The organism is Streptomyces sp. NPDC002867, from assembly GCF_053591895.1.
Map to the genome: position 1 here is coordinate 1 of NZ_JBSFUR010000018.1, position 54,850 is coordinate 54,850.

At 70.9% G+C, this 54,850-nt stretch carries 58 protein-coding genes and 1 pseudogene (1 of these 59 cut by a window edge); 18 read left to right on the forward strand and 41 right to left on the reverse strand.

Features of this window, described 5'->3' with window-relative positions:
• Positions 1 to 100 (reverse strand): annotated as a pseudogene (locus tag ACWD0A_RS18750) (iron chelate uptake ABC transporter family permease subunit); the annotation flags it as partial.
• On the reverse strand, positions 91 to 2,319 hold the full coding sequence (locus ACWD0A_RS18755) for a transglycosylase domain-containing protein (RefSeq protein ID WP_451299422.1): 2,229 nt from the start codon (positions 2,317 to 2,319) through the stop codon (positions 91 to 93). The pseudogene ACWD0A_RS18750 and the gene ACWD0A_RS18755, both read right to left, overlap by 10 nt.
• 250 nt (positions 2,320 to 2,569) lie before the next feature.
• On the opposite strand from ACWD0A_RS18755, the gene ACWD0A_RS18760 reads away from it, so the two are divergent.
• The 4 genes from ACWD0A_RS18760 (at position 2,570) to ACWD0A_RS18775 (ending at position 4,949) form a co-directional block, all read left to right on the forward strand.
• Positions 2,570 to 3,559: an SPFH domain-containing protein gene (locus tag ACWD0A_RS18760; RefSeq protein WP_451299424.1), complete on the forward strand. Its 990-nt coding sequence runs from the start codon at positions 2,570 to 2,572 to the stop codon at positions 3,557 to 3,559.
• Entirely contained in the window at positions 3,556 to 3,786 is a 231-nt protein-coding gene (locus ACWD0A_RS18765) for a hypothetical protein (protein ID WP_177150783.1), read from the forward strand. Before ACWD0A_RS18760 ends, ACWD0A_RS18765 begins: the two co-directional genes overlap by 4 nt.
• 126 nt (positions 3,787 to 3,912) lie before the next feature.
• A complete protein-coding gene (locus tag ACWD0A_RS18770; protein ID WP_451299426.1) occupies positions 3,913 to 4,455 on the forward strand; it encodes a PadR family transcriptional regulator in 543 nt (180 codons plus the stop codon).
• A gap of 77 nt (positions 4,456 to 4,532) precedes the next feature.
• Positions 4,533 to 4,949 (forward strand): hypothetical protein, encoded by a 417-nt coding sequence (locus ACWD0A_RS18775; protein ID WP_451299428.1) that lies wholly within the window; start codon positions 4,533 to 4,535, stop codon positions 4,947 to 4,949.
• 82 nt (positions 4,950 to 5,031) lie between these two features.
• Here ACWD0A_RS18775 and ACWD0A_RS18780 read toward each other — a convergent pair whose 3' ends face one another.
• Entirely contained in the window at positions 5,032 to 5,973 is a 942-nt protein-coding gene (locus ACWD0A_RS18780; RefSeq protein WP_451299430.1) for a LysR substrate-binding domain-containing protein, read from the reverse strand.
• Positions 5,974 to 6,105: 132 nt separating this feature from the next.
• Between ACWD0A_RS18780 and ACWD0A_RS18785 the strand changes: the two genes are divergently transcribed.
• Both ACWD0A_RS18785 and ACWD0A_RS18790 read left to right on the forward strand, forming a co-directional pair.
• Positions 6,106 to 6,660, forward strand: coding sequence for a peroxiredoxin (locus ACWD0A_RS18785; RefSeq protein ID WP_177150786.1), 555 nt, complete (start codon positions 6,106 to 6,108; stop codon positions 6,658 to 6,660).
• A 2-nt stretch (positions 6,661 to 6,662) separates the two neighbouring features.
• A complete protein-coding gene (locus tag ACWD0A_RS18790) occupies positions 6,663 to 7,196 on the forward strand; it encodes an alkyl hydroperoxide reductase (RefSeq protein ID WP_451299432.1) in 534 nt (177 codons plus the stop codon).
• A gap of 98 nt (positions 7,197 to 7,294) precedes the next feature.
• Here ACWD0A_RS18790 and ACWD0A_RS18795 read toward each other — a convergent pair whose 3' ends face one another.
• The 5 genes from ACWD0A_RS18795 to ACWD0A_RS18815 all read right to left on the reverse strand — a co-directional run bounded on the left by ACWD0A_RS18795 (position 7,295) and on the right by ACWD0A_RS18815 (position 13,789).
• The gene (locus ACWD0A_RS18795) at positions 7,295 to 8,032 is read right to left on the reverse strand and encodes a hypothetical protein (protein ID WP_451299434.1); all 738 of its coding nucleotides are present in this window, start codon (positions 8,030 to 8,032) and stop codon (positions 7,295 to 7,297) included.
• The gene (locus tag ACWD0A_RS18800; protein WP_451299436.1) at positions 8,029 to 9,408 is read right to left on the reverse strand and encodes an AI-2E family transporter; all 1,380 of its coding nucleotides are present in this window, start codon (positions 9,406 to 9,408) and stop codon (positions 8,029 to 8,031) included. The genes ACWD0A_RS18795 and ACWD0A_RS18800 overlap by 4 nt, the downstream gene beginning before the upstream one ends.
• A gap of 183 nt (positions 9,409 to 9,591) precedes the next feature.
• Positions 9,592 to 10,290, reverse strand: a complete 699-nt coding sequence (locus tag ACWD0A_RS18805) for an aggregation-promoting factor C-terminal-like domain-containing protein (RefSeq protein WP_451299438.1) — start codon at positions 10,288 to 10,290, stop codon at positions 9,592 to 9,594.
• A 420-nt stretch (positions 10,291 to 10,710) separates the two neighbouring features.
• Positions 10,711 to 12,033, reverse strand: a complete 1,323-nt coding sequence (locus ACWD0A_RS18810; RefSeq protein WP_177150791.1) for a PhoH family protein — start codon at positions 12,031 to 12,033, stop codon at positions 10,711 to 10,713.
• 994 nt (positions 12,034 to 13,027) lie between these two features.
• A complete protein-coding gene (locus ACWD0A_RS18815; protein WP_451299440.1) occupies positions 13,028 to 13,789 on the reverse strand; it encodes an isoprenyl transferase in 762 nt (253 codons plus the stop codon).
• A 77-nt stretch (positions 13,790 to 13,866) separates the two neighbouring features.
• On the opposite strand from ACWD0A_RS18815, the gene mgrA reads away from it, so the two are divergent.
• Positions 13,867 to 14,934 carry an L-glyceraldehyde 3-phosphate reductase gene (mgrA, locus tag ACWD0A_RS18820; protein ID WP_451299442.1) on the forward strand — a complete coding sequence of 356 codons (1,068 nt, stop codon included), beginning with the start codon at positions 13,867 to 13,869 and terminating at the stop codon, positions 14,932 to 14,934.
• A gap of 306 nt (positions 14,935 to 15,240) precedes the next feature.
• Here the strand turns inward: mgrA and ACWD0A_RS18825 are convergent, their stop codons facing one another.
• The 3 genes from ACWD0A_RS18825 to ACWD0A_RS18835 all read right to left on the reverse strand — a co-directional run bounded on the left by ACWD0A_RS18825 (position 15,241) and on the right by ACWD0A_RS18835 (position 17,066).
• Positions 15,241 to 15,594, reverse strand: a complete 354-nt coding sequence (locus ACWD0A_RS18825) for a winged helix-turn-helix transcriptional regulator (protein WP_451299444.1) — start codon at positions 15,592 to 15,594, stop codon at positions 15,241 to 15,243.
• Between the two features lie 211 nt (positions 15,595 to 15,805).
• Positions 15,806 to 16,210, reverse strand: coding sequence for a cupin domain-containing protein (locus tag ACWD0A_RS18830; RefSeq protein ID WP_451299446.1), 405 nt, complete (start codon positions 16,208 to 16,210; stop codon positions 15,806 to 15,808).
• A gap of 40 nt (positions 16,211 to 16,250) precedes the next feature.
• On the reverse strand, positions 16,251 to 17,066 hold the full coding sequence (locus ACWD0A_RS18835; RefSeq protein ID WP_451299654.1) for a prepilin peptidase: 816 nt from the start codon (positions 17,064 to 17,066) through the stop codon (positions 16,251 to 16,253).
• Between the two features lie 124 nt (positions 17,067 to 17,190).
• Here ACWD0A_RS18835 and ACWD0A_RS18840 point away from each other — a divergent pair, with 124 nt between their 5' ends.
• On the forward strand, positions 17,191 to 17,553 hold the full coding sequence (locus tag ACWD0A_RS18840; RefSeq protein WP_451299448.1) for a DUF192 domain-containing protein: 363 nt from the start codon (positions 17,191 to 17,193) through the stop codon (positions 17,551 to 17,553).
• On the opposite strand, the gene ACWD0A_RS18845 is transcribed toward ACWD0A_RS18840, so the two are convergent.
• From ACWD0A_RS18845 to ACWD0A_RS18875, 7 genes are all read right to left on the reverse strand, one after another.
• Entirely contained in the window at positions 17,550 to 18,353 is an 804-nt protein-coding gene (locus ACWD0A_RS18845) for a hypothetical protein (protein WP_451299450.1), read from the reverse strand. The two genes, ACWD0A_RS18840 and ACWD0A_RS18845, sit on opposite strands and share 4 nt — an antisense overlap.
• A gap of 95 nt (positions 18,354 to 18,448) precedes the next feature.
• The gene (locus ACWD0A_RS18850; RefSeq protein ID WP_451299452.1) at positions 18,449 to 18,991 is read right to left on the reverse strand and encodes a hypothetical protein; all 543 of its coding nucleotides are present in this window, start codon (positions 18,989 to 18,991) and stop codon (positions 18,449 to 18,451) included.
• A 4-nt stretch (positions 18,992 to 18,995) separates the two neighbouring features.
• On the reverse strand, positions 18,996 to 20,618 hold the full coding sequence (locus tag ACWD0A_RS18855; RefSeq protein ID WP_451299454.1) for a Hint domain-containing protein: 1,623 nt from the start codon (positions 20,616 to 20,618) through the stop codon (positions 18,996 to 18,998).
• A gap of 283 nt (positions 20,619 to 20,901) precedes the next feature.
• Complete coding sequence (locus ACWD0A_RS18860; RefSeq protein ID WP_451299456.1) at positions 20,902 to 21,768, reverse strand: hypothetical protein; 867 nt, start codon at positions 21,766 to 21,768, stop codon at positions 20,902 to 20,904.
• Between the two features lie 10 nt (positions 21,769 to 21,778).
• Complete coding sequence (locus ACWD0A_RS18865; protein WP_451299458.1) at positions 21,779 to 22,429, reverse strand: hypothetical protein; 651 nt, start codon at positions 22,427 to 22,429, stop codon at positions 21,779 to 21,781.
• A 312-nt stretch (positions 22,430 to 22,741) separates the two neighbouring features.
• Positions 22,742 to 23,092 (reverse strand): AAA family ATPase, encoded by a 351-nt coding sequence (locus ACWD0A_RS18870; protein ID WP_451299460.1) that lies wholly within the window; start codon positions 23,090 to 23,092, stop codon positions 22,742 to 22,744.
• Between the two features lie 261 nt (positions 23,093 to 23,353).
• A complete protein-coding gene (locus ACWD0A_RS18875; protein WP_451299656.1) occupies positions 23,354 to 23,746 on the reverse strand; it encodes a winged helix-turn-helix transcriptional regulator in 393 nt (130 codons plus the stop codon).
• Positions 23,747 to 23,861: 115 nt separating this feature from the next.
• Between ACWD0A_RS18875 and ACWD0A_RS18880 the strand changes: the two genes are divergently transcribed.
• Entirely contained in the window at positions 23,862 to 24,692 is an 831-nt protein-coding gene (locus tag ACWD0A_RS18880) for an NAD(P)H-binding protein (RefSeq protein WP_451299462.1), read from the forward strand.
• A 105-nt stretch (positions 24,693 to 24,797) separates the two neighbouring features.
• Here the strand turns inward: ACWD0A_RS18880 and ACWD0A_RS18885 are convergent, their stop codons facing one another.
• The 14 genes from ACWD0A_RS18885 to ACWD0A_RS18950 all read right to left on the reverse strand — a co-directional run bounded on the left by ACWD0A_RS18885 (position 24,798) and on the right by ACWD0A_RS18950 (position 36,502).
• Positions 24,798 to 25,457 (reverse strand): OmpA family protein, encoded by a 660-nt coding sequence (locus tag ACWD0A_RS18885; RefSeq protein WP_451299464.1) that lies wholly within the window; start codon positions 25,455 to 25,457, stop codon positions 24,798 to 24,800.
• Between the two features lie 8 nt (positions 25,458 to 25,465).
• Positions 25,466 to 26,059, reverse strand: a complete 594-nt coding sequence (locus ACWD0A_RS18890; protein WP_451299466.1) for a hypothetical protein — start codon at positions 26,057 to 26,059, stop codon at positions 25,466 to 25,468.
• A gap of 31 nt (positions 26,060 to 26,090) precedes the next feature.
• On the reverse strand, positions 26,091 to 26,678 hold the full coding sequence (locus tag ACWD0A_RS18895) for a pilus assembly protein TadG-related protein (protein WP_451299468.1): 588 nt from the start codon (positions 26,676 to 26,678) through the stop codon (positions 26,091 to 26,093).
• A 5-nt stretch (positions 26,679 to 26,683) separates the two neighbouring features.
• Complete coding sequence (locus ACWD0A_RS18900; RefSeq protein ID WP_451299470.1) at positions 26,684 to 26,923, reverse strand: hypothetical protein; 240 nt, start codon at positions 26,921 to 26,923, stop codon at positions 26,684 to 26,686.
• A 149-nt stretch (positions 26,924 to 27,072) separates the two neighbouring features.
• Entirely contained in the window at positions 27,073 to 28,080 is a 1,008-nt protein-coding gene (locus ACWD0A_RS18905) for a response regulator (protein ID WP_451299472.1), read from the reverse strand.
• A 14-nt stretch (positions 28,081 to 28,094) separates the two neighbouring features.
• A complete protein-coding gene (locus ACWD0A_RS18910) occupies positions 28,095 to 29,432 on the reverse strand; it encodes a sensor histidine kinase (protein WP_451299474.1) in 1,338 nt (445 codons plus the stop codon).
• A 36-nt stretch (positions 29,433 to 29,468) separates the two neighbouring features.
• Positions 29,469 to 30,356 carry a DUF5936 domain-containing protein gene (locus ACWD0A_RS18915; RefSeq protein WP_373429285.1) on the reverse strand — a complete coding sequence of 296 codons (888 nt, stop codon included), beginning with the start codon at positions 30,354 to 30,356 and terminating at the stop codon, positions 29,469 to 29,471.
• Between the two features lie 16 nt (positions 30,357 to 30,372).
• Positions 30,373 to 31,314 (reverse strand): type II secretion system F family protein, encoded by a 942-nt coding sequence (locus tag ACWD0A_RS18920; protein ID WP_451299477.1) that lies wholly within the window; start codon positions 31,312 to 31,314, stop codon positions 30,373 to 30,375.
• 9 nt (positions 31,315 to 31,323) lie between these two features.
• Complete coding sequence (locus ACWD0A_RS18925; protein WP_451299478.1) at positions 31,324 to 32,661, reverse strand: CpaF family protein; 1,338 nt, start codon at positions 32,659 to 32,661, stop codon at positions 31,324 to 31,326.
• Between the two features lie 26 nt (positions 32,662 to 32,687).
• Complete coding sequence (locus tag ACWD0A_RS18930; protein ID WP_451299480.1) at positions 32,688 to 33,059, reverse strand: TadE/TadG family type IV pilus assembly protein; 372 nt, start codon at positions 33,057 to 33,059, stop codon at positions 32,688 to 32,690.
• Complete coding sequence (locus tag ACWD0A_RS18935; protein WP_451299482.1) at positions 33,056 to 33,406, reverse strand: TadE/TadG family type IV pilus assembly protein; 351 nt, start codon at positions 33,404 to 33,406, stop codon at positions 33,056 to 33,058. The genes ACWD0A_RS18930 and ACWD0A_RS18935 overlap by 4 nt, the downstream gene beginning before the upstream one ends.
• Before the next feature lie 108 nt (positions 33,407 to 33,514).
• Positions 33,515 to 34,780, reverse strand: coding sequence for an AAA family ATPase (locus ACWD0A_RS18940; RefSeq protein WP_307713718.1), 1,266 nt, complete (start codon positions 34,778 to 34,780; stop codon positions 33,515 to 33,517).
• 7 nt (positions 34,781 to 34,787) lie between these two features.
• Positions 34,788 to 35,507 carry a Flp pilus assembly protein CpaB gene (gene cpaB, locus ACWD0A_RS18945; RefSeq protein WP_451299485.1) on the reverse strand — a complete coding sequence of 240 codons (720 nt, stop codon included), beginning with the start codon at positions 35,505 to 35,507 and terminating at the stop codon, positions 34,788 to 34,790.
• Positions 35,508 to 35,617: 110 nt separating this feature from the next.
• The gene (locus ACWD0A_RS18950; RefSeq protein ID WP_451299487.1) at positions 35,618 to 36,502 is read right to left on the reverse strand and encodes a hypothetical protein; all 885 of its coding nucleotides are present in this window, start codon (positions 36,500 to 36,502) and stop codon (positions 35,618 to 35,620) included.
• Positions 36,503 to 36,828: 326 nt separating this feature from the next.
• Between ACWD0A_RS18950 and ACWD0A_RS18955 the strand changes: the two genes are divergently transcribed.
• The 4 genes from ACWD0A_RS18955 to ACWD0A_RS18970 all read left to right on the forward strand — a co-directional run bounded on the left by ACWD0A_RS18955 (position 36,829) and on the right by ACWD0A_RS18970 (position 41,285).
• Positions 36,829 to 38,325 carry a hypothetical protein gene (locus ACWD0A_RS18955; RefSeq protein WP_451299489.1) on the forward strand — a complete coding sequence of 499 codons (1,497 nt, stop codon included), beginning with the start codon at positions 36,829 to 36,831 and terminating at the stop codon, positions 38,323 to 38,325.
• A 25-nt stretch (positions 38,326 to 38,350) separates the two neighbouring features.
• A complete protein-coding gene (locus ACWD0A_RS18960) occupies positions 38,351 to 38,971 on the forward strand; it encodes a hypothetical protein (RefSeq protein WP_451299491.1) in 621 nt (206 codons plus the stop codon).
• A 26-nt stretch (positions 38,972 to 38,997) separates the two neighbouring features.
• Positions 38,998 to 39,444, forward strand: a complete 447-nt coding sequence (locus ACWD0A_RS18965) for a hypothetical protein (protein WP_451299493.1) — start codon at positions 38,998 to 39,000, stop codon at positions 39,442 to 39,444.
• Between the two features lie 143 nt (positions 39,445 to 39,587).
• Positions 39,588 to 41,285: a chitinase gene (locus ACWD0A_RS18970; protein ID WP_451299495.1), complete on the forward strand. Its 1,698-nt coding sequence runs from the start codon at positions 39,588 to 39,590 to the stop codon at positions 41,283 to 41,285.
• A 72-nt stretch (positions 41,286 to 41,357) separates the two neighbouring features.
• Here the strand turns inward: ACWD0A_RS18970 and ACWD0A_RS18975 are convergent, their stop codons facing one another.
• Entirely contained in the window at positions 41,358 to 42,650 is a 1,293-nt protein-coding gene (locus ACWD0A_RS18975; protein ID WP_451299497.1) for an Nramp family divalent metal transporter, read from the reverse strand.
• A 290-nt stretch (positions 42,651 to 42,940) separates the two neighbouring features.
• On the opposite strand from ACWD0A_RS18975, the gene ACWD0A_RS18980 reads away from it, so the two are divergent.
• Positions 42,941 to 44,278, forward strand: coding sequence for a M14 family metallopeptidase (locus tag ACWD0A_RS18980; protein ID WP_451299499.1), 1,338 nt, complete (start codon positions 42,941 to 42,943; stop codon positions 44,276 to 44,278).
• Between the two features lie 43 nt (positions 44,279 to 44,321).
• Here the strand turns inward: ACWD0A_RS18980 and ACWD0A_RS18985 are convergent, their stop codons facing one another.
• From ACWD0A_RS18985 to ACWD0A_RS19005, 5 genes are all read right to left on the reverse strand, one after another.
• On the reverse strand, positions 44,322 to 44,999 hold the full coding sequence (locus ACWD0A_RS18985; protein ID WP_451299501.1) for a hypothetical protein: 678 nt from the start codon (positions 44,997 to 44,999) through the stop codon (positions 44,322 to 44,324).
• Positions 45,000 to 45,067: 68 nt separating this feature from the next.
• Complete coding sequence (locus ACWD0A_RS18990; protein ID WP_451299503.1) at positions 45,068 to 46,540, reverse strand: GntP family permease; 1,473 nt, start codon at positions 46,538 to 46,540, stop codon at positions 45,068 to 45,070.
• Between the two features lie 98 nt (positions 46,541 to 46,638).
• Entirely contained in the window at positions 46,639 to 47,043 is a 405-nt protein-coding gene (locus ACWD0A_RS18995; protein ID WP_451299505.1) for a RidA family protein, read from the reverse strand.
• Positions 47,040 to 47,804: an IclR family transcriptional regulator gene (locus tag ACWD0A_RS19000; RefSeq protein WP_177152153.1), complete on the reverse strand. Its 765-nt coding sequence runs from the start codon at positions 47,802 to 47,804 to the stop codon at positions 47,040 to 47,042. Before ACWD0A_RS19000 ends, ACWD0A_RS18995 begins: the two co-directional genes overlap by 4 nt.
• On the reverse strand, positions 47,801 to 49,150 hold the full coding sequence (locus tag ACWD0A_RS19005) for a PfkB family carbohydrate kinase (protein WP_451299507.1): 1,350 nt from the start codon (positions 49,148 to 49,150) through the stop codon (positions 47,801 to 47,803). Before ACWD0A_RS19005 ends, ACWD0A_RS19000 begins: the two co-directional genes overlap by 4 nt.
• A 129-nt stretch (positions 49,151 to 49,279) precedes the next feature.
• Between ACWD0A_RS19005 and ACWD0A_RS19010 the strand changes: the two genes are divergently transcribed.
• Together ACWD0A_RS19010 and ACWD0A_RS19015 are read left to right on the forward strand one after the other, a co-directional pair.
• On the forward strand, positions 49,280 to 50,554 hold the full coding sequence (locus tag ACWD0A_RS19010) for an amino acid deaminase (protein WP_451299509.1): 1,275 nt from the start codon (positions 49,280 to 49,282) through the stop codon (positions 50,552 to 50,554).
• Positions 50,555 to 50,588: 34 nt separating this feature from the next.
• Entirely contained in the window at positions 50,589 to 52,193 is a 1,605-nt protein-coding gene (locus ACWD0A_RS19015; RefSeq protein WP_451299511.1) for an N-acyl-D-amino-acid deacylase family protein, read from the forward strand.
• A 58-nt stretch (positions 52,194 to 52,251) separates the two neighbouring features.
• On the opposite strand, the gene ACWD0A_RS19020 is transcribed toward ACWD0A_RS19015, so the two are convergent.
• On the reverse strand, positions 52,252 to 52,881 hold the full coding sequence (locus ACWD0A_RS19020) for an alpha-ketoglutarate-dependent dioxygenase AlkB (RefSeq protein ID WP_307713732.1): 630 nt from the start codon (positions 52,879 to 52,881) through the stop codon (positions 52,252 to 52,254).
• Positions 52,882 to 53,102: 221 nt separating this feature from the next.
• Between ACWD0A_RS19020 and ACWD0A_RS19025 the strand changes: the two genes are divergently transcribed.
• Complete coding sequence (locus ACWD0A_RS19025) at positions 53,103 to 53,351, forward strand: chaplin (RefSeq protein ID WP_451299513.1); 249 nt, start codon at positions 53,103 to 53,105, stop codon at positions 53,349 to 53,351.
• A gap of 194 nt (positions 53,352 to 53,545) precedes the next feature.
• Here ACWD0A_RS19025 and ACWD0A_RS19030 read toward each other — a convergent pair whose 3' ends face one another.
• Positions 53,546 to 53,893, reverse strand: coding sequence for a DUF5949 family protein (locus tag ACWD0A_RS19030; protein WP_451299515.1), 348 nt, complete (start codon positions 53,891 to 53,893; stop codon positions 53,546 to 53,548).
• 160 nt (positions 53,894 to 54,053) lie between these two features.
• Here ACWD0A_RS19030 and ACWD0A_RS19035 point away from each other — a divergent pair, with 160 nt between their 5' ends.
• Positions 54,054 to 54,284, forward strand: a complete 231-nt coding sequence (locus tag ACWD0A_RS19035) for a hypothetical protein (RefSeq protein ID WP_307717987.1) — start codon at positions 54,054 to 54,056, stop codon at positions 54,282 to 54,284.
• Between the two features lie 88 nt (positions 54,285 to 54,372).
• Here ACWD0A_RS19035 and ACWD0A_RS19040 read toward each other — a convergent pair whose 3' ends face one another.
• Positions 54,373 to 54,850, reverse strand: partial view of a vitamin K epoxide reductase family protein gene (locus ACWD0A_RS19040; RefSeq protein ID WP_451299517.1) — the 3' portion only. 188 nt of this gene lie beyond the right edge of the window; only the last 478 of its 666 coding nucleotides appear in the window; its start codon lies off the right edge, out of view; its stop codon occupies positions 54,373 to 54,375.

Sequence of the window (54,850 nt, forward strand, 5' to 3'; positions counted from 1 at the left end):
CCAACAGGCCCGGGTCCGCCAGCGGGTTGCGGGTCAGGGCCTGCATGACCGCGCCGGACAGGCCGGCGCAGCCGTATACGACCGTGGCCGTCAGTCTTTCGGCCTCAGTTGGTCGTTGCTTCCTTCGTCGGTGCCGTCACCGGGCTCGACCGGCGGCGTGAACGTCGTGCTGTCCGTCGGGTCCGGGTCCAACGTCTCGGACTGGGTCGGCGTCGGGTCCGGGTCCTCGGTCTCGCTCCGGGTCGGCGTCGGGTCCGGGTCCTCGGTCTCGCTCCGGGTCGGCGTCGGGTCCGGATCCTCGGTCTCGCTCGGCGTCGGCGTCGGGTCCGGATCCGGGACCGCGATCTCCGCCAGGTCCAGGTCGAACCGCGCGTCCGAGCCCCCGCCGAGTGCGCCCAGTGTGTAGTCGGCCCAGATCCTGGCCGGGAAGCCGCCGCCGCTTGCGCGGCCGGAGTTCGCGGTGCCGGTCAGTGACACCTGACCGCCGCCGTCCTTGGGCGACTCCCCGAACAGGGCCACCACGGTGACGAGTTCGGGCGTGTAGCCGGCGAACCACGCCGAGCGGTTGTTCTCCGAGGTACCGGTCTTGCCGGCCGCCTGGTAGGCGCTGCTGGCGGCCGCCTGGCCGGAGCCGTTCCTGACCACACCGGTCAGGCCGGCGGTCACGGTGTCGGCCGTCTCGCGACTGACCACCCGGTCGCCGATCGGGTCGGGCAGGTCGACCTGGCGGTCCTTGTGCTCGGCCTTGGCGACGATCGTGGGCGTGACTTTCCGGCCGTGGTTGTCCAGGGTGGCGTACACCCCGGCCATGTCCCACGTGGACGCGCCCATGGTGCCGAGCGAGATCGCCGGCCGCAGCGGGAAGTTCTTGTCCGGCACGCCCAGGTCGAGCGCCGTCTCCTTGACCTTGTCGAGACCGACGTCCACGGCCATCTGCGCGAAGGCGGAGTTGATCGACCTGTTCAGCGAGGTCTGGACGGTGACCGGGCCGTGGCTGCGGCCGAGGTCGTTCTGCGGGGCGAACGGGGTGTCGCTGCCGACGACCGGTCGCCTGCTGGTGCCGTCGTAGACGGTGTTGAGGCCGATCGGGACGCCGTCCTGGGTCTTCGAGCCGTTCTCCAGCGCGGAGGCGAAGACGACCGGCTTGAAGGTGGAGGCGGGCTGGTAGTCGGAGCGGGTGGCGTTCGACAGCCAGTGCTGCGTGGCGTCCACACCGCCGTAGAGCGCGAGGACCTTGCCCGTCTCGGGGTCGACCGAGGTCGCGCCGGCCTGCACGGTGGCGTCGACCTTGTTGCCCTTGCGGTCCAGCTCGTCCTCGAGCTGATCCTTGACGGCCTTCTCCAACTGCTTCTGCTTCTTGGAGTCGACGTTCAGGGTGATCGTCCAGCCGCCGGCGTCGAGGTCCTCCTCGTCGAGCCCCTGGCGGGCCAGTTCCTTCTTGGCGGCGTCGACGAGGTAACCGGCCTGGCCCGCCATGCCGGGTGCGGCCTTGGGCGCCTTGGGGACAGGGAACTTCAGACCCGCGCGCTCGCCCGCGTCCAGCCAGCCCTCCTCGACCATGTTGTCCAGGACGTAGTTCCAGCGCTCGGTCACCAGCTTCTTGCCGGTGTCCGAGGCCATCGCCCAGTCGTACTGGTTGGGCGCCTGGAGGAGGGCCGCGAGGTAGGCGCCCTGAGCGACCGTCAGCTTGTCGGCGTCGACGCCGTAGTACGCCTGGGACGCGGCCTGGATGCCATAGGTCCCCCGGCCGTAGAAGCTGGTGTTGATGTAGCCGGCGAGGATCTCGGGCTTGCCCTTCTTCTGGTCCACCTTCAGGGAGATCACCAGCTCCTTGAGCTTGCGGGTGACCGTCTGATCCTGGTTCAGGTAGTAGTTCTTCACGTACTGCTGCGTGATCGTGGAACCACCCTGCTTGCCCTGCCCCGTGAGGGTGTTCTTCAGGCCGCGGAGGGTGCCCTTGAGGTCGACGCCCGAGTCCTCGAAGAAGGTCTTGTTCTCGGCGGCGACGAAGGTGTACTGCACGTCCCTGGGGATCTCGGCCAGACCGACGATCTCCCGGTTGACCTCGCCGGTACGGGCGAGGATCTTGCCGTCGCGGTACTTGTAGACGTTGCTCTGCATCTTGGCCTGGGCGTTCGCCTCGGGCACCGGGACCATCAGGTAGATCACGAAGAACGCGCCCATGGCCACCAGGCAGATGCCGAAGAAGGTGCCCAGCAGCTTCCTCCAGGTGAAGAAGCGGCGTATGCCCGTGGGCCTCGCCCTCCCGGCCCGGCGCGCACCGCGCTGCCGAGCCTGTCTCTCTTCCGCTCGGCCCATCGCTTCGTCGCTCCGCTTCTTCGGTCGTCGGTCGCCGGTCCCCGCCCGTGCCCGCACAAGGACGCGGGGGCGGGAATCAGCTCAGAAAGGTAACACCGGACGGACGGACAAAGAGGAACCGATCCGCCCTTTTCCTGACGTGAGAATGAGCACCCCGTCCGAAGGAACCGACTCATGAGAGGCCTGCAGGGTTGCCTGCGTACGTTAAAGTGATATCACTTTGCTAGACCATGGAAACGGGGAGTGGATCATGTCCGGAACGAGTGGGGCGAGGCCGCAGGGGACGCCGGCGACGAGCGGGGGACCGTCCGGGACGGCGGACCGCGCCGGGGCAGAGGTAGCGCGGATACCGGCGCCGCGGGTGCGCGAGTTCCCCGCACACAGCATCGGCGGCGGCCTCGCGCTGCTGCTGGGACTGCTCGGGCTCGCCGCGGGCGTGGCCCTGATCGTCGCCGGGGCGGCGTACACGTCGGGCGGGACGAAGGCGCTGCTGATCGTGGGCGGCGTCCTGGTCGGACTCGCCGCCTTCCTCGGGATGTGCGGGCTGAACACGGTCGCACCCGGCGAGGCGCGGGTGGTCCAGCTGTTCGGCCGCTACCGGGGCACCATCCGCACGGACGGCCTGCGCTGGGTCAACCCCCTGACGTCGCGGGAGAAGATCTCGACTCGGGTGCGCAACCACGAGACCGCGGTCCTGAAGGTCAACGACGCGTACGGCAACCCGATCGAGCTCGCGGCCGTCGTGGTGTGGAAGGTCGAGGACACCGCGCAGGCGATGTTCGAGGTGGACGACTTCCTGGAGTTCGTCTCGACGCAGACGGAGGCGGCCGTACGGCACATCGCGATCGAGTACCCGTACGACGCCCACGACGAGGAGGGCCTGTCGCTCCGCGGCAACGCCGAGGAGATCACCGAGAAGCTCGCGGTCGAACTGCACGCGCGGGTGGAGGCGGCGGGTGTCCACATCATCGAGTCCCGCTTCACCCACCTCGCGTACGCTCCGGAGATCGCCTCCGCGATGCTCCAGCGCCAGCAGGCGGGTGCGGTGGTGGCGGCGCGGCGTCAGATCGTGGACGGCGCGGTGGGCATGGTCGAGGCGGCCCTGTCCCGGCTCACCGAACAGGACATCGTGGAACTGGACTCGGAGCGCAAGGCGGCGATGGTGTCGAACCTGATGGTGGTGCTGTGCGGCGACCGCGCGGCGCAGCCGGTCCTCAACACGGGCACGCTCTACCAGTGACGCCGCCGCCTCCGCCCGAGCGCAAGCAGGTACTGCTGCGGCTCGACCCCGCGGTGTACGAGGCGCTGGCCCGCTGGGCCGGCGACGAGTTGCGCAGCACGAACGCGCAGATCGAGTTCGTGCTGCGCCGCGCGCTGGCGGAGGCGGGCCGCCTCCCGGGCGGCCTCGGCCCGATGGCGCGCCGCGGCCGCCCCCGGAAGACAGCGGAGCCACCGGGCGAGGGGTAAGGCGGGGTGGAACGGGTCCTCCTACGCGCTGCGGGTGTGGGAGGACTCTCCAGCGCCTAGTGGTGGGGGAACGCCCGCGCGGCGGCCCACCCGCCCCCGCTATACACCCCGTGTACCGTGCCGCCCATGTCCATCGGCCACACCCTCCTCGCCCTCCTCGAATCCGGTCCCCGCCACGGGTACGACCTCAAGCACGCCTTCGACGAGCGGTTCGGGCAGGACCGGCCGCTGCACTACGGGCAGGTGTACTCCACGATGTCGCGGCTGCTGCGGAACGGGCTCGTCGAGGTCGACGCCATCGAGACGGGCGGCGGACCCGAGCGCAAGCGGTACGCGATCACCGACGCGGGGACCGCGGATGTGTCCGAGTGGCTCGCGCGGCCCGAGAAGCCCGAGCCGTATCTGCAGTCGACCCTCTATACGAAGGTCGTCCTCGCGCTCCTCACCGGCCGCGACGCCGCCGGGCTGCTCGACGCCCAGCGCGCCGAGCACCTGCGGCTGACGCGTGACGTCACCGAGCGCAAGCGCCACGCCGACATCGCCGGCCAACTGATCTGCGACCACGCGCTGTTCCACATCGAGGCCGATCTGCGCTGGATCGAACTGACCGGCACCCGGCTCGACCAGCTCGCCGCGACGGTCAACAGCGGTCACAGGTTTACCGTTTGAGCCACTGTCCGTTCAAGATCCATGCTGACGCCGGTTCCCCTGACCAGGGGATCGGCAAGGACCTCAGCAGGGGACAAGTGAAGAAAGTAGCCAAGGTTCTCGGTGTGGCGGGGGCGAGCTGCGCCCTCGTTCTCGGCATGTACGGCCGGGCGCTGGCCGCGGACCACACGATGCACACCGGCGACCCGTTCGGCAGCGCCTCGGGCTGGAGCGGCGAGGGCTACTTCAACGAGTACGGCGACGTCGTCACCATCTGTGACAAGGAGTCCGACGGCTACGCCGTCGTCATGCACGTCAGCCTCGACGACGCCTACGGGGCGGAGAAGTACAACTTCTCCGTGGGCGGCGACGGAAGGTGCGCCACCCGCAAGGCTTCCATGGGCGGCGCCTACGACCTCCCGGAGAACCGCAACATCGGGTTTCTGTTCTGCCGGCACAAGAACGGGGTCTCGTCGGGCAACTGCAAGGCGTACAAGTTCTACAACGACAACTGAGTCGTCCCGCCGCCGGAACGCCGGAGCCCCGCTGTCCAGGACAGCGGGGCTCCGGCGTTCCGGCGGCGGGCGGGACCGGGGATCAGGTCACGACGCGCACCGGCAGCTCGGCCAGCGCCCCTCTGAGCGCCTCGGCCAGCTCCTCGAACTCCTCGCTCCGCGCCGTGCCCGACCGCATCGCCAGGGCGATCCGGCGCGAGGGGGCCGGGTCCGCGAAGTGGCCCGCCCGCAGACCGCCGCGGGACGTCTCCACGTCGACGGCGATGTGCGGGAGCAGCGTCACCCCGAGGCCGCCCGCCACGAGCTGCACCAGGGTCGACAGCCCGGCCGCCGTCGTGGTGACCGCGGCGCCCTCCGTGCGGCCTGCCTCGCGGCAGATGTCGAGCGCCTGGTCGCGCAGGCAGTGGCCCTCGTCCAGAAGCAGCAGATGGAGCTCGCGCAACGCCTCCCGGGGGATGTCCGACCGGTCGGCCAGCTCGTGGTCACGGGGGGTGACAAGCACGAAGTCCTCGTCGAACAGGGGGAGTTCGGTGACGCCCGGGACCCCCAGCGGCACCGCGAGCAGCAGCAGGTCCAGACGCCCCGCCGCCAGGCCGTCCAGCAGCGACGACGTCTGCTCCTCGTGGACCTGGAGGTCCAGTTCCGGGTAGCGCTGGTGCACCAGGCGCAGGACCGCCGGCAGCAGATAGGGCGCGACCGTGGGGATCACCCCGAGCCGGAGCACACCCGTGAACGGGGCGCGTACCGCCTCGGCCTCCTCCATCAGCTCGCCGACCGCGTCGAGCACGGCCTTGGCGCGCACCGCGACGCGCTCGCCGGCCGGGGAGAGCAGTACCTTGCGCGTCGTGCGCTCCAGGAGCTGGACACCGAGTGCCTCCTCCAGGGCCGAGACCGCCCCGGAGAGCGCGGGCTGACTCATCCCGATCGCTGCCGCGGCGTCCCGGAAGTGCAGGTGCTCCGCCACGGCAGCGAAGGCACGCAATTGCGCGATGCTCGGCTGTTTGACCCTGTTCGCCGTACCCACTGATAAGCACCTCCGATCGTTATGACCGAGTCTAGCTATTTCCGTGATCAATGCACTCTGTGCCACCATCAAGATCCGTCCAACCCCCTGGAAGAACCCCAAAAGGGACCTTCCTCCACGCAAGGAGAGCGCGTGCTCACTGTCGGTGACCACTTCCCCACGTTCGAGCTGACCGCCTGCGTCTCGCTGGAGAGCGGCAAGGAGTTCGAGACCATCACCCACAAGTCCTACGAGGGCAAGTGGAAGGTCGTCTTCGCGTGGCCGAAGGACTTCACCTTCGTCTGCCCGACCGAGATCGCCGCGTTCGGCAAGCTGAACGACGAGTTCGCCGACCGCGACGCCCAGATCCTCGGCTTCTCCGGCGACTCCGAGTTCGTCCACCACGCCTGGCGCAAGGACCACGCGGACCTGCGTGACCTGCCCTTCCCGATGATGGCCGACTCCAAGCACGAGCTGATGCGCGACCTCGGCATCGAGGGCGAGGACGGCTTCGCGCAGCGTGCCGTCTTCATCGTCGACCCGAACAACGAGATCCAGTTCACCATGGTGACCGCCGGCTCCGTCGGCCGTAACCCCAAGGAGGTCCTGCGGGTGCTGGACGCCCTGCAGACCGACGAGCTGTGCCCGTGCAACTGGACCAAGGGCGAGAACACCCTCGACCCGGTCGCGCTCCTGGCCGGTGAGTGACCATGGCACTCGATGAACTCAAGTCCGCCCTGCCGGACTTCGCCAAGGACCTGAAGCTGAACCTCGGTTCGGTCATCGGCAACAGCGAGCTTCCGCAGCAGCAGCTGTGGGGCACCGTGCTGGCCTGCGCGATCGCGTCGCGTTCGCCCAAGGTGCTGAGCGAGCTGGAGCCGGAGGCCAAGGCGAACCTCTCCCCCGAGGCGTACACGGCCGCCAAGTCCGCCGCCGCGATCATGGCGATGAACAACGTCTTCTACCGGACCCGGCACCTGCTGTCGGACCCCGAGTACGGGACGCTGCGCGCCGGTCTGCGGATGAACGTCATCGGCAACCCCGGTGTGGAGAAGGTCGACTTCGAGCTGTGGTCGCTCGCCGTCTCCGCCATCAACGGCTGCGGCCAGTGCCTCGACTCCCACGAGCAGGTGCTGCGCAAGGCCGGCGTGGACCGCGAGACGGTCCAGGAAGCGGTCAAGATCGCCGCGGTGATCCAGGCCGTCGGCACGACGCTGGACGCCGAAGCCGTCCTGGCCGGCTGACCGCACCCGAATGCGGCGAAGGGCCCTGCCGAACCTTCCGGTTCGGCAGGGCCCTTCGTACGTCCCGCTCCCCCGTACAGCGGCCTGCGGCGCTCGGCTCAGCTCCTGAGCGTGGCCATCAGCTCCTGCATGTCCTGCACCAGAAGCCCTTCCAGCTCGGTCACGTCCGTGGCCGGGTCCCCGCTCTCCGGGTCCCAGTCACCGGTCACCGCGATGCTCAGCTCCGCCTGCCCGTCCAGCACGTCGAGCGTGATCGCCGAGCCGCCCTCGCCCCGCGCGACATGGGCCCGCTCGCCGATGCCGGTGATCGCGGCGGCCTCGGTCTCGGTGCCCCATGCCTTCTGCCGGGCGAGGACCGCGCCGTCGAACTCGGGTCCCGGGTCGGTCCTCTTGTGCAGGGTGTAGCTGATGTAGACGCTGGGCAGCGAGATCATCTCGTTGCCCTCCTCGTCGACCTCGGGCTCGTACCCGGTGGGCTTCAGCTCGACCGAGCACTGGGCGTCGTCCATGGTCGCGTGCTCGAACTGCGTCGGCATCCCCTCGCCCTCGCGCTTGCCGAGCGCCGCCTGCAGGTTCTTCAGCTGTGCCGCCTTGCACAGATTGTCCGTGGCCCGGTACCCGCCGAGGTCCGGGTCCTGGTCGCCGAACGCGTACAACCCGCCCGCCCACACCGCTGACGCGGCGACCGCGCCGCCGAGCGCCCACAGCCACGCCCGGAGCGGGCCGCGCGGGCCGGGAGAGGTCACGGCGTCGTCCGTTCCGGGAGCGGACACCGCGCCAAGGGTCTGCGGCGCGGCGAACGACTCCTCCCCCACCAGTTCCGGTTCGGAGATCACTGCTGCTCCTCGGTCTCGTCGGGGCGCTGCTCGGGCGGCTGCGAGGGTGCGGCGGGTGGGGTGGTGGGTGGGGTGGTGGGGGCGGGGCCCGCCGCGGGCGCCGCGTCCAGGGACGTCGAACCGTGCGGCGGCGGGGAGTGCCGCAGTGTCTGCTCCTTGCCGTACGCCCGCAGATAGCCGACGACCGTATTGGTGACCGCGACCAGGGGCACGGCGACCACCGCGCCGCCGATACCGGCGGTCAGGCCGCCCGCGGCGACGGACAGGACGACCGCCAGCGGATGCACGCGCACCGCACGGCCGAGGATGAAGGGCTGGAGCACGTGGCCCTCGATCTGCTGCACGGCGAGGACCACGAGGAGCACCATCAGCGCCGTGAACACGCCCTGGGTGACGAGCCCGACGACGACCGCGAGGGCGCCCGAGACGACCGCGCCGACGAGCGGGATGAACGCGAAGAGGAAGATGAACACGGCCAGCGGCACGGCCAGCGGGACCTCGAGGAACCAGAGGCCGAGACCGATGAAGATCGCGTCGATCAGAGCGACCAGGACCGTGCCGCGCACATACGCGGTGAGCGTGCGCCACGCGCGGGGCCCGGCGCCCGCCACTCCCGGACGGGCCTGCGCCGGGACGAGTTTGAGCGTCCACTCCCAGATGCGCTTGCCGTCGTAGAGCAGGAAGAGCGTCGAGAACATCGCCAGCAGTATCCCGGTCAGGACCTCGACCATCACGGACACGCCCTGGAGACCGGCGGAGGTGATCTCCTCGGTGTTGGTTCCGATCGTGTCGCTGAGGTTCTGCGCGATGTCGTTGATCTGGCTCTCGGTGACATGGAACGGGCTGTCCAGGAGCCAGCGTTTGAGCTCGTCGATACCGTCGCGGACGCGGTCGGACACGTTGTCGAGGTTGTCCATGACCTGCCAGACCACGAACCAGCCGACGAGCCCCATGATGACGAAGCCGAGGATGGCGGTGACGGCCGTGGCGAACCCGCGCGGCAGACCCAGCTTCCGCAGCCTGCCGACGGTGGGCTGGAGCATGGCGGTGACGAGCAGCGCGGCAACGAAGGCGAGCACCACGAGCTGTACGGCGCTGATGGCACGCATCAGCACCCACAGCGTGCCGGCGAGGACGAGCAGCCGCCAGCCGGCCTCGGCCGCGACGCGGATGCCCCAGGGGATCGCGGCGACCGGATCGGGCCGCGCCGCGACGGCGGGCGCGTACGCGGGCGGTGGCGGGACGCTGTCCGGCGCCGGCACGACGGCGGGCAGGTCGTCGTCCGCCACGGCCTCCTTGCGGCGCTCGTCCAGGCGCTCTCCGATCCGGGTGAGCTCGGCGCCCACACGGCCGAACCACCCTGGAACCTTCGACATGATGCTCCCTCTTGTCCCCACCACTCTCTCCCCTGCGCCCTGAGAGCGCGGGCGGTGCCCCACCTGCGCCTGGGGACGCGGGCGGTGCCCCCGACCCGGGAGTGACGGACACCGACCGTACACGCACGGAGCCCCTCACCGTAGGACGGTGAGGGGCTCCGTGAAGTTGAGCGCCTGGCGAATCTAGTACCAGTGGTTCGCCTGCCAGAACGACCACGCGCCGCACGGGCTGCCGTAGCGTCCGTCCATGTAGCTCAGGCCCCACTTGATCTGGGTGGCCGGGTTCGTCTGCCAGTCGGCGCCGGCCGACGACATCTTGGAGCCCGGGAGCGCCTGGACCAGGCCGTACGCACCCGAAGAGGGGTTGGACGCACGGTAGTTCCAGCTCGACTCGTGGTTCACGATGTTGCTGAAGCACTGGAACTGGTCGGCGGGGACCATCTGGCGTGCCATCGCCTGGACCTCGGCGACCGTGTACGAGGCCTGCGCGGAGAAGCTGGACGCCGAGCGGACCGCGTCGCGGTTGGCGCGCTCCTCCGCCTCCTTGCGCTCGCGCTCGCGCTCCGCCTGCTCGTCCGCCGCCGCCTTCTTGGCCTCGGCGGTCTTGGCAGCCTGGATGCGGGCCGATTCCTCGGCGGACCTCTTGGCAGCCGCGTCCGCGGCAGCGGCCTGTGCTTCGGCCTGCTGCGTCAGGGACGAGACCTGCACCTGGGCCTGCTCGCCCATGGGAATGTCCGCGAGGAGCGTCGTGTCGGCTGCCGTCGCCTCGAGGTTGTCCCCCGACGGCTGGGTGTTGCCCGACGCGACGCCGACGACGGCTCCGACGGTGGTGACCGCAGTTGCCGAGGCGACTGCGAATCCCCGGACCGAGATCCGGCTCACACGTTGTCCTTCCAGCATCGCCCGCATAGGTGACCTCGCGAGCGCAATCGTGCCCCTGGCGCTGGCCTCCCCACTGCTTGGGTCACGGGAGGCGCGGGCCCGGCGGGCAACTCCCCTGAGGAGATGCCTCGTGGTACTCGCGGGCGGCATGCGGCGGCATGTCTTGAGTTGTGTGTTGCTGTGCACCACGGAAGGTGCGGATGTGCCGCATGCGGGGCCTGACGGAAGCAAGACTCTGCCGGACGCCGACGCCGCAAGGCAATTCTTCGTTGCGTGTGAAAGCTCACACCCCGTTCGCACCAGGGGTTTTGAAGGAAACGCCGGACAGCGCGACGCCGCCCGGCTAAGCTCTTGCGCTTCGCCGGGCGGCGTCAACTGGCTTGTCCCTTTTGCCGGACAGGCCCCCAGGGATGTGTCCCGCTAAATGTGCCCGTCCTCCAGCATTTCGGTCACGAGCGCCGCGATCTGCGAACGCTCGGAGCGGTTGAGGGTGACGTGCGCGAAGAGCGGATGGCCCTTCAGTTTCTCGACGACGGCGACGACTCCGTCGTACCGGCCGACGCGCAGATTGTCCCGCTGTGCCACGTCATGGGTGAGGACGACCCGGGAATTCGCCCCGACCCGGGACAGAACGGTCAACAGGACGTTCCGCTCCAGCGACTGGGCCTCGTCGACGATGACGAACGCGTCGTGCAGCGAGCGGCCCCGGATGTGCGTGAGCGGCAGCACCTCCAGCATGCCGCGGCCGAGCACCTCCTCGATCACCTCGCGTCCCGCCACGGCCGAGAGCGTGTCGAACACCGCCTGCGCCCACGGGCTCATCTTCTCGGCCTCGGTACCCGGCAGATAGCCGAGCTCCTGGCCGCCCACCGCGTACAGCGGCCGGAAGACCATCACCTTCTGGTGCTGCCTGCGCTCCAGAACGGCTTCCAGGCCGGCGCACAGCGCGAGTGCCGACTTGCCGGTGCCGGCACGCCCGCCCAGCGAGACGATGCCGACCTCCTGGTCGAGGAGGAGGTCGAGCGCGATGCGCTGCTCGGCGCTGCGGCCGTGGATGCCGAACGCCTCCCGGTCCCCGCGCACCAGCCGTACGTTGCCCTCGGCGGTGACACGGCCGAGGGCCTTGCCGCGCTCGGACTGCAGCACGAGGCCGGTGTGCACCGGCAGCTCGGCCGCTTCGGGGACGTACAGCGTCTCCTCCCCGTACAGCAGGTCCACCTGCTCGGCGGACAGGGGCAGCTCCGCCATGCCCGTCCAGCCGGTGTCGGTGATGGCCAGCTCCGCGCGGTACTCCTCGGCGAGCAGACCGACGGAGGACGCCTTGATGCGCAGCGGCAGGTCCTTGGAGACGACCGTGACGTCGTACCCCTCGGCCTGGAGGTTGCGCGCCACGGCGAGGATGCGGGAGTCGTTGTCCCCCAGCCGGAAGCCGGCCGGAAGCACGCCGGGATCCTGGTGGTTGAGCTCCACCCGCAGCGAGCCGCCGAGGTCACCGATCGGCAGGGGTGCGTCGAGACGGCCGTACCGGATGCGGAAGTCGTCCAGCAGGCGCAGGGCCTGACGGGCGAAGTAACCGAGCTCCGGATGGTGCCTCTTGGCCTCCAGCTCCGTGATCACCACGATCGGCAGTACGACCTCGTGCTCGTCGAAGCGGCTCATGGCGTGCGGGTCGGCCAGCAGGACGCTGGTGTCGAGAACGTAGGTGCGCCGGTCGGGCATGCGGCGCTTTGTGCTGTTCACCACGGAAGGACGTACCCCCTCGGACGAGGTCGGGGTGCGACGGCGTCGCGGACCATTGCGTCTTCCGCCGAAGCGGACGACGGGCCGGGCCGGCCTGCTGCACAGGCCGAGCGCCGGCCCTCCGCGTGGTCCGCACCAAAGGTGCAGTCCTTCGTGTGCAAAGGGCCTCCCGGGTGAGCGGTGTCGGCCGCTCACTGAGATACGACGTTCGTGGATCGGACGTCGACCTGGAGTGGGTATTCCCTCGAACACGTGCGGCCATGCCAGGGCATATGTCGTCGAGGCGGTGAACACCCGGTGACACGCCCTGTGCCGGGCGGCTCCGGAGCCGCTGCCCCCTGACCCCGCGCCCTCCAACGCCGGCGTGGCTGTTCCGCGCGATGCACCCGTTCGGACTCCGCCCCCTGACCCTGCGCCCCGAACGCCGACGGGGCTGCTTGTGCGCAACGCGCCCGTTGGGGCTGCGCCCCGGACCACGCCTCAAACACCGGCGGGGCTGCTGTGCGACGCGTCCGTTGGAGCCCCACCCCACGCCCCGTGCCTCACACGCCGACGAGGCCGCCGGTGCGCAAAGCACCCGTTCGGGCCCCACGCCCCGTGCCCCACACGTCGGCGAGGCCGCCGGTGCGCAACGCACCCGTTCGGCCCCGTGCCCCGGACGCCGGCGGCGGGGTCCGATGCAGCCGTCCGGGGTGCCTCCCAGGGCCGCCAGGCCGTAAGGGGAGTTCGAGGACACCGCGCGAAGCGCGGTACCGGGCCCGGGGCGGAGCCCCGAAGCACGCGCCCGCCAGGGCGCAGGGGCCACAGGGGTCTGGGGCCTGCCCCCGGTTACGGGAAGGGGCGGGGTGGGGAAACGCCACGCGCCTGCCACAGCCCGGCCCCGTCGGCGATCGAGGCGCGGGGGCTCGGGGCCGGCAGCAGGGGGAAGGCGGCGGGGGAACAGCCGGCGCACGGGGCCGGGCGTACGGGGACCCCGGGGCGGCGGCGCCCCGGGAGGTCAGGCGCCGTAGCGGCGGTGGCGAGCCGCGTAGTCGCGGAGCGCGCGCAGGAAGTCGACCTTCCGGAACGCCGGCCAGAAGACCTCGCAGAAGTAGTACTCCGAGTGCGCGCTCTGCCAGAGCATGAAGCCCGAGAGCCGCTGCTCGCCGCTCGTGCGGATCACCAGGTCCGGGTCCGGCTGCCCGCGCGTGTACAGGTGTTCCGAGATGTGCTCGACGTCCACGATCTCGGCGAGCTCCTCGAAGCTCGTCCCCTTCTGCGCGTGCTCCAGCAACAGCGAACGGACCGCGTCGGCGATCTCCTGCCGGCCGCCGTAGCCGACGGCGACGTTGACGAGTATTCCCTCGTTGCCGAGCGTCGCCTGCTCGGCCTCCTTCAGCACGGACTGCGTGTGGGCCGGCAGCAGGTCCAGCGTGCCGACGTGGTGCACGCGCCAGCGGCCGTCGGCGGCCAGGTTGCGCACCGTGTTCTCGATGATGCGAAGGAGCGGGGTGAGCTCTTCCTCGGGACGGTCGAAGTTGTCCGTGGACAGCAGCCAGAGGGTGACGACTTCGACGTCGGTCTCGGCACACCAGCCGAGCAGTTCGGAGATCTTGTCGGCGCCCGCCTGGTGCCCCTGTGCTGCCGTGCCTCCGGACGCCTTGGCCCAGCGGCGGTTGCCGTCGAGGATCACGCCGATGTGCTTGGGCACCTGGGCGTGGTCGAGGCGGCCCTCCACCCGGCGTGCGTAGAGCCCGTACACCAGGTCGCGCAGGTTCACTGTTCTTACACCCCTCCATGCGGCAGTCCCCGAAGGCGCCACACTACTGCGGACGGGCCAATGCGGCCCAACCCGGTATGTCACAAGTCCGTGATAAGGAGGGATGCGTGACTGATTCAATTTTCTACCGCGCCGCCGACGACCGTTACGCGTCCATGGAGTACCGGCGCACCGGCCGTTCCGGGCTCAAGCTCCCGGCGATCTCCCTCGGCCTGTGGCACAACTTCGGCGACGACCGCGCGCTCGGCTCGCAGCGGGCGATCCTGCGCCGCGCCTTCGACCTGGGGGTGACGCACTTCGACCTGGCCAACAACTACGGTCCGCCGCCCGGTTCCGCAGAGCTGAATTTCGGCAAGATCTTCGCCCAGGATTTCGCTCCTTACCGGGACGAGCTGGTCATTTCGACCAAGGCCGGTTATCTGATGCACCCCGGGCCGTACGGCGAGTGGGGTTCGCGCAAGTACCTGCTGTCGTCGCTGGACGCGTCCCTGAAGCGGATGGGCCTCGACTACGTCGACATCTTCTACTCGCACCGCTTCGACAAGGACACCCCGCTCGAGGAGACGATGGGCGCCCTGGCCTCGGCGGTCCAGCAGGGCAAGGCGCTGTACGTGGGAGTGTCCTCGTACACCGCCGAGCAGACCGCGGAGGCGGCCGGGCTGCTGAAGGAGATGGGCGTCCCCGCCCTCATCCACCAGCCGTCGTACTCGATGATCAACCGCTGGATCGAGGACGACGCGCTGCTCGACACGCTGGAGGGCGCCGGCATGGGCTGCATCTCCTTCGTGCCGCTCGCCCAGGGGCTGCTCACCGACAAGTACCTGAAGGGCATCCCGGAGGGTTCGCGCGCCACCCAGGGCAAGTCGCTCGACCCCGGCCTCCTGTCCGGCGAGGTGGTGCACCGGCTGAACGGTCTGAACGACATCGCGGCCAAGCGCGGCCAGTCGCTCGCCCAGCTGGCGCTCGCCTGGGTGCTGCGCGACCCGCGGATGACGTCGGCGCTGATCGGCGCGTCCAGCGTGCGGCAGCTGGAGGAGAACGTGGCCGCTCTGGCGGGGCCGCCCCTGACCGACGAGGAGCTGAAGGACATCGACGCCTTCGCCGTGGACACGGCAGGGACGAACATCTGGGCCGCCCGGAGCTAGTCGCGAAGCCTCCGAAGGTCCCGGACCGGCGGCGCCGGCGGCCGGACACCGGCGGGCAGGAAAAAACGGGCCGGTCCGTGGGGGGGATACGGACCGGCCCGAGGGGGGGTTTCCACCATAACCCTTCGTAAGTGGTGCTGAGTGCCACGCCATGCCGCCACCGGGCACCGAATCCCCTGCCGGCGGAGGCGCCGGCCGCGCGGAGGCGCAAAGCCGGGGGTCAGGGGCTCGGCCGGGCCCGGTCCGCTACTCCCGACGGGTGACCCGGGACGGCGGGCGCCGCATTGACGAACACGTGACGTGACGTCAAGTGACCGATGTGCGCTGTTTGTTGGCGATGATCTCGCTCATGAACGTCGACCCCCAGGCGCCGAGCGGCTCCAGCGCGGTGTTGAGCGCCTTGCCCAGCTCGGTCAGCGAGTACTCCACGCGCGGGGGAACCTCCCCGTAGACCTCGCGGTGCACGATGCCGTCCGCCTCCAGCTCGCGCAGCTGCTGGATCAGCACCTTCTCGCTGACGCCTTCCACCTGCCGCCTCAGCTCGCCGAAGCGGCGCGTGCCGTCGTTCAGAGCCCACAGGATGTGCGGCTTCCACTTGCCGCCGACGACGTCCACGGCGGCGTCGATGCCGCAGTGGTAGGAGGTCCTGCCCTTGGCCATGCCCACTCCTCGCTGAAGGTTGCCGGTCCGCCGTCGGCACGCCGCCGACCCGCCGGTACGCCGGGCCGGATCCACCCTAGGCAACGGCTCCGACAGCGAGGGTGGGAGCGGACAGGTTCCGGCCTGTATGCGCCATAGGACGACGAGCGCGCCCGGGCTGGCCATAGGACGACGAGCGACGTGGCCTGGCGGCAGGCGCACGCGTGACGGCTCAGCCGAGGGCGTGCCCGGTCGTGCTGTCCACGTGGTCGGGGATCTCGCCCTCGTGCCGGTCACCGGTCGACTTCGTACCGGACGGTTCGAACATGAGGATGGACCCGCCCGGCGACGACGGCTTGTGCTCGGTGCCCTTCGGCACGACGTAGACGTCGCCCTTGTGCAGCTCCACGACGGACTCGCTGCCGTCGGCGGCGCGCAGGGCGATGTCGAAGCGTCCGTCCAGCACGAGGAAGAACTCGTCGGTGTCCTCGTGCACGTGCCACACGTGCTCGCCCTCCGCATGGGCGATGCGCACGTCGTAGTCGTTCATACGGGCCACGATGCGCGGACTGTAGACGGCGTCGAAGGACGCGAGGGCTTCGGTGAGGTTGACCGGCTTCATCGGCGAGGAGTCCATGACTCCGATTCTGTCGGCCCGTTGCCGCGATGTCCGGCGATCAAGCCCCCAGAGCCCCCAGCAGCACCCCCAGGAGCGCACCGACGATCATGAAGGGGCCGAAGGGGATCGCCGTCTTTCGGCCCGCGCGGCGAAGGAGCATCAGGGTCAGGCCGTACAGGGAGCCGAGCAGGAATCCGGCGAAGGCCCCCAGGAACAGCACCACCCAGCCGTACCAGCCGAGCACCACGCCGAGCGAGAGCGCGAGCTTCACGTCGCCGAAGCCCATGCCGTTCGGGTTGATGAGGAAGAGCAGGAAGTAGACAGCGCCGAGCGCGAGGCCGCCCAGCAGGGCGGTCGGCCAGGTCCCCCCGTCGTGCGGCAGCAGTTCGGCGAGGCCGAGCAGGGCCGCCGATGCGGCGGCGAGCGGAAGGGTGAGCTGGTCGGGCAGCCGGTGCACACGGCGGTCGACGAGCGCGAGCAGCACGGCGGCCGGGGTGGCCGGCAGCCAGACCGCCAGCTCGGGGCGCGGCCCCGTCGACGCCGCGAGCGTCAGGCAGACCAGGGCCGTGACGGCGGGGACGAGGACGGACGGGCGGTACGGGACGGGCGTGTGGTCCTCGGCGGGCGCGTCGGCCGGTGCGAGCGCCCCGTCCCGCGCCCCCGCGGCCACCACCGCGGGCGCCCCCGCGGCGCAGCTCGCGCACCGGGCCACCCCCACCCAGCCGCGCAGCGGTCCGGTGATCGGATGCCCGGCGGGGCAGGCGGCGCGCCAGTCGTCCTCCGGCTCGACCGACAGACGGTACGCGGCGCGTGGCACGAGCGTCCCGGCTACGGCCCCCCACACGGCGGCTACGGCGATCAGCGTCACGTCCACGGTGCCGACCCTAGGCCCGGCCCGGTCCGCGGTCATGGGCCCAGGGGCCCAGGTTCGCGGGCCGGGGCCCATTGCGGTACGGGATCGGGTCCGCACGCCGCCGCCCGGCGCTACGGTCTGGGCCATGCGTACATGGCGGGACGGAACAGCGGAGTTGACGGTCCCCGGCCGGGACACCCCGGTCGGCCTGCGGATCGCCGCCTCGTACCGGGCACGCACCCGCGGGCTGCTCGGCCGGGACGGGATCGACGGCGCGCTCATGCTGACCCCGTGCGCCGGCGTCCACACCTTCCGGATGCGTTTCACGATCGACGTGGCATACCTGGACAGGGAGTTGAGGGTGCTGGACGTGGTGACGATGAAGCCGGGACGCCTCGGCCGGATCCGCTTGCGTTCCCGGCACGCCCTGGAGGCGGAGGCCGGGGCGATGGCGCGTTGGGGGGTGCGGCCGGGCGTACGGCTGGGCATACGGCCGGCCGGTGTCTAGGGCAGCTTCGCCGTCTGTGCGCGGATCAGCTCGCCCGGGACCTCGGGCGTCCTCGCGTCGACGAAGTTCGCCGTGTAGAAGGTGACGACGCTCGCGCCCCGGCGTACGACATGGAAGACGAGCGGCACCTTCGCGCCCGTGACCGCGCCCGTCACCTGGTAGGCGAAGGACTCGTCACCGGCCCGCGGTGCGGGCAGCGTCCGCACGTCGGAGTAGGTCGAGACCGAGTCCGCGCCGCGCGTGGTGAAGCCTCCCGCGCAGGCATCCACGGCGGTGCGCAGCGAGGCGAGGACCTGCCGGGCGCCGCCGTTCCCGTGCGAGGTGAGGATCAGCGTGACCGCGGTCTGCGTCTCCTCGCCCTCCTCCCTGGAGTCGACGGCGGTGCTGTACACGGTCGCCGCGGCGGCGGGTTCCGGCCTTCCGTTGATCACCGCGGCCAGCGGGGCGCAGGCCGGTCTGTCCGCCTTCTCCGTGCCGGGCTCGTCACCGCCCTGCAGGGGCGCGACCTCGTAACCGGGCACCTCACCGGTGGCCAGCACGGCCTTGGCCAACTCGGCTTCGGTGAGGGTCCGGCCACTGCTCGGGGGCTCGGCGGCGGGCGGCGCGGCGGAGCCGGACGGAGTCGGTGCGGTGTCCTTCCCGGCGGTGCCGGACGGCGACACGGACGCGTCGGCGGCCTTCCCGTCGGCGCCGTCCTTCGCCTCGTCCTCGCAGGCGGTGGCCGTTCCGGCCGTGAGCGCGACGGCCAGCGCTGCCGTCGCGACGCGCCGTGCCGCCCTGGTCCGGATCCCCGTGTTCATTGCGCTCCCACCCGCTCGCCGATGTGCGTGGCACGCTAACAACCCGAACCGTCACGGCACATGGGCCCACGGGCCCATGCCCTCGGCCCCGCGCTCTACCCGTGGGCGGGCACCGGAGGACGCAGCGACTCCAGCACCGTGTCGCCGCCGTGCTTCGCCACCCAGTCCGCCTCGTCCGCCCTGTTCCCCATACGGATGCCGAAGGTCCAGGCGGGGTCCAGGAACAGGCTGCGACCGCCGGCGAAGTCAAGCGCGAGGCCCCGGATGACCGGCGTACGCGTGCCGCCTGCGCCTCCGTCACCCGACACGTACGCCCGCACCGCCGTGCAGCTCCACTCGTCCCTGCCGTCGCCGAACAACTGCTCGCCGTACGAGGCCAGCACGACCTCGTCCTCCGCCTCGGCCAGCAGCTCCACGTCGGACCAGTCGGCGGCCGTGACCCGCCGGGCGGTCAGGTGGTCGTACTGGCCCTCGGACGCGAGCCGCACCAGGCCCTCGTCGAGCCGCAGCCACACGATGAGCGGCTGCGGCCGGAACTCGGGGACGGAGTCGTCCCGGTCGATCCAGCCCGGGACGAGGACGTCGCGCACACGGCGTCCCGTGAGCATCCCCGCGACCTCGCGCGCCATGCTGCTCATGAGGTCAGCCCTTCTTCTTCGGCACCTTCTTGGTGATCTGGATCCCGGTGTCCAGGCCCTCGCCGGTCGTGAGGGCGGTCCAGAAGTCACCGTTCTCCCGCAGGACGATCGTCACGCCCTTGCCACGATAGATCAGCCCCTCCGGCTCGCCCTTCTTCAACGTGCCCTTGCCGACGAGTTCGAACGTGCCGTCCTTGATCGCGTTCGCGATGTCCTCGCGGAAGCGCGGGCCGTCGTCCTTGAGCTTCTTGTACGTGGTGCCCAGGGCGTCCTCGACGAGCTTCTTGTGCCGCAGGAAGTGGTCCTTGAACTTCTTCGGGTCCCCCTCGCCGACGCCCGGGTTCCTGGCCGCGTCGACCTCATCGGCGGACATGTCGCAGTCGTTGTTGTGCACGAGGGCACTGGCGGGGCCGACTCCGACGAAGTACGTGTGCACACCGGCCACGGCGAGGTCGTACGTCGTCTGCCGCTGCACGTAGTGCCGGGCCGCCAGCACGGTGAGGCTGCCGCCGGTCCCCGTGCGGAGCCGGGCGCCGGGCCGGATGTCACCGGCGTCCTCCCAGCGGCGGTCACCGGCAAGCCAGAACGGGTGCGTGTCGGTGGCGGTGACGACGGCGGTACCGGATGCCGTCCGCACGGTGAGCCGGGTGAACTCCTTGTCGTCGTACGTCGTGAACGTCCGGGTGACCCTCCGGCCGCCGCTCTCGCCCGTACCGGGGTCCGCGGCCGCCACGCGTGTTCCGATGCGCACGGTCTCGATCGGCACCCGGCGTCCGTCGGCGAGCAGGACGGGCGTACCGGCCGGGAAGCTGTGCCGGACGGGGCAGGTCGTCGGTTTGTCGTTCGGTCTGTCCTCGTCCGGCTTCTTCTGGTTCGGGTCGTACTTCTTCCTGGCGTCCTCGAGCGCCTTCTCCGCGTCCTTGACGCGCTTGCGGTTCTTGAGGAGACCGGTCAGGCCGTCGTAGAGGTCGCCGCCGTGTTTCCTGAGCCGCTGGATGAGCTCGTACGCCTTCTTCCACTTCCACGGCGCTCCGTACTTGGCGGCGAGCTTGCCGACCGCGCCGCCGACGAGGCTGAGCAGCACGTTGATCAGCGTCTCGGTGCACGCCCCCATGTCGCCCTTGGTGACGCAGTCGAGGGCGTCGGTGATGCCGAGTTCATCGGCGAGGATCTTGGCCAGTTCCTTGGCGGCCTGGACCGCCTTGTCCTGGTCGGCCTTCTCGGCGGCCTGGGCGTCCTGGAGCTCCTTGAGGGCCTTCTCGTAGACGATCTGTTCCGGGGGTGTGGGCACGGAGGAGTCGTCGGCCGGCACATCGGCCGGGCCGTCCCGCGCCGGCCTGCCGTCCTGTGCCTCGTTCTGCCGGCCGCCGTCGCCGCAGTCCCCGCCGCCCGTGATCCGGCAGACCTGCGCGTTGATCTTCTGCGTCAGCTCGGCGCCGATCCCGGTGGCCACGAGGGAGCCGATGATGGCCACGACGACGAGGCCCAGACCGACGTACTCCAACGGCGTCTGGCCACGGTCGTGCCGACGACGCCTGCGCAGACCGAGCAGCCGCGCATCGGTCCGCGGGGTGATCCCCCGCAGCCACCGGCGGCCGTGTCGGCGCACATCCCCCAGTACAGACATGGCTGCCAAGCTACGGACGGCCGGGGTGCCCGTCATGGGCCCAGGGGCCCATCGCAGGGCTCAACCAGCCTGTGGTGTCGGGACGTTGCGCCCCGCTGCGGCAGCATGCCGCGGTGTCCGGGGACGCAGTTCTCCGCGCGAACGGCAATGTGAGGCCTACCGGCTCAGCGCCGGCAGGCCTCCACGCCACGAGCCTCGGCGAGAGCCGGTCAGGCGCGCGTGGTGCCGAGCACCGGTGTCCGCCTCTCTGCCGCCCGGCGGCTACCGGCCTTCATGCGCGAGGTTACAGGGATCTCTCGGCACGCAGTTGCAGCCAGGTGGCCGTCAGCAGAGCTGCGGTGGCGGCGGACAGCACGGCCAGGGCCGTGCCGGTGTCCGGGGACCCGGGGGTGGAACTCCACCAGTACAGCTTCCCCTGCGCGTCTTCGGGGAATTCCGTCCAGGAGGCGATCCAGTAATGCGGTGTCCAGGCACGGAAGTCCGTGGTGACGAGCGGCAGGGTGGCCGCCACGGGTCCCGCTCCCAGGACGGCGGCCGGGATGACGGCCCGCGCAGCGGCAGCCGCGCACGCGGTGAGCGTTGCGTAGAACGACAACACCAGCAGCGTCTTGGCGCAGGCGCCCATCGCATCGCCCCAGCCGGGTGGGGCCACCCCGGCCTCCACGGCCTCGGGATCAGCGGGCGTCGTCGGCCGCAGACCGGGCGGCGGACCGCCCGGAGGTTGCACGGCGTGGCTCACCTTGACGGCCAGCCACAACACCACCGCGGTGACGACCACGCCTCGCGCTGCGAGGAACAGCACGACGACGAGCTTGCGCACCACCAGCAGCGACACCCGTGTCTGGTACAGCCGCACCAGCGGCCACGTTCCGCTCTCCAGGCCCTCGGCCAGTACCACGCCGCCGACCAGCGCGACGAACGCCAGCCCGCGCAGGGAGGCATGGTGCCAGGCGGCCGCCTGCAACGCGCCGGCCGGAGTGGCGAGTGCGATCAGGCTCTTGTCCAGCCCGGCCGTCCCGCGCGGAACGGCCTCGACGTACAGGAACACCGCACGTGCCGCCGCAGCAGCGGCGATCAGGACGGTCAGTACGGCTGCCGGCTGAACCGCCAGCCGCACCTCTGCCCGCAACGGGGCAATGATCCGTGTCATGTCCCGCCTCTCACACCAGATTGCGCGGGCGGGTGCGCCAGCTCTGCCACAACGCCAGGGAAAGCAGCGCGATCCAGGGCAGTGTCCGTACAGCGGCGGGAGTGGCCGAGTCCGACGCCGTGGTCCACAGATGGTCGTAGACGTTCAGCCCGGCGGACAGGCCCATTCCGTCGGCGAGGACGGGACCGGGCAGCCACTCCGTGACGGGCAGCGCGGTAACAGCCAGGATCAGCACCCCTACGAGCACCGTGCGCAGCGGCATCCGTACCACTGCCGCCAGAGCGACAGCGGCCGCACAGGCCACGCCGAGCACCAGCACGCCGGTACCGGCCCGCTGCAGTGCGAAGGACGAGACGTCGTCCGGCGAAACCAGGTGGTGGAGCGGAAGGGCGCGACGCGTGTGCATCACGGCCAGCAGCCATACCCCGGCAGACGCCGCCGCGGCCGCCAGCAGCGACCACACCCAGAGCACGGCGGCCTTGGCCGACAGCAGTCGCCACAGCCGCTGCTCCTGAAGCAGCAGCGGCACGGCCGTCCCGCGTGACCATTCGCCGGCCGTGAAGAACGCGGCGAGAACCAGTACCGCGATCAGGCCGGGTGCGGTGGCGAGACACCCGAACGCCCAGCCGACGGCACCGAGGGAATGCTGGGCGAGTGCCATGTGCTCCGCGGTGGCGGTGAAGCCGGCCTCGATGTCCTGGTAGGCCGCGCGTGGTCTCCAGACCGGCCAAGCAGTCCTTGAGGAACGGCTCGGCAGGGACGTCGGGCGGGAGATTCGCCGTGTCCTCGGCGCAGCCCTCGGGGGTCAGCTTGTCCAGCCCGATACGCACGTTCTGCACGTTGTTGTGGGAAACGCGCTGCACGTTGAGTGTCTGGAGGGTGATGCCGACGGCCAGCAGCAGGAGAAGTGTCACGGGGAGCAGGCGGGGCAGTGTGCGGCGCAGTTCCGCGCCGAGGAGGCGCAGCCAGGACTTCATGATCGCCCGCCTTCCGGCTCACCGGCGCGGGCCACCGGCCGCTGCTGGTTGAAGAACCAGTCCTCCAGGCCCTGTGGGCCGTCGGCCGCACCCAGCCCGAGTTGATCGACGGTGCCCGAGGCGCTCACCACGCCTTGGGAGATCATGACGATGCTGTCGCAGAGCCGGGCGATCTCGTCCAGTTGGTGGCTGGAGATGAGGATTCCGGCGCCGCGGGCCGCCTCCTCGGCAACGATGCTCCGAACCAGCCGGACTCCGGCCGGGTCGAGCCCGTTCGTCGGTTCGTCGAGGATCAGCAGATCGGGCTCCTTCAGCAGCGCGGCGGCCAGGGCGAGCCGCTGGCGCATTCCTGCACCGCGCCCAGCTCGCGCTGTGGGCATCCGCCGCCACTTCCTGCTGATACGAACCTCGGCCCCGCGGATCCCCACCGCCTGCCGCAGACCTCGACGACGACGCCGAGCAGGCGCCGCAGCGCGATCCCTCTCAGGGTGTCCGCGACCGGCGCGACGATCTCGGACGCGACCGGCACCGGGGCAGCACGAACCGGTCGAGCGCATGCGCCCTGCGATGCGGAGGTGACGGCGACGCGGGCGAGCGGCGGGGCCGGGTCAGCTCCGGCGGCCGGGGGCCGGCTCCCGTGCGTCGTGCTCCGCTCGCGCCTGCTCGACCTTGTCCAGATGAACGGCCGCCCACTCGGCCAGGGTGGCGAACAGCGGTGCCAGACTGCGGCCCAGCTCGCTGATCTCGTACTCCACGCGCGGGGGCACCTCGGGGTGATACGTCCGCACGACCAGCCCGTCGCGCTCCAGTTGCCGCAGCCGCTGGGTCAGCACCTTGGGCGTAATGGTGGCGATGCGGCGTTCCAGCTCGACGAAGCGGTGCCGGCCGTAGGTGTGGAGCGCCCACAGGATCGGCGTGGTCCAGCGGCTGAAGACGATGTCGACCACCGGGGCGATGGGGCAGGCCTGTTCCGGGTCGGCGCCGGGAGGCACCACGTGCATTGTGCTGTCGGTCACAACAAGCCCCTCTCCCTATTACTTTCCTCTAGGTACCTACTATGCCCGCGCCGATAGCTTCCTCGAGTCCACGGAGAAACACGACAACCGGGAGCGATACGTGATTGTGGTAACTGGGGCTACGGGCAACGTCGGTCGGCCGCTCGTGCACGCACTCGCCGAGGCCGGCGAACAGGTGACGGCGCTCTCGCGCGGGATGTCCGCGCCGCTGGACGTGCCGGCGGGCGTACGGCACCGGCGGGCCGACCTCGCCGATCCGGAGAGCCTGAAACCGGCCTTCGAAGGGGCTGACGCGCTTTTCCTCCTGTACTCGGGCGACATGCCGGCGGCCGGCACCGATGCGGGAGCCGTCCTCGACGCGGCGCGGGCCGGCGGCGTCCGCCGGGTCGCCTTCCTGTCCTCCCAGGGAGTCGGCACGGGCCGCCACTCCCCTGAGTTCGAGGACGGGGTCAAGGGATCGGGACTGGAGTGGACGGTGCTGCGACCGGGCGGTTTCGACTCCAACGCCTTCCAGTGGGCGGAGGCCGTCCGCACGCGGCGGACGGTGACCGCGCCGTTCGGTGACGTCGCCCTGCCGGCCATCGACCCGGACGACATCGCCGCGGTCGCCGAGGCCGCACTGCGCGAACCGGGGCACGGCGGCAGCACGTACGTGCTGACCGGGCCGGAGCCGGTCTCGCCTCGGCAGCAGGCCGCGGCGATCGGGGACGCGCTGGGCGAAGAGGTGCGGTTCGTCGAGCAGAGCCGTACGGAGGCACGGACGCAGATGCTGCGGTTCATGCCCGAACCGGTCGTGGAGGCGACGCTCGGCATCCTGGGCGATCCGTCGCCCGAGGAACAGCGGGTGAGCCCCGACGTCGCACGCGTCCTCGGCCGCGCGCCCGGCACGTTCGCCGACTGGGCGACGCGCAACGTGGCGGCCTTCAGGTGAGCGGCATCTGACGGGCTCCGGCACGCGGTTGGTGGGCCACCTCCTGCAGCCGACGGCGCGCGCAGGCCGGGCCGCGTCGTGGCGCGCGGCCCGGCCTGGGTGGTGTCAGCCCTGGGAGCCACCGCCCCGCGGGTAGGAGACCTCCACGCGCCGGTTCTTCTTGCGGCCCTCTTCGTTCGAGTTGTCCGCGATCGGGAACTGCTCGCCGTAGCCGCGGACCTCGTAGGTGATCCCCGCGTCGCTGAGCGCCTTGGACAGGACCGAGTGCACGGCGTCCGCCCGCTGCTTCGACAGGACGTCGCCGTGGGCGGAGGAACCGAGGTTGTCGGTGAATCCGAAGATACGGACCTGCTTCGCGTTCTCCTTCTTGATCTCGTTGGCGATGGCCTGGATCCGGCCGTTCGCCGCCGGGCTGAGCTTCGCGCTGTCCTTGCCGAAGAGGACTTCGGCCTGGAGGGCGTACTTCACGTCCGAGTTCGTGTCCTCCCGGCGCTCCTCACCGCCCTCGGACTCGATGACGGACTTGAGGTCCAGCACCTTGGCCGGGGCGAGGGTGGCGCCGTCGACCATCTTGAGACCCGGGTTGTCCGCGTCCACCTCGACGGGCGGCGAGGCGGACGCCTCGGTGCCCGGCGGCACGCTCGGCTTGTCGTCGGCCCGTGCCTCGGTCGCGGACAGGACGTGGGAGCCGACGAGGAGGGCCGCGGCGGTGAACGCCGTGAGCACGAACCGGGTGGACGGCCGGCGCATGGGGGTGTGGGTCATGGCGGCACTCACCCGGAGATCTCGAGGGTGGCGTTCTGGAACGACGGCATCTGGAAGTCAACCTGAATCGTCGACTCCGGCGGCGCCGGGAACTGCATGAAGATGGGCATCTTCTTGCCGGCGTCGACCTGCGTGAATCCGGACGTGCAGAGGCATCGGCCCTCAGTGTCGCGCAGCACGTAGTAGCGCTTCTTGCCCGCCTTGTCGACGAGCGTTGCGCCGCCGACCGACTGGCCGCCGCCTCGCAGCTCCTCTTCCGTCCCGCGCCACTCCGTCGTCGCGTAATAGGCCGCGCTGCCCGTGTTCTCCACCACGGCGTTGACGGTGACGAAACCGCCGGAGTCCCTCTCGATGGAGTTGACCTTGAGGACCATTCCGTCCTTGCCCTGGACCGTGGCGATCACCTTGCTGGTGTCCGGCTGAGCCGAGGCGCCACCGGAGCCTTTGTCCCCCTTGTCGGACGGCTTGCTGCTGGACGAGCTCGACGGCTCATCCTTCTTGTTCCCGTCTCCCCCACAGCCGGCCACTGTGAGGGCCAGGGTGGCGGTCATCACCACCGCTGCCGCCCCCCTACGGGCCTTCAGGATGCGCCGAATGCTCATGAATCGAGTTCCTTCTCTCGTCGTTCGCTTGTCAGTCGACCAACTTGACGTCGAAGAGGTCCTTCGCGTCGGGCAGGTCCGTCGGGTCGTCCTCGAGGTCCCAGCTCTTGGTCTTGCAGGTGAGCGTGGGAAGGATCTCCGCGTCGTCGGGAAGCTCGAAGGTGCACAGGGGCTTGACCGCGGCCTTGGCGTCGGCCGTGGCGAACTGGCTCTCCGTACCGGGGATGATCGAGTCACCGATGGGCTTCTTCGTCTGCACGCGGACCGTGTAGGTCAGCCACGGGTACGGCTCGGAATAACAGGGCTCGGACAGCACCGCCCCGTTCTTTTCGGCAAACGCCGCCGCCGCATCACATGCGTCGATCCGAACCTTGCCGTCGAAGATGTCCTGCCAGGTGGTCGGGTCTTCGAGGGAGTCGAGCCACTCGCCCGTGAGCTTCTCACGAGCGTCCTGTGCCGCCGCCAGCGCCGCGGCGTCCGCCGCGCCCTGCGCGGTGTTCCTGGTGGCCGACGCCTGACCCACTGCGAAGAATGCGAACGCGAGGAAGAGCAGGCTCCCCACCATCACCACGTAGATGGGGAATGCCTGCCCTTGGTCCTTCGTGCTGCGCTCCGCCAAGCGGCTCAGCCGGCCTTGATCTTGTCGATCTGCTCGTTGATCTTCTGCGTGATCTTGCCGCCGATGCCCGTGCCCACGATCGCGCCGATGATCACGACGACCACCATGATGATGCCCAGGTACTCCAGCGCGGTCTGGCCCTTGGAACGCTCGCGGTCGGTCATGCGGCTGACGACGGTGTTCTTCCAGCCGTTGACGCGGACCTGCGTGCCGACCGCGGCCTTCAGCAGAGTGTCGTTCGACATGTCGTCCCCCTTCGGGTTCGGCCGACCGGTGGCCGGCCGACTCGTACGTCTCTGTTGCGACGCCGGAAACGTACGGCCGACATGCGGTCGCCGAAGAGGGCCCCAGGGCCCAATCCGGGGCCCAATCAGCGGGCTGGGTCCTGCGGTGTTCAGCCACGGCCCCTCCCCGAACCGCGATCGGGACGTGCCGTGCCGATCCACACGGCGATCGCCTCGCTCCTGCTGACACTGTGAAGCTTCGCGAAGATGCGATTGATGTGGTTCTTGACGGTCTTCTCGCTGATGAAGCAGGTGGCGGCGATCTGCTGATTGCTCATGCCCGACGCGATCAGGTCCATCACCTCCACCTCCCTCGCACTCAGGCCGAACTGGTCTTTGTCGCGGGCAGGTTGTGGCACACCGGCGGAAAGCCCGGCGTCACCCCCGTGCCGCACGGACGACTGTCCCACATTCGATTGCAGATGCGAAGCATCTTCGCTCGGATTCCAGGAAGTCGAGACAATCGGAGCGGCGGGATGCGGAGGCACGGCCGGATGGCCGCCCGTGGGCGGGGCCGGTGGTACGTACGCCGTGCCGAGTCCGTCCGGCAGCGGCTGCCCGCCCTGCGGGCCGGGCGCACGGCCGCCGCGGAACTCGGCCAGGAGCGCGTTCGCCGCGGTCGCCGTGAAGTGGGCGCGGCCCTCCCTCACGTCCCGTACGGCGGCGACGAGCTGGTCCGCGGTGAACTCGCCGTGCACGAGGTAGCCACCCGCCCCCAGTCGCAGGGCCTCCTGCACGATCTCGTTCTCCCGGCTGTACGTCAGCATCATCACCGGCGCCGCCTGCACCAGATAGGGCAGGGCCGAGATGCCGTCGACGCCGGGCATGCGGACGTCGAGCAGGATGACGTCGGGCCGGTGCCGGCGGGCCGCTTCCACCGCCTGCCTGCCGTCGGCGGCCTCGGCGACCACCCGGATGTCGTCGCGCCCGCCGAGCAGGACCGTCAGCCCGGCTCTGACCACCGGGTTGTCGTCGGCGATGACCACCCGCAGGGGTGAGGGGGGAGGTGGGGGGAACGGCGGGGCCGAGTGGAGCGGAGTGGCGTGGGACGACGTGTGCTGCGAGGCGTGGGGGGTCGTGAACTGCTGACCCGACGTGCGTGAGCTCTCGTCCGGCATCGTGCGGCCTCCTCTCAGGGGTTGGTGCTTCGTGGGGAGCGGTGGATGTCGGGCTGCGCAGGCAGGATCGCCGCCAGCGGGAGGTCGAGGCGGACCTCCGTGCCTGCGGCCGTGCCGCGTCCGATACGGATACGTGCGCCGATGCCCGCCGCTCGTTCGACCATCCCGACGAGGCCGAAGTGACCGGCCTTGCGCAGGGAGTCGAGCGTCGTTCCCGGGGGCAGCCCGCTGCCGTTGTCGAGGACGCTGATGCGCAGCATCCCGTCGACGATCCCCGTCTCGGCCCGCACCCGGGTGGCGTGCGCGTGGCGGCCGCTGTTCTCCAGCGCCTCGCCGGCGATCGTGAGCATCTGCCGGGCGACCGCGCGCGGGACCGGCGGTACGGGCGGGCCGCCGAGCCTGCGGAACTCCGCGCCGATGCCGGTGCGCCGGCCGAAGTCGTCCACCGTGGCGCGCAGTTCCTCGGTGACGTCGACCCCGTCCGAGCGGAGGTCGTCGCTGCGGCGCAGGTCGCTCAGCAGTTCACGGGACTCGGCCGCGGCACGGCGCGCGGAGCGGGCGACCAGTTCGGCCTGGTGCCTGACGGTGAGCGGGTCCATGCGGTCGGCCGTGGAGGCGAGGCCGTCGGCGGCGAGTGCCAGGCCGTGCAGGGTCTTGGCGACGGAGTCGTGCATCTCGCGGGCCAGCCGGGCCCGTTCGCCGCCGACCGCCTCGTTGACGGCGAGCCGGGCCCGGGCCTCGGTGAGGGCCTGGCTCGCGGCGCCGAAGCGCAGCAGCAGATTCCGCAGGGTGACCCCTATGGCGCCGGTGACGACGCAGAAGCCCGGCAGCAGCAGGGAGTTCCCCGCGGTGGCGACGGCGTCGGAGTCGGCGCCGTACACGGCGAACAGGATCAGGGCCTGGAGGCAGGCGAAGAAGGCCGCGCCGCGCCACCCGTAGGCGAGCCCGGCGAGCAGGGGCGTGCAGATGGTGACGTACCCGAGGGTGCTGTCGGGTCCGGCCGTGATGAGCAGGAGGGCGCCGAAGAGGGCGTCGAGGGCGAGCAGCGCGGGGTGCCCGAGCAGCAGCGGTCCCCAGCGCTCCCAGTCCCGGAAGAGTCCGTAGGAGAACATGAAGGTCACGAGCACGCCGGAGGCCACGAGGTAGGTGGGCACGCCAGGGTTGGCCGCGCCGAGTGCCAGCGGGGTGGCCAGGCCGATCATCGCCAGCCGGAACCCGAAGACCTGGCGGCACAGCGCCTGCAGGGCGTTGACCTGGATGGCCAGCGTCGGCGTCTGGTCGGGATCGGCCGTGGCACGGGCCAGGGAGGCCGGTCCGAGGCCTCCCGTTATCCTCCCGATGTGCAGGGCCACTGCGGTCCCCCCTCTGGCGGCGACGGCGTCACGGTGTCAGCCGCCGACCGAGCTGAAGTCGGCGTCGGCGCCGAAGACGAAGGCCGCGACGAGGAGGATCATGGTCGCCGGGACCATGATCGACGTGATGGTCAGCGTGGCCTTCGGGACCGCCTTGGACGCCCTGCGGCGGGCGTTCTGGGCGTCGGTGCGGCGCATGTCGTTGGCGATCTGGATCAGGGTCTCGGTGATCGGCGCGCCCAGCTCCTCCCCCTGCTGGAGGGCGGTGACGAACTGGGCGACCTGCTCCGACTCGTTGCGCCTGCGGAGCTCGTCGAAGGCTTTGCGACGGCCGACGCCCATGTCCATCTGGCGCAGAGTGATCCGTAGTTCGTCGGCCCAGGGGCCCTCGTACTTGTCGGCGACGCGTTCCAGTGCCTCGCGGAAGCCGAGGCCGGCGCTGACCACGACGGCGAGGACGTCGAGGAAGTCCGGCAGAGTGCGCTCGATCTGCTCCTTGCGCTGCCGGACGGCCGCGAGGATGCCGACCTCCACCCAGAACAGCCCGAACGCGACCATGAAGAGGGCGAGGAAGGGCTGGCCGCGCAGGATCATGGCGAAGGCCCCGAAGAGACCGAGGAATCCGTAGACGGCGCGGCGGGCCGCGTACCGGTCGATGGTGAGGCCGCCGGGGTTTCCGGCGAGGTCGATCCTGCGGCGGACCTTGTTGACCCGCGCGGGGCCCATCATCCGCAGCACCGCGGGCGCGTAGCGCATGCCGAGGCGGTCGACGGCGGAGCCGACCGCGGTGGTGCGGGTGGCGCCGACCTCCAGGGCGACGGCGAGATCGCCGGGGAGCTTGGCGTCGGCGCGGTACATGCGGATGCCGTGGAAGGCTCCGACGACGCAGAGCGCCACGGCGAGGGCCAGGCCGAGTGCGATCATCGCGGTGCGCTCCTCCTCAGATGTCGATCTTGGACAGCCGACGGATGACGAAGACGCCGAGGGCGTAGAGCACGAGGGCGACGACGACGACGGCCTGGCCGATGAACGAGCTGGTCATGCGGTCGATCGCGCCGGGCATCACGCGGTCGAGCAGCAGCAGCGCGCCGAGTCCCATGGCGGGGACCGCGTAGGCGGTCATGTTGACCTGGGACAGCTGGGTGCGGACCTCGCGCCGGGTCTCCTTGCGTTCCTCCAGCGTCTCGGTGAGGTTGCGCAGGGAGCCGACCAGGGTGCCACCGGCCCGGTTGGACAGGACCAGGGTGGTGACGAGCACGACGAGTTCGCGGGAGGGGAGGCGCTCGGCGAGTTCGCCCAGGGCGTCGTCGACGGAGTGGCCGACGGCCAGCTTGTCGGCGACCCGGCCCAGTTCCTCGCCGGCCGGCGCCTCCAGCTCCTCGGCGGCCATGGACAGGGCGGTGCGCAGGGCGAGGCCGGCCTGGGTGGCGTTGGCGAGGATGCGGGAGAGCTCGGGCAGCTGGTTGATGAACTTCTCGATGCGCTTGGTGCGCTGCCAGTTGAGGAACGCGAACGCGCCCCAGATGCCGAGCAGTCCCGCGATGGGCCCGAAGAAGGACGCGAGGAGTGCCTGCGCCGTGATCCAGAGGCCGGCGGTCACCGCGACCATGTAGACGAAGAACTCGCCGGGCGTGAGGTCGAGGCCGGTCGCGGCGAGGCGCAGCTCGATCTTCCTGCCGAGGCCGGTCCCCCGCAGTCTGCGGTCGACGGCCCTGAAGCGCCGCCGGCGGCCGCCGGTCTCCTCGGTGCGGCCGGAGTGGGAGAGCCGGTCGAGCAGCGCGTGGTGCTGCGAGCGGCCCGCTGACCAGGCGTGGACGCCCATCACCGCGAGCACGCCGAACAAGAGCGTGCCGCCGATCGTGAGCAGTGCGGTAGTGGTCATGCGCGCTCCCTACTTGGCCTCTCGGACGGCGAGCTGGTCCTCGTGCGCGGCGACGCCGAAGGCCTGCGGGACGGGCTGGCTCGCCATGAAGAGCCGGTCGGCGAGACGCCGTGGCAGGGGGAAGTGCTCGTACGTTCCGTGGACGCGTCCGTCCGCGCCCATCGGCCGCGCGGCGAAGCGGGCGACGGTGGCCAGCCGGTACGGCTCCTGGCCCCGGGAGTCGAGGACCGCGATCTCGCTGATCTTGCGCGCGCCGTCGGCGTGCCGGGTGAGCTGCACGATGCAGTCGACGGCGCTGTTGATCTGGTCGCGCAGCGCCTCGAAGGGGATCTTCACCTCGGACATGGAGGCCAGCGTCTGCAGGCGCATCAGCGCGTCCTCGCCGCTGTTGGCGTGGACGGTGGCGAGCGATCCGTCGTGACCGGTCGACATCGCCTGGAGCATGTCGAGGGTCTCGCCACCGCGGACCTCACCGACGACGATGCGGTCGGGACGCATGCGCAGGGAGTTGCGCACCAGGTCGCGGATGGTGATCCGGCCCTTGCCCTCGACGTTCGCCGGGCGGGACTCCAGGCGGATCACGTGCTGCTGCTGGAGCTGGAGTTCCGCGGAGTCCTCGATCGTGATGACCCGCTCGCCCTCCGGGATGAGTCCGGACAGCGCGTTGAGCAGGGTCGTCTTCCCGGTGCCGGTCGCTCCCGAGACGATGATGTTCAGCCTGGCCTGGACGAGGGCGGAGAGCAGATGGAGCATGTGCTCGTCGAGCGAGCCGAAGCCGATCATCTCCGAGAGCGTGAAGGCGCGCGGGAAGCGCCGGATGGTGAGCGTGGGACCGGACAGGGACAGCGGCGGGATGATGACGTTGACACGCTCGCCGGAGGGCAGGCGGGCGTCCACCATCGGGTTGGACTCGTCGACCCTGCGGTTGACCGTCGACACGATGCGCTCGATCGTCTGCATGAGCTGCTCGTTGGAGGCGAAGCGCAGCGGCAGCATTTCGACGCGGCCGCCGCGCTCGACGAAGATCTGGTCCGGCCCGTTCACCATGATCTCGGTGATGGACGCGTCCTCCAGGAGCGGTTCCAGGACGCCGAGGCCGAGCGCCTCGTCCACGACCCGGCGGATGAGCTGGGAGCGCTCGGACGCGGAGAGGACCGGCCCCTCACGGCTGATGATGTGCCCGAGCACGCGCTCCAGCCGCGCCCGGCGCTCGGCCGCGGCCAGCGCCGACATCTCCGCGAGGTCGATCTCCTCGAGCAGCTTGGCCCGGTACGTGGCCACCAGATGGCCGTCGTCCCGCCCGCCCCCTCGGTCCTCGGGGGCCGTGATGCGTGCCCGCAGGCTCATGTGCGACTCCTCGGCGTACGGCGGTCTCAGTCCTTGGGCATGGTGGAACTGCGCTCGGCGTGGCCCCAGTCGTCGATTCCGGGCACGACGGAGGGGATCCTGACCCGGACGGTGGCGGTCACCTCGCCGCCTCCCGGCCGTGCGCTGTAGTCGAAGTCCCCCGGACCGTCGGACAGCCAGTCGCTGACGGCGCTGCGGCCCGCGTGGCCGCCGTCCGTCCGCCAGTTGTCGTCGCTCTCGGCGCGTGCGGCGGCCCGTGCGGCCGTGCCCGCCTGGGAGGTGGCGTAGGCGGCGACGCCGAGTTGGACGGCTGCGAGCGCCAGGATCAGCAGCAGCGGCAGGAATCCCGCGAACTCCAGGGCCACCTGCCCGCGGTCGCTTCTCTTCGCCCCCGTCACGGCGCCGCCCCCTCGTCCACCGCACTGGCGTGGCCCTCGACCTCGAAGGGGAAGTCGACGAAGCCGGGGAAGAGGACGGGGACCTTGAGCGTCACATCGGCCGCGTACATCCCTCCGGACGCCGGGCCGCAGGCGATGTCCCCGTTCCAGCTGCCCAGGTCCTCCCTGGCCGCCGAGCGGCACCGCTGATCCGACGACTGCCCGTAGGCGTCGGCCGCTCCCTGCCGCGCGCCCTCGTCGGCCGCGTTGCCCGCGCGGATGTACGTGTAGCCCAGCAGGGCCGACTGCCACAGCAGGACGCAGACGGCCGCGATGAGCGGCAGCATGCCCACGAACTCGACCGCCACCTGCCCCCGGTCGCCACCGCCTCCGCGGGCCCGCGGCCGCCGCGGGTCACGGCCTGGCGGGGTACCGGCCCGTCCCGTGCTCGGTGGTGCGCTCAGCACGCCCATCGCTCAACTCTCCCCCTTGAGACCGCCGCCTCGCCGGCGGCGTACGCCGATGGATCCCCGGTCGCCCCGGAACCTGCCGGCTCTGTCCTTCCCTTCGGGCGCCTTCACGATGCCCAGCTCGCCCGCGAGGCCCCACAGGGCCTGTTTCACCGTGGACTTGGCCTCCAGGTCCTGCATGCGGCCGGCGTCGACGGCGCCCTGCAGTTCCTTGAAGTTCGCGGGGACGACGGATCGCGCGGCGCGTGTGCCGGTGATCCGTTCGATCAGGGCGGGCTGGATCTCGGCGTTGCGTGTGAACCGGTTGACGAGCGTGATCGTCTCCTCGGCCTTGCGGATCTGCAGCCGGTCCCAGAGCCGGACCATGCGCTTGGCGGCCCGGACCGCCACCACGTCCGGCGTCGTCACCAGCACGGTCGTGTCGGCCATCTCGACGGCCGCCGCGTTGGCGCTGTTCATCTGGGTGCCGCAGTCGATGACCACGACCTCGTAGCGGTTGCGCAGGGCGCTGACGATCTGGCGCACCGCCCGGTCGTTGACCTCCTCGCCGCGTTCTCCGTCGGCGGGGGCGAGCAGCAGTCCGATGCCGGTGTCGTGGGTGAAGACGACGTCCTGGAGCACGCGGGGCGATATGTCCTGGATACCGGCGAGGTCGACGATCGACCTCCGGAACTGCACGTCCAGGTAGGAGGCCACGTCACCGGCCTGCAGGTCCATGTCCGCCAGCGCCGTCGTCATGCCCGAGGCGCGGGCGGCCAGCGCGAGCTGGACCGAGGCGAGCGTGGTACCGACGCCTCCCTTCGCCCCGGACACGGTCACCACGATGCCGCCGGGACCGGTGAACACGTCGCCGCTGTGGCCGAGATGGCGGCGCACGCCGAGCGACCAGGAGGCCGCGGCCTGGACGCGCTGGGTCAGTTCCTCGTACGAGAGCGGAAGCGCGACCAGCCCGCGCGCGCCGGAGTCCATGGCCGACGAGTACAGGCCGGGACTCGCGTCGGCGGTGACCAGGACGACGCCGACCGCGGGGAAGCGCAGCGCCACCTCCCGGATCAGCTCCAGTGCCGGCACCGGCCCGATCCGCTCGTGCACCAGCACGACCTCGGGCAGCTCGTCCAGCGACTCGCCCGCCAGGCGCGCGAGCGTGTCGAGCAGCGAGGTCGAATCGGCCACCGGTGCGGCCGGTTCGGCCTCGGGCAGCTGGCTGAGCAGGGTGGCGATGGATCGGGCGGCGTCGGCGTCGCCGACGGCCGGGAGGATGCGTGTCGTCATCCGGCCCTCACTTGTTCCTGTCCTCGTCGAGGGTGTACGTGCCTTCACCCGGACGAAGCGTGGTCGGACTGCCCTTGGCGATCAGGGCCAGGCGTACGTGGACGGCGAACGACTCGGCGAACGCCACGCGCTGGGCGTCCTGCGTGTTCAGGGCGAACGTGATGGGCACGGCCTGGGTCGCGGCGGCGTCGCGGTCGTCGCCCTTGGGCTCCAGGGCGGTGAGCCTGCCGACGTCGATGACCTTGGCGTTGGGGACGATGATCCGGGACTCGGCGACCTGGCCCTTGTCCTGCCCCTCGTCGTCGAAGGTGGCGAAGATGTTGACCAGATCGCCGGGGGTGATCTTGCCCGCGACACCGGTGGCGGCGTCGATCATGATGGCGATCTCCTGCTCGCCGTTCTCCAGCGCGGGGCGCTTGACGATCATGTCGGCCTGGAGCAGCGACCCTTTGCGCAGCTGGGTGACGGCGATCTTCCCCTCCACCACGGACAGGTCGGTGACCGCACTCGACGAGAGCCAGCGCTTCGGCATCGTGATCTTTTCGAACTGGCTCGGCTGGAGTTCCGTGTACGGAGCGACGTCCGATGTGATCCGGTAGGCCGTCACCTCCGGTCCGACCTTGGAATTCACATCGCTGATCACGGAAAGCACGCCGACGAACGCGCCGAAGGCGCACAGGACGGACAGGAGCAGAAGAATGACACCGCGGCGCTGCCGTGAATTCATGGGCGGGACGACCTCGTGGGGAGACGGACGGTTGGCGGACGGTGCGGGGACGGCCGGTGCCCGTGCCGGGTTTTCTCCCGCCACTGGTCCGGACGACCGCCCTGGTGCGACTACGACCCGGGACGCATAGGTGTTCCGTGGTTCAGGACACCGGGGCTCGGTGTTCGGTTCTCCGCCGGCGCGAGCGGCGCCGAACAGAATTCACAGCGGTCGCCGATGATTTCGAGGCCGCACCAGGAGCACTTCTCCCGTTTGACCGACGAGACGAGCTGGTAGACGAGCGTGATGTCGGGGAGGTAGGCGGCGAATTCGATCATTTTCGAGGTGCCCCACCAGCGGGGCGAATCACCCGGCAGTGCGGTCTCGTGCAGGGCCTGGCAGCGCCATGCGGGGGCGAGGGTCGCGGTGACCCACTCGCTCTGCAACTGCCCCTTCGCGACGATCAGCCGGTTGCCGAACTCCGGTCCGGCGAGCTCTCCGCCGCCGATCCTGATCAGGTGCGGCTGCGGGTTGGCCAGGACCGCGAACTGCGAGCCCGGCACCCATGACTTGGCGTGCGACTTGAGGCTCACCGGCACCCGGTCGAGCCTGGCGACGGAGTTCAGCAGGGCCCCGGCGTAGACGTAGTGCGCGAGGAGCCGGGCCGCGGAGGCGACGATGCCGGCGCTGAAGTCGCAGATCGACAGCTGGCGCAGCTGGCGGACGAGCACGGCCACACCGAGCGGCGGCAGCGCCAGCCTTATCAGGGCGATGCGGTCGCTCTCCAGGACGGAGCGCACGGTGTGCAGTCTGCGCTCGTGGGCGACGGGGATCGAGGCGGGATACAGCGCCACCACATAGCCGTGCTGGTCCAGCAGCACCTGCATGTCGACGAGCGCGGCGTCGAGGGGCTGCGCGTCCGGAGGCGGCAACAGCGCTGCCGTGGGCGTGTGTTGGTCGGTGGGCGGTAACACCAGGTCAGCGCTGGTGACAGCGATCGCGGTCTGCACGCTCATTTCCCCGTTCGAATCCGGTCGCCGAACGTACGGCGACCGCTTCCTCACTGCTCGTGCTGCTGCATCAGCACTCTAACCACGTCCTGTGAGGCAGAGAACACCTTTCAGGTACCCCGCAGGCAACCCGTACGACTCGCACACGGCTGAAAGGGGACGAAGTCGTCGATTGTCGACTCCCGTCACACCGGCCGAATTGCCGTGGTCAGGACTCCTTTTGGGCCCTTCATTGGGTCCGCAGGCCCACGCCGGGCAGTCGTCGCCGTGCGTACGCTCCGATTCCGATTCCGCGTGCGAAAGGTGTGCGCGGCCGGAGAGGGGGACGCCGGATGAGACGGGACCGGGGGGCCACGGCGACCGAGTATCTCGGGGTGGTCGTGGTCGTTGCCACCGTCATCGGGGCCGTGACCGGATCCGGCTTGGGCAGCGCGATCACCGAAAAGATCATTTGTGCGATCGACGGCGGTCAGTGCGCCCCGGGAGGCACGTCCCGGGCCGCGCCGAAAACCGACGCCGACTACGAACCCCCGCTCTGCCAGATCACGTCCATCAGCGACAGAGCCGGAGCCAAATCCAAGATCCTTTTCATCGAGTGGGGCGAGGAATACGGCTTCCAGCAACAGGTGTTCCGCGCCAGGAACGACGTCAACGGCGACGGCACGGTCGACGACGACGACCAGCAGGTCACGATGACCTTCACCGACGCCGCGTCCGTCGCCGCCAAGAAGGACTGGAAACCCGGCGCCAAGGTGGGCAAGTTCGGCTCCGACAAGGTCGAGCTCGGGGCCGGCATCAAGGTCACCAACGGCGACACCTGGGTCTTCGACAGCGAGGCCGACGCCAAGGCCTTCCGGGACGACATCGAGCTGCTCAAGACCTACGAGCTCACCAACCGGCACGCGAACGCGCACGGCGGCGGCCTCGGCAACAGCATCCTCTACCTCTTCGGCAAGGGCCCCATGGCCGAGGAGGAGAAGCTGCGCGACCGCATCGAGGAGAAGCTGGGCGACCGGCACATCAGCTACGGCAAGGTCGGCCTGGAGGCCAGTGCCGCCGGCGGACTCAAGCTGAGCGCGGGGGACGAGAAGAAGCTCGGCGCCACGCTCGGCGGCAACTTCACGTTCTCGCCCGAGGCCACCTGGACCGACAACGACCACAAGGGCACCAAGTCCTACACGTACTCCGCGGCCGTCGAGTACGGCGGCAAGGTCGGGTACGAGGCCGGGCCGATCAGCGGGGAGTCCTCCGCGTCCACCACGCAGACCGGCACCGTCACCGTCACCCACGACAAGAGGACCGGCGAGCTCCTGCGCATCGACATGACCCGTACCGTCGAGAAGGGCGCCACCAGGGACGGCGCCAAGGCGGGCGGCGACAACGGCAGGTCCGGGGACGACAAGCGCGGCGGCAGCGGCGTCAAGGGCTCCGACCAGACCACGGGCATCGAGGTCGTCACCCACTCGATCGTCGTCGAGCCCGGCGCCGAGGGCGCCGAGCGGCGCAGGATCGCGCAGGCGTGGCTGGACGGCAACGGGGACCGGGGGGCGCCGTTCGGCTACATGTTCTCCGACCACGCGCCGACGACCCGGCCCGGGAACGACGACCCGTTCGGCCAGTTGCTCTTCGACGAGGGGCTGTCGAGCCGGACGACGTACACGGGGCAGACCGAGGCGGCGGAGTACGGGTTCGAGCTCAACCTGGGGCTGAGCCTCGGCTTCTCGGTGTCGACCGAGAAGAAGGAGGAGACCCTCGACGACGCCCACTTCCTCGGAGCGCCGAACGGAAACAGCCGTGACTACGTCCCGTACAGCTACTGTGCGAACTGACCTGGCCGAGGGGAGCGCACACACCATGAGCAGCACCTGCGTCAGCACCTGGAGCGGGCGAACGGCGACCGGGCACAGACGTACGGCCCGGCGGGCGCTCGCGGCGGCCGTCCTCGCGGCGGCCGTCTCGTTCACCGCCGCGTGCGGGAACGGTCCGGCCGGGGCCGAGGTCCCCGAGGGCTGGCACCGGCTGACGACGGACTCCGTCGCCGTGGCCCATCCGCCGGCGTTCAGGGAGCAGGGCGCGGGCGAGCGCAGCAAGTTCAACGCGGCCGCCGCCACCCTGGAGGAGGGCGGCCGGACGGTCGCCATGATCTCCGTCCAGCTCGACTACACCAACGCCGATTCGGTGGAGGAGGCCGCGATCGGCGCCGAGGCCGGTATCGCCCTCGGCGCCACCCTCGAGGGACAGGAGGACCTGCGGGTCGCGGGTCCCGAGAAGGCGCGGGACGCGAAGCGGATCGACTACACGTTCACCTCGACCGGTGAACGGGGCACGCCCGCCAAGGGCACCCGGGTCGCGGGCGTGATCGTCGCCGGTCTCGACTCCGGCGAGTCGGCGTACGCGGTACGGATCGACGCGGCCGAGGGGCGCCTGTCCCCCGACGAGCTGAAGAAGATCATCGACAGCATCGCGGTCAAGTAGGCCCTCGACGCCCTGGAGGCTGCATCATGACGCGCTACGGCCACCCGGCTGTGCCCACGCGGCGGAACGAGGGGCCGAGAGCGGGATTTCTCTCGCTGACGAAGTCCTGGGCGGCGGGCATCGTGGTGCTGCTGTTCACCGAGTACCTCCAGGTCACCCTGGTCTACGACACCTTCGGCGCCCCGGCCGGGCTCGGTTCCTTCGGCGGGCGGCTGCTGCTGATCCACCTGCCGAACGCGCTGTGCGTCGCGCTGTCCGTCTGGGCCGCCGCGCGGCTGCACCGGCCGCCCTTCCGGTACGTGACCGTCCGCCATCTGACGGCGGCTCTCGCCGTACCCGTGGCGGCCCAGGTGCTCAACATGGCGGTCCAGTGGCAGAACCTGGCCGCCGAGGGGCTGCTGATGTCCCATGCCGTGCTGGCGCTCGGCTGCGTGGCGGGGTGGTCCGCCGACCGGCTCCAGGAAGGGGACTGAGACGGGCGGCCGGGGCCCGCCTTCCTCCAGAGGTCTTGACAACCAGATTGGTCTGGACCAACTTGTACCTCCACGGTGGCCACCGTTCCGGGTCTCGGCTCCGGATCCTCCACACCCCCCAACTCCCCCACCGGAGGCTGCAAGTGGACCGCACCACACGCGCACGCAGATGGCTCGGCGCCGGCCTGGCGCTGGCCGTCGGCACCGGACTCGGTCTCATGGGCACGGCAGGCACCGCAGAGGCGGCCGACGTCAACGTCGCCAGGAACGCGGGCTTCGAGTCGGGGCTCGCCAACTGGACCTGTTCCGCGGGCAGCGGGGCCTCCGTGTCCTCCCCCGTGCACAGCGGCGCATCGGCCCTCAAGGCCACCCCCGCCGGCCAGGACAACGCCAGGTGCACCCAGACCGTGACCGTGAAGCCCAACTCGACGTACACGCTGAGCGCCTGGGTGCAGGGCGGCTACGCCTACCTCGGCGCGAGCGGCACCGGCACGAACGACGTGTCCACCTGGACGCCCGGGACCGGCAGCTGGACCAGGCTGTCGACCTCCTTCACCACGGGTGCGAACACCACCTCGGTGACCGTCTACACCCACGGCTGGTACGGCCAGGCCGCCTACTACGCCGACGACGTGAGCGTCTTCGGCCCCGACGGCGGAGGCGGCTCCGACCCCGACCCGGTCGTCCCGGCGGCCCCGGCCGCTCCGACCGTCGGGACCGTGACCTCCTCCTCCGTGGCACTGAACTGGCGGGCGGTGACCGGCGCGACCGGCTACAACGTGTACCGCGACGGCGCCAGGGTCCAGTCCGTGAGCGGCACGTCGGCCACGGTGACCGGACTGGCCGCGAACACCGCGTACCGCTTCCAGGTGACGGCGACCAACGCGGCGGGCGAGTCCGCGAGGTCGGCCGCCGTCACCGGGACCACCGCTCCCGGCGGCAACCCGGGCAACCCAGCCGTGCCCCGGCACGCGCTGACCGGCTACTGGCAGAACTTCGACAACGGCGCGACGGTGCAGAAGCTGCGCGACGTGCAGGCGCAGTACGACATCATCGCGGTGTCGTTCGCGGACTCCACGGCCACCCCGGGCCAGATCACCTTCAACCTCGACCCGGCCGTCGGCTACTCCTCCGTCGCCGACTTCAAGGCGGACATCGCCGCCAAGAAGGCGGCGGGCAAGTCGGTGATCATCTCGGTCGGCGGCGAGAAGGGCAACGTCACCATCAACAGCGACGCCTCGGCGACGGCCTTCGCCGACAGCGCGTACGCCCTGATGCAGGAGTACGGCTTCAGCGGTGTCGACATCGACCTGGAGCACGGCATCAACGCCACGTACCTGACCAAGGCGCTGCGCCAGCTCTCCCAGAAGGCGGGTTCGTCCCTGGTCCTGACGATGGCCCCGCAGACCATCGACATGCAGAACACCGGCACCGAGTACTTCAAGACCGCGCTCGCCGTGAAGGACATTCTCACGGTGGTCAACATGCAGTACTACAACAGCGGTTCGATGCTCGGCTGCGACGGCAAGGTGTACTCACAGGGCTCCGTGGACTTCCTCACGGCGCTCGCCTGCATCCAGCTGGAGGGCGGCCTGGACGCCTCCCAGGTCGGCCTGGGCGTCCCCGCCTCGACGCGCGGGGCGGGCAGCGGCTACGTCGACCCGTCCGTCGTGAAGAACGCACTGGACTGCCTGACCCGCGGCGCCAACTGCGGTTCCTTCAAGCCCTCGAAGACCTACCCGGCCCTGCGCGGCGCCATGACCTGGTCCACCAACTGGGACGCGACGGCCGGCAACGCCTGGTCCAACGCCGTCGGCCCGCACGTCCACAACCTGCCGTGACGGCGCGTTGACCGACGAGGGCCCGTGCCGTCGCTCCCCGGCGGCACGGGCCCTCGTCGTACGCTGCGGGGTTCACCAGGGCAGGTCCCGCACCTGCTGCACGCACAGCACGACGAACAGCAGGCCCGCTCCCGCCAGCATCACGTTGCTGAGGATGCCGTTGCGCCACTCGGCGGGCGTGCGGGAGGAGTTGAGCAGCCAGAACAGCGTGAGCGCGAGGAACGGCATGAAGAACGCGCCGATCACGCCGTAGACGATCACCAGGCCGAACGGCTGGTCCAGGAAGAGCAGCGCGATGGGCGGGAAGGTGAGCCACAGCAGGTACGCGCGGAACGGCAGCGACTTCTCCCGGCTGCCGGACGCCACCTCCGTACCCGTCGCCGCCTCGCCCCTCTTGCGGTAGTTGGAGACGAAGTCGGCGAACATCAGGCTCACGCCGTGCCAGACGCCGATCAGCGAGGTGAAGGACGTGGCGAAGAAGCCGACGAGGAAGAGCTTGGCCGTGACGGTCCCGTAGCGGTCCGCGAGGACGTCGCCCAGGTCGAGCAGGCCCTTGTCGCCCTTGGCCAGCGCGACACCCGAGGAGTGCAGCAGCTCGGCTCCGACGAAGAGCATGGCGACGACGAAGATGCCGGTCGTGAGGTAGGCGACCCGGTTGTCCAGGCGCATCACCTTCATCCAGCCGGTGTCGGTCCAGCCCTTGGCGTTGACCCAGTAGCCGTACGCGGCGAGCGTGATGGTGCCGCCGACGCCGCCGATCAGACCGAGCGTGTAGATCAGCGAGCCGTCCGGCAGGACCGGCGCGAGGCCCGCGAAGGCGTCGCCGAGATTGGGGGTCACCCGGACGGCCAGGTAGACGGTGACGACGAACATCACGCCGACCAGCACGGTCATGACCTTCTCGAACACGGCGTACCGGTTGAACCAGACGAACACCAGCCCGACCAGACCGCACAGCACGGCCCACCACTTGAGGTCCATGGTCCCCGGGAACAGGGCGTCGAGCGGGAGTGCGCTGGAGGACATCGCGGCCGCGCCGTAGACGAAGCCCCAGATGACGACGTAGATGACGAAGTAGACCGTGGTCCAGGAGCCGAGGCTGCGCCAGCCGTCGAAAAGGGTCCGTCCGGTGGCGAGGTGCCAGCGCCCGGCAGCCTCCGCCAGGGAGATCTTCACGAGGCAGCCGATGACCGCGGCCCACAGGAGTGTGTAGCCGAACTTGCTTCCGGCGATGAGGGTGGCGACCAGGTCGCCGGCCCCGACACCGGTCGCCGCGACGACGATGCCCGGTCCGATGTACCGCCAGCTCGCCCTGCGCGGCCGGGAGGTGACCTCGCCGGTGCTCTCTTCGGTGGTGCCTGACATGCGCAGCCGCCTTCCCGCTCGTCCCTCCGATGTGACTGGGTTACCCAAGCCGGATGCCGGTGATCCCGCAAGAGGCCCGGCAAGGTGTCCGGCATCCGGCGGGCGGGCGTATGGCCGGGAGTCGCTATTGACCGGAGCATGCCAGAGTCGCACCATGAGCGCGCGAGCCACCGCCGCCGCAACCGCACACGCGCACACCCGTACCTCGCGCACGCACACCCCGCACCGGGCACCCCGCACACGCACACGCACACGCACTGAGCAACCCCCCACACCTCAGGAGCAGTTGCATGCGAATCCGCCCCCTGGGCAAACGGTCCGCCGCACTCGCGGCCGTCGTCGCCCTCGCCCTGGCAGCACCCCTGACCGCCAGCGCCTCGCCGTCGGCCGACCGGCCCGCGCCGGCCGCCGCCGGTGAGGAGGAACGCACCCGGCAGTACCGCATCCACGGACCCGACAGCGCCGCCGACCGCACGGCCGTCGCCGCCACCGGGGTGTCCGTCGACGAGGTGGACGACCACACGATCGTCGTCAGCGCCACCGCTGCTCAGGCGAGGCGGCTGCGTGCCCTCGGACACACCCTCACGGCCCTGCCCGGGCCGCCGGATCGCTCGGCGACGACCGGCGTCGAGCCGTTCGACTTCCCCTCGGCCGACGCGAAGTACCACAACTACGCCGAGATGACGGCCGAGATCGACCAGCGCATCGCCCAGTACCCGGCCATCATGAGCAAGCGCGTCATCGGCAAGAGCTACCAGGGCCGCGACATCGTCGCCGTCAAGATCAGCGACAACGTGGCGACCGACGAGAACGAGCCCGAGGTCCTGTTCACCCACCACCAGCACGCGCGCGAGCACCTCACCGTGGAGATGGCGCTCTACCTGCTGCGCGAGTTCGGCGAGGACTACGGCAGCGACGCACGGATCAGGAACGCCGTGAACAGCCGCGAGATCTGGATCGTCCCCGACCTCAACCCGGACGGCGGCGAGTACGACATCGCCACCGGCTCCTACCGCAGCTGGCGCAAGAACCGGCAGCCCAACTCCGGTTCCTCGTATGTCGGCACCGACATGAACCGCAACTGGAACTACAAGTGGGGCTGCTGCGGCGGCTCCTCGGGCTCCCCCGGCTCCGACACCTACCGGGGCACGTCCGCCGAGTCGGCGCCCGAGGTGAAGGTCGTCGCGAACTTCGTGCGCTCCCGGGCCGTCGGCGGCAAGCAGCAGATCAGGACGGCCATCGACTTCCACACCTACAGCGAACTGGTGCTGTGGCCGTACGGGTACACGTACAGCGACACGGCCGCCGGCATGACACAGGACGACCGCGACGCCTTCGCCGCCGTCGGCCGGAAGATGGCGGCGAGCAACGGCTACACGGCCGAGCAGTCGAGCGACCTCTACATCACGGACGGCTCGATCGACGACTGGCTGTGGGGCAACCAGAAGATCTTCGGCTACACCTTCGAGATGTACCCGCGCTCCTCGTCGGGAGGCGGCTTCTACCCGCCCGACGAGGTGATCGAGCGCGAGACCTCCCGCAACCGGGACGCCGTGCTCCAACTGCTGGAGAACTCCGACTGCATGTACCGGTCGATCGGCAAGGAGTCCCAGTACTGCACCGGCTGATCCACTGCCTGACGGCGCCCGGGACCGGCGGTCCCGGGCGCCGTCAGGTGAACGCGATCCTCGACCACGGCCGGTCGGGGTCCCACTCCGGTACGACGCGCGCCGTCGTCCGTCGGAACTCCTCCTCCGTGCGCGCCTCGTACAGCGGCGCGAACACCGGGTTGGAGCCGAACTCCCAGACCGCGCCGTCCCGCTTGACGACGAGCACCGGACCGCCGCCGTAGGTCATCGCGGAGGTGTCGCCGTCGAGGTACGCCTCCGGCTGCGTGTCGACCAGATACGCGAAGCCGAGGTCCGAGATCCGCCGCTCGGGCCACGGGGTGCCATACGTCGTCCGCACCCACGCGCACAACACCGGATAGGGCAGCCCGGCCGGCGTGGCGGCGGGCATCCGGCCGCCGAGGTAGTGGCCGAGCACCGGCACGAGCCCGGCGGACCATTCGCGCAGACGGGCCCGGCGCCTGACGCCGACGCGGCACTCGTAGAGCATGCCGTTCGTGTGCGCGACCGTGACGACGAGGCACAGGCCGCGGACCTCGTGACGGACGCCGCGCACCTCGTGCCAGGCGAACTCCGCGTGCAGGGCGCCCTGGTCGAAGCAGATGCCGGCCGCGTCCACGAGCACGGCGTTGTGCGCGTCGGCCGCGATGAACTCCGGGCCTGCGGGCGCGTACGGGGGTGCCGGGGCCGGCGGCCGGTCCGGTGCTGGGGGTGTGACCACCCGTCGACCCTGGAGGACGCGGAAGGGGCAGAGCTCGCGCCCTGCCCCTCCCCCTCGAAGCCCGCCCGCTAGAGGACGAGGCTGAGCGCCGCCGCGACGGCGAAGCCCGCGACCGACAGCACCGATTCCAGGACCGTCCAGGACTTCAGGGTGTCCCGCTCCGAGATGCCGAAGTACTTGGAGACGATCCAGAACCCGCCGTCGTTGACGTGCGAGGCGAAGATGGAGCCCGCCGAGATCGCCATGATGACCAGCGCCAGGAACGGCTGTGAGTGGTCGCCGTTCTCGACCAGGGGCACGACGATGCCCGCGGTGGTGACGATCGCGACGGTCGCCGATCCCTGCGCCACGCGCAGCACCAGCGATATCAGGTACGCGAGGACGATGACCGGCAGGCCGACGTCGTTGAAGGTGTCCGACAGCGCCTGCGCGACACCGCTGGCCTTGAGCACGGCGCCGAAGACGCCGCCCGCGCCGACGACGAGCAGGATGTTGCCGACCGGCTTGAGGGACTGCGTGGACACCGACTCGAGGGACTTGCGGGTCCAGCCGCGCCGGATGCCCAGCAGCCAGTACGCCATGACCAGCGCGATCGTCAGGGCGACGAAGGGGCTGCCGAAGAACTCGATGACCGAGCGCGGGGTGGAGGGGGCGAGCGTGATGGAGGAGAACGTCGCGGCGAGGATGAGGATCAGCGGCGTACCGATGATCGTGAGTACGGTCCCCAGCGAGACCGGCGCCTCCTGGGGCACCCGGCCGGCAGCGGCCTGCTCGGCGTGGACGGCGGCCCTGGCGTCCTCCGCGGCCTCCACCATGTCCTGCGGGACCTCCACGAACAGCCGCTTGCCGATCCAGGCGGCGTAGCCCCAGGCGGCGAGCACGGCGGGGATGCCGACCACGACGCCCATGACGATGACCCAGCCGAGGGAGACGTTGAACAGGCCGGCGGCGGCGACCGGGCCGGGGTGCGGCGGCAGGAAGGCGTGGGTCATCGACAGACCGGCGAGCAGCGGCATCGCGTAGAGGATGATCGACTTGCCGGACCGCTTGGCGGCCGCGTAGACGATCGGCGCGAGGACGAAGATGCCGACGTCGAAGAAGACCGGGATACCGAAGATCAGGCCGGTGAGGCCCATGGCGAGCGGGGCGCGCTTCTCGCCGAACAGGCCGAGCAGGCGCGAGCTCAGCACCTCGGCGCCGCCCGACACCTCGAGTATCGCGCCGAGCATCGTGCCGAGCCCGATGATGATGGCGACATGGCCGAGGATGCCGCCCATGCCGGTCTCGATGACGGAGACGGCGGCGGACCGCTGGACGGTGCCGAAGAGTTCGGTGACGGACAGGCCCGCGGCGAGTCCGACCGCGATGGACACGGCGAGCAGCGCGACGAACGGCTGCAGCCGCACCTTGATGATCAGCAGGAGAAGCAGGGCGATACCGAGGGCGGCGACGGTGAGGAGACCGGCGGTGCCGTCGATGAGAGTGAGCAGACCACCGGTGTGCGGGGTGGGTGGTGGGGGTGCGTCAGCGGCGATGAGCATCGAGAAGTGTCCGTTCCGGGCGGTTTTCGGCAAGGGGGGACCGCGGCACGGCGCATCGGGGAGGAGCGCCGTGCCGTACTGCTGCGGGTTCAGAAGGATCAGTCCAGGACTGCCAGGGCGTCGATCTCGATGAGCAGGCCGGCGGGGAGGCCGACGTAGACCGTCGTACGGGCGGCGGGGGCCACCGTCAGGTCCTTGAAGTACTGGTTGTAGATCTCGTTCATCTCGGCGAAGTGGGCCGTGTCGGTGAGGTAGACGCGGATCATCATCACGTCGTCCCAGGACGCGCCGCCCTCCTCGAGGATCGCCTTGACGTTGGCGAGGGTCTGGAGGGTCTGCTCGCGCAGGGTCGGGCCGGCCGGGGTGGGCGCCTGGCCCTCGACAGCGGGGAGGAACCCGACCTGTCCGGCGACCTGGAGGATGTTGCCCTTCCTGACACCGTGCGAGAACTTCGCGGGCGGGGCGGTGTGGGTGCTCGGGGTGATCGCGGTCTTCTCGCTCATGCGCGTGCTTCCTTCTGAGGGGTGTGACCTGAGTACTCCCGCGTGATGGCGTCGGCGGTGCGCCGCACGAGCGGGAGAAGGGTGAGGAGTTCGTCGGCGGTGACGACGACGTTCGGCGCGGACACCGACATGGCGGCGACGGCCCGGCCGTCCGCACCGCGGATGGGGGCCGCGATGCAGTTGATCGACTCCTCGTGGCCGCCGAGGTCGGTGGCCCAGCCCTGTTCGCGCACGGTGGCCAGCTCCTTGAGGAAGGCGCCGGCGTTCGGGGTCGAACGGGACGTGTACATGGGGTAGTCGAGCTTCTCGGCGACGGTGCGCCGCTCGGGTTCGGGGAGGTCGGCCAGCAGCAGCTTGGCCACGGCCGCGACGGTGATGGCGACGGGCTTGCCGATCCGGGAGTACATCCGGACCGGGTAGCGGCTCTCGACCTTGTCGATGTAGAGGACTTCGCTCTCCTCGTGCACCGCGAGGTGGACGGTGTGCCCGATCTGCTCGTTGAGGGCGACGAGGTGCGGGTGCGCGATCTCGCGTACGTCGAGGTTCTCGACGGCCTCCTGCGCGAGGGCGATCAGCCTGGCGCCGAGGCGGTAGCGCTGGTCCTGTTGGCGGTAGACGAGGCCGTGCTCGTGCAGCGTGCGCAGCAGGCGCAGCGCGGTGGACTTGTGGACGCCGAGCCGGTCGGCGACCTGTCCGAGGTCGGCGGGCCCCTGCGCGAGCAGCGGCAGGATGCTCAGCGCGCGGTCGACGGTCTGGCTCATGGTGTACGTACCTCCTGGTCTGCCCCTGTCCACCCGGGGCCGAGGTGCAGTCTCCCCCAGGCGTCGTCGTCGAGGGCGACGAGCCGGTCGGCGTGCGCGGCGGCGGGAGGGGCGCCCAGGTCACCGGCGACGGTGAGGGTGGCGGCGGCGTACAGGTGCCCGTGCCGGAGCCGGTCCTTCACGGGCAGCCCGCGGAGGCTGCCGCCGAGGAAGCCGGCGGCGAAGGCGTCCCCGGCGCCGGTGGCGGCGACGACGCGTACGGCCGGGGCGGGCACGTGCGTGACGCTGTCGCCGCGCGGAGCCGTTCCCCGCCCCGCCCTGCCCCTACGCCTGGCGGCGTGGGCGGTACCCCCATCCCGGACCGGGGCAGGCCCCGGGGCCCGGAACGCCCCTCGGGCGTTGTCGGGGCTCGTCCCCGGGCCCCGCGCCTCGAGCTCCCCCAGACTTCGTCCGGGGGTGCCCCCAGGCGCGGCTGGATCTCGCGGAGCGGAATCAGGCCGGCCGGGGGAGCTCGAGGACACCGCGCGGAGCGCGGTACGGGTCCGGGCGGAGCCCGGTTCGGGACGTGGGGGCGCCCCGACGCCGCCAGGCGTAGGGGGAGAGGTGGGGAGAACCCCGCGGTCGAACGCCACCGCGCCCGCCGCGCCCCGCTTCACCACCAGCACCGACGGCTCCGGCAGCGCCTCGCGGATCGCGTCGGCGCCCCGCAGGCCCCACGCCTCCTCCGCCTCGTCCTCGCCCACGAACACGATGTCCGCGCCCCGGGCGAGCTCCAGCAGCACCCGCGCGCCGGACGCCGGGTCGCGCCACAGGCCCGGCCGGTGGTTCACGTCGAAGGAGACCGGCGGCCGGCCGTCCCGTCGGGCGGTCAGCTCCCGCATCAGCGCGAGGCAGTCCGGGGACAGGGCGGCGGTGATGCCCGAGAGGTGCAGCAGACGCCCGGACCACACGTCCTCGCCCCGCACGTTCGCAGGCGACATCGCCGACGCCGCCGAGCCCGCCCGGTAGTACACGACCTCGTGCTCGTCCGTCGCCCGGTCGCCCGCCGTGCGGAAGTACACGCCCGTGGGGCGCTCGGCGTCGCGCGTGACGGTCGAGGTGTCCACCCCGTACGCCGCGATCGCCTCCACGAGGTGGTCGCCGAAGCCGTCCGCGCCCACGCGCCCGACCCAGCGCGCCCGGTGGCCCGCCGCCGCGAGCGCGCAGGCCACGTTGGACTCTGCGCCGCCGATGCCGCGGACGAACGACGGCACATCGGCGAGGCGGCCCGCACGGGTCGGCAGGAACGTGACCATGGACTCGCCGAGGCAGACGACGTCCACGGGGGCCTGCACGCTCGCGGTCATGATCGCGGGGGCTCCTTGCTGGTCGGTCGCCGGGCACCATTGACCCGGCGTTGGCTCGGATGTTAGACAGCGCTAAGCGAAATACGCAATGGCCGTTGCAGATAGCGCAACGGCATAGAGGAGGGCCCCATGGCTGCCGACAACGCCGTCGCACGACTCGCCGACGAACCGGTCGACCACCGCTTCAAGGCGCTCCCGCCCGACGCCGAGGGCCGGACCGTCGGCGAACTGGCGGCCGCCCGGCTCAACCTCTTCACCGGCGGCTTCACCACCCCCGTCCTGGCGCTGTCCGCCGAGTCGGTGGAGCACAACCTGGCGCTCCTGGAGACGTACGCCGAGCGCCACGGCCTCGCCTTCGCCCCGCACGGCAAGACCTCCATGTCGCCGCAGCTCTTCGCCCGCCAGCTGGAGTACGGCGCCTGGGGCATCACGGCCGCCGTGCCGCACCAGGTCCGCGTCTACCGGGCATACGGGATCGAGCGGATCTTCCTGGCCAACGAGGTGGTCGACGCGGCCGCCCTGCGCTGGATCGGACAGGAGCTCGACGCCGACCCCGGCTTCCGCCTCGTCTGCTACGTCGACTCCGTGCGCGGCGTCGAGCTCATGGACCAGGCGCTGCGCGGCACCTCGCGCCCGCTGGACGTCGTCGTCGAGCTGGGCGCGGGCGAGGGCGCGCGCACGGGCGCCCGTACGGAGGCGGACTGCGCGGCGGTGGCCGACGCGGTGGCCGCCACCCGGACGCTGCGGCTGGTCGGCGTCGCCGGGTACGAGGGCGAGGTCCCGCAGGCCGATGCCGAGCGGGTGCGCGCCTGGCTGCGCCGCCTGGTGGCAGTGGCGGTGGACTTCGACAAGGCCGGCCGGTTCGCGGACTCCGGCGAGATCGTGGTCAGCGCGGGCGGCAGCGCGTGGTTCGACGCGGTGGCGGACGTGTTCGCCGAGATCCCCGAACTGTCCGCACCGGTCCTCAAGTTGCTGCGCTCCGGCGCGTACGTCTCGCACGACGACGGCCACTACCGCCATCTGACCCCCTTCAACCGGGTGCCGGACGAGGGCGCGCTCCAGCCGGCGTTCCGCCTGTGGGCGCAGGTCGTCTCGCGTCCCACCCCGGAGCAGGCGTTCGTGAACGCGGGCAAGCGGGACGCGGCGTACGACCTCGACCTTCCGCAGGCGCAGGTCGTCCGCGACGCACGCACCGGCGAGATCCGCCCGGCCACCGGCCTGACGGTCACGGCCCTGTCCGACCAGCACGGCTGGCTGCGGACCGAGCCGGGGGCGCGGCTGGAGGTCGGGGACTGGGTGGGACTGGGGCTGTCGCACCCGTGCACGAGCTTCGACAAGTGGCAGCTGATTCCGCTGGTGGAGGCGGACGGCACGGTCACGGACTACATCCGCACGTTCTTCTGAGCGGGAGCCGTTCCCCACCCTCGAGAGGACCCCCATGGACCTGGTCATCCGCGACGTGCGCGTCATCGACGGCAGTGGCGGCGCCTCCTACCGCGCCGACGTCGGCCTCGCCCGCGGCCGCGTCGCCGCGATACGCCGGGAGGGCGAGCCCGCCCTCTCCGGCGCCCGCACGCTCGACGCCCACGGCCTCGCGCTCTCCCCCGGCTTCATCGACATGCACGCCCACAGCGACCTCGCCCTGCTGCGCGACCCCGACCACAGCGCCAAGGCCGCCCAGGGCGTGACCCTCGAAGTGCTGGGGCAGGACGGTCTGTCGTACGCGCCCGTCGACGACGCCACGCTCGCCCAGGTCCGCACGGCGATCACCGGCTGGAACGGCGGTGCGCCCGGCGACACGACCGTCGACTTCGACTGGCGCACGGTCGGCGAGTACCTCGACAGGCTCGACCGCGGCATCGCCGTGAACGCCGCCTACCTCGTCCCGCAGGGCACGGTGCGCATGTACGCCGTGGGCTGGGAGGACCGTCCCGCCACCGACGCCGAGCTGGCCCGGATGAAGCAGCTCGTCGCTGAGGGGCTGGAGCAGGGCGCCGTCGGCCTCTCGTCGGGGCTGACGTACACCCCCGGGATGTACGCGAACGACTCCGAACTCACCGAACTGTGCCGCGTCGTGGCCGCGTACGACGGCTACTACTGCCCCCACCACCGCTCCTACGGCGCGGGGGCCCTCGAGGCGTACGAGGAGATGGTGGCGGTCACCCGCGAGGCGGGCTGCGCGCTCCATCTCGCCCACGCCACCATGAACTTCGGGGTCAACAAGGGCCGGGCTCCGGAGCTGCTGGCCCTGCTCGACGACGCGCTGGACGCGGGCGCCGACATCACCCTGGACACCTACCCGTACACCCCCGGCTGCACGACGCTCGTCGCCGTGCTGCCGAGCTGGGCGGGCGAGGGCGGTCCCGACGCGGTGCTCGCCCGCCTCCGGGACGACGAGACCGCGGAGCGGATCCGCCACCATCTGGAGGAGATCGGCTCCGACGGCTGCCACGGCGTGCCGGTGGAGTGGGCCACGATCGAGATCTCGGGCGTGAACGACCCCGCCCTGGCGGACCACGTCGGCCGCACGGTGCTCGAGTCCGCGAAGGCGCGCGGCGAGGAGCCCTGGGTCACCGCTCGGCGCCTGTTGATCGAGGACCGGCTCGGCTCGACGATCCTGCAGCACGTCGGCCACGAGGAGAACGTCCGCACGATCATGCGCCACCGCGTCCACACCGGCGGCAGCGACGGCATCCTCCAGGGCCTCAAGCCGCATCCGCGCGCGTACGGCACCTTCCCGCACTACCTGGGCCGGTACGCCCGTGACCTGGGGATCCTGTCCCTGGAGGAGACGGTCGCCCATCTGACCTCGCGCCCGGCGGCCCGCCTTCGGGTGCCCGACCGCGGCCTGGTGCGCGAGGGCTACCGCGCCGATCTCGTTCTGTTCGACCCGGACACGGTCGCGGCCGGCTCCACCTTCGAGGCCCCGCGCACCCTGCCGACGGGCATCCCGCATGTGCTGATCGACGGCCGGTTCGTGATCGAGGACGGGGTCCGTACGGATGTGCTCGCCGGCCGCTCCGTACGGCGCACCCCCAACTGAGGTGCCACGATCCCCCCGGACGCCAGGGGGTGTCCGCGGGATCGTGGCCCGGCACCCGCTAGTTCACCCCGCGCGGGCGGAACTGCACGCTGATCCGCGGGCCCACCGGACGCGCCGTCTTCGGCACGGCGTGCTCCCAGGTGCGCTGGCAGGAGCCGCCCATCACGACCAGGTCGCCGTGCCCGAGCGGGCGGCGGACCTGGATGCCGCCGCCGTGCAGCGGCCGCAGGACGAGATCGCGCGGGTCGCCGACGGACACGATGGCGACCATGGTGTCCTCCCGGGCTCCCCGGCCGATCCGGTCGCCGTGCCAGGCGACGCTGTCGTGGCCGTCGCGGTAGTAGCAGAGCCCGGCCGTGACGAAGGGCTCGCCCAGCTCGTGCGCGTAGTGGCGCGACAGGGCGTCCCGCGCCTGTTCCAGCACGGGATGCGGCAGGGGGTCGTCCTCGCCGTAGTAGGCGAGCAGCCGGGGGACGTCCACGGTGCGCTCGTACATCCGGCGCCGCTCGGCACGCCACGGCACGGTGCCGACGAGCTCGTCGAACAGCAGATCGGCGCCGGTGAGCCAGCCCGGCAGCGCGTCCAGCCACGCCCCGTGCCCGAGGACCGTGCGACGCACGCCGTCCAGGGGTGCGAGGCCGATCTCGTCGGCCTGGTCGAAGAGCGAAGCCTGCAGATGTGCTGCCATGCCTTCCACAGTAGACCCAGAACCGAACGTACGATCGAACGAAGACGATTGTCCGGTGCGGCACAGGGTCGAGGCCGAGCGCGCCTGGTCCGGCACGCCGATCTCCTCCGCAAGGGTCAGACTTCGCCCTGATCCGTTACCGGTGTCCGTTTGCGGCGTTGAACGAGAAGTGAAGGTCGCAAATCCCTGCGGCCTCCTCTGTTCCTTACAAGGAGAAGTTGATGTCGCGTATCGCGAAGGCCGCCGCTGTTGTCGCCAGCACGGGCGCCATCCTTGCCGGCGGCGCCGGCATTGCTGCCGCCGACGCCGGGACCCTCGGTGAGGCCGTCGGTTCCCCGGGCGTCGCCTCGGGCAACCAGCTCCAGGTCCCCCTCCACGTGCCGGCCAACGTCTGTGGCACCACGGTGGACGCCATCGCGCTGCTCAACCCGGCCTTCGGCACCAGCTGCCTCAACGGCGACGCCGCCTGAGCACCGCTGCACCGTTCGCGGCCTCCCCTGTACCACTGGGGGAGGCCGCGACCTCGTTCGGTGCATGACGCCGTGGGTTGCTCCTGCGAAGCAATGACGCTTCGACGTTGACGACTTCGGTGTGGACAACCAGCGCGTGACGAAAGGGTTGTTCGCCCCCGGCGGGGGGCAAGGGCGGCTCGCGGCAGCCCCGTTCACCGGGTCCGTACGCTGCCGTCCGCCTTCGAGGCGAGCAGACCGGCGCACCGGGCGTACCGGACCCGGCGGGGCCCCCACTGTCCGTCCCGCAGCCGGGAAACCGGCAGGAGGACGTGCGCGGCGGCCGTCAGCGTGGCCTCGTCGCCGAGGAAGCCCTGCAGTACGCCCTCGGCGAGGGCACGCCGGGCGTCGCCTCGGGCCAGGCGCGGCCGGCGATCAACGGTGCCGCGCCGCCCGGCGGCGGCCAGCCACTCGGCGAGAACCGGGCACTGGGCGTTCATGTACGACATGGTGACGACGGCCCGGCCGCCCTGGACGAGCAGGTGGATCGGGCTGCCGCGCACAACGGCGGCGCACCCCGTGTCACGCGGGAATCCCGCCGCGTGCGCTCGAAAGGCCGTTCCCGCCGTACCCCGGTCGCACCGGCGCGGCAGTGACCTCGGCCGACGGATGCGCGTTGGCCCGCGTATGGCAAGGACTACCGCGCCGACTCGTTGGCAGCGCGTGCAGACGAGAACCGATTCGACGCCTGCGGCCCAGCAGCCGGGCAGCAGCCCCATCTACGAACAGCTGGCACGGGAGTGGGCGGCGGGCGGCCGGACCCTGCCGGGCCGGCCGGACGGGGACTGGGCGCGGCTCACCCGCTTCCCCGCTCCCTCCGCCGAGGAGCAGCAGGTCCGTCCCGCTCCCCCGCCACCGCGGCGCGGCTGGCTCCACGACCGGCACGACACCTGATCCAGGGCTCGCTCAACAAGCCCTGGGTCAGGGCGGCCTGGGCTCCTGCAGTCCGGGCCAGGTCGCCGGGACCGGCGGACCCTTCGTGTCAGCCGGTCCAGAACTCCCACCACCGGGTCAGCACCAGCATCCCGATGATGCCGATGTGCAGCACCGGCAGCACCCACGTGAACTCGCCGAAGAGACTCCGCAGTCCGGCCGGCGCGGGCAGCAGCCCGTTCCGCACGCTGTGCGAGGTCACGTACCAGAACATGACGATCGTGGCGACCCACGCCAGGCAGCACCACAGGCACAGCGCGTTGATCTCGTACAGCGACTGCTGCATCAGCCACGTGCAGAACCCGACCCCGAACAGTGTCCCCGCGTTGAACGTCAGCCAGTACCAGCGCGGAAAACGCGCGCCCGCCAGCAGGCTCACCCCGACGCCGATCACGACCGCGTATGTCACCAGCCCCAGCATCGGGTTGGGAAAGCCGAACGCGGACGCCTGGCCGCTCTCCATCACGCTGCCGCAGGACACCACCGGATTGAGACTGCACCCCGGTGTGAAGGTCGTGCCCGCGATC

Excerpts from the sequence above, each read along its gene's own strand:
- ACWD0A_RS18755 (WP_451299422.1), bottom strand. The coding sequence starts at position 2,319 with ATGGGCCGAGCGGAAGAGAGACAGGCTCGGCAGCGCGGTGCGCGCCGG.
- ACWD0A_RS18760 (WP_451299424.1), top strand. The coding sequence starts at position 2,570 with ATGTCCGGAACGAGTGGGGCGAGGCCGCAGGGGACGCCGGCGACGAGC.
- ACWD0A_RS18770 (WP_451299426.1), top strand. The coding sequence starts at position 3,913 with ATGTCCATCGGCCACACCCTCCTCGCCCTCCTCGAATCCGGTCCCCGC.
- ACWD0A_RS18790 (WP_451299432.1), top strand. The coding sequence starts at position 6,663 with ATGGCACTCGATGAACTCAAGTCCGCCCTGCCGGACTTCGCCAAGGAC.
- ACWD0A_RS18800 (WP_451299436.1), bottom strand. The coding sequence starts at position 9,408 with ATGTCGAAGGTTCCAGGGTGGTTCGGCCGTGTGGGCGCCGAGCTCACC.
- mgrA (WP_451299442.1), top strand. The coding sequence starts at position 13,867 with ATGTCACAAGTCCGTGATAAGGAGGGATGCGTGACTGATTCAATTTTC.
- ACWD0A_RS18825 (WP_451299444.1), bottom strand. The coding sequence starts at position 15,594 with ATGGCCAAGGGCAGGACCTCCTACCACTGCGGCATCGACGCCGCCGTG.
- ACWD0A_RS18830 (WP_451299446.1), bottom strand. The coding sequence starts at position 16,210 with ATGGACTCCTCGCCGATGAAGCCGGTCAACCTCACCGAAGCCCTCGCG.
- ACWD0A_RS18840 (WP_451299448.1), top strand. The coding sequence starts at position 17,191 with ATGCGTACATGGCGGGACGGAACAGCGGAGTTGACGGTCCCCGGCCGG.
- ACWD0A_RS18845 (WP_451299450.1), bottom strand. The coding sequence starts at position 18,353 with ATGAACACGGGGATCCGGACCAGGGCGGCACGGCGCGTCGCGACGGCA.
- ACWD0A_RS18850 (WP_451299452.1), bottom strand. The coding sequence starts at position 18,991 with ATGAGCAGCATGGCGCGCGAGGTCGCGGGGATGCTCACGGGACGCCGT.
- ACWD0A_RS18855 (WP_451299454.1), bottom strand. The coding sequence starts at position 20,618 with ATGTCTGTACTGGGGGATGTGCGCCGACACGGCCGCCGGTGGCTGCGG.
- ACWD0A_RS18860 (WP_451299456.1), bottom strand. The coding sequence starts at position 21,768 with ATGACACGGATCATTGCCCCGTTGCGGGCAGAGGTGCGGCTGGCGGTT.
- ACWD0A_RS18865 (WP_451299458.1), bottom strand. The coding sequence starts at position 22,429 with ATGGCACTCGCCCAGCATTCCCTCGGTGCCGTCGGCTGGGCGTTCGGG.
- ACWD0A_RS18870 (WP_451299460.1), bottom strand. The coding sequence starts at position 23,092 with ATGCGCCAGCGGCTCGCCCTGGCCGCCGCGCTGCTGAAGGAGCCCGAT.
- ACWD0A_RS18875 (WP_451299656.1), bottom strand. The coding sequence starts at position 23,746 with ATGCACGTGGTGCCTCCCGGCGCCGACCCGGAACAGGCCTGCCCCATC.
- ACWD0A_RS18885 (WP_451299464.1), bottom strand. The coding sequence starts at position 25,457 with ATGACCCACACCCCCATGCGCCGGCCGTCCACCCGGTTCGTGCTCACG.
- ACWD0A_RS18890 (WP_451299466.1), bottom strand. The coding sequence starts at position 26,059 with ATGAGCATTCGGCGCATCCTGAAGGCCCGTAGGGGGGCGGCAGCGGTG.
- ACWD0A_RS18900 (WP_451299470.1), bottom strand. The coding sequence starts at position 26,923 with ATGTCGAACGACACTCTGCTGAAGGCCGCGGTCGGCACGCAGGTCCGC.
- ACWD0A_RS18905 (WP_451299472.1), bottom strand. The coding sequence starts at position 28,080 with ATGCCGGACGAGAGCTCACGCACGTCGGGTCAGCAGTTCACGACCCCC.
- ACWD0A_RS18915 (WP_373429285.1), bottom strand. The coding sequence starts at position 30,356 with ATGATCGCACTCGGCCTGGCCCTCGCCGTGGCGCTCTGCGTCGTCGGA.
- ACWD0A_RS18920 (WP_451299477.1), bottom strand. The coding sequence starts at position 31,314 with ATGACCACTACCGCACTGCTCACGATCGGCGGCACGCTCTTGTTCGGC.
- ACWD0A_RS18925 (WP_451299478.1), bottom strand. The coding sequence starts at position 32,661 with ATGAGCCTGCGGGCACGCATCACGGCCCCCGAGGACCGAGGGGGCGGG.
- ACWD0A_RS18940 (WP_307713718.1), bottom strand. The coding sequence starts at position 34,780 with ATGACGACACGCATCCTCCCGGCCGTCGGCGACGCCGACGCCGCCCGA.
- cpaB (WP_451299485.1), bottom strand. The coding sequence starts at position 35,507 with ATGAATTCACGGCAGCGCCGCGGTGTCATTCTTCTGCTCCTGTCCGTC.
- ACWD0A_RS18950 (WP_451299487.1), bottom strand. The coding sequence starts at position 36,502 with ATGAGCGTGCAGACCGCGATCGCTGTCACCAGCGCTGACCTGGTGTTA.
- ACWD0A_RS18955 (WP_451299489.1), top strand. The coding sequence starts at position 36,829 with ATGAGACGGGACCGGGGGGCCACGGCGACCGAGTATCTCGGGGTGGTC.
- ACWD0A_RS18960 (WP_451299491.1), top strand. The coding sequence starts at position 38,351 with ATGAGCAGCACCTGCGTCAGCACCTGGAGCGGGCGAACGGCGACCGGG.
- ACWD0A_RS18965 (WP_451299493.1), top strand. The coding sequence starts at position 38,998 with ATGACGCGCTACGGCCACCCGGCTGTGCCCACGCGGCGGAACGAGGGG.
- ACWD0A_RS18975 (WP_451299497.1), bottom strand. The coding sequence starts at position 42,650 with ATGTCAGGCACCACCGAAGAGAGCACCGGCGAGGTCACCTCCCGGCCG.
- ACWD0A_RS18980 (WP_451299499.1), top strand. The coding sequence starts at position 42,941 with ATGCGAATCCGCCCCCTGGGCAAACGGTCCGCCGCACTCGCGGCCGTC.
- ACWD0A_RS18990 (WP_451299503.1), bottom strand. The coding sequence starts at position 46,540 with ATGCTCATCGCCGCTGACGCACCCCCACCACCCACCCCGCACACCGGT.
- ACWD0A_RS18995 (WP_451299505.1), bottom strand. The coding sequence starts at position 47,043 with ATGAGCGAGAAGACCGCGATCACCCCGAGCACCCACACCGCCCCGCCC.
- ACWD0A_RS19000 (WP_177152153.1), bottom strand. The coding sequence starts at position 47,804 with ATGAGCCAGACCGTCGACCGCGCGCTGAGCATCCTGCCGCTGCTCGCG.
- ACWD0A_RS19005 (WP_451299507.1), bottom strand. The coding sequence starts at position 49,150 with ATGACCGCGAGCGTGCAGGCCCCCGTGGACGTCGTCTGCCTCGGCGAG.
- ACWD0A_RS19010 (WP_451299509.1), top strand. The coding sequence starts at position 49,280 with ATGGCTGCCGACAACGCCGTCGCACGACTCGCCGACGAACCGGTCGAC.
- ACWD0A_RS19015 (WP_451299511.1), top strand. The coding sequence starts at position 50,589 with ATGGACCTGGTCATCCGCGACGTGCGCGTCATCGACGGCAGTGGCGGC.
- ACWD0A_RS19020 (WP_307713732.1), bottom strand. The coding sequence starts at position 52,881 with ATGGCAGCACATCTGCAGGCTTCGCTCTTCGACCAGGCCGACGAGATC.
- ACWD0A_RS19025 (WP_451299513.1), top strand. The coding sequence starts at position 53,103 with ATGTCGCGTATCGCGAAGGCCGCCGCTGTTGTCGCCAGCACGGGCGCC.